This window comes from Aeromonas salmonicida, assembly GCF_028355655.1.
Classification (GTDB): Bacteria; Pseudomonadota; Gammaproteobacteria; order Enterobacterales; family Aeromonadaceae; genus Aeromonas; species Aeromonas salmonicida.
In genome coordinates, this window is the sequence record NZ_CP110645.1 from 3,638,284 (window position 1) to 3,695,797 (window position 57,514).

The window sequence follows — 57,514 nt, forward strand, 5'->3', positions numbered from 1 at the left end:
TTTGCCGACATGGCGGAGCGGCTGCAGGACGAACGCAATCTGGCGCTGGTGTGCAAGGCCCTGCCGAAGCTACCCCAGGCCCCGCTCTACGCCCTGTGTCAGAGCCTGGAAAATGTCCCGCTGCCGCCGGCCGTGCAAGGTGCCCTGTTCGAGCGGATCGGCAAGGAACAGGAAACTGCCGAGCCCAATGCCGAAACCCTGGCCTACCTGTGTCGGGCGCTGGCTTCCTGCAACGGCAATGCGATGCGCACCAACAAGCTGCTGACCCTGCTGCAAACCCAGCCAAGTCCGGCTTTGTTGCTCGCCATCGCAGGGCGCCTCTGGCCCGACCTCAAAGAGCCAAGCCTGCTCAGTCTGTTCCTGGAACAGTTGGCGCTGCAGCCGACCCAGTTCTTCAATCAGGTGTTTGCCGAACTGGTGACCCTGCCGGCCCTGCGCAATGATATGCTGGCAAGATTGCGTGATCCTGAGCGCAGCAATGCACTCGGTCAGGCTATCGGACGTCTGTTTGCCTCGGCGTAACGGTTAATGGAATAACGGCCAGGTGGGCTGCCGCCTGGCAAAGACAACTCCAGATCACACAAGGAGCCCTTGATGGGTGAAATGCTCGGTATCTTGCTGCTTATCCTAGTCGGGGGCGCCTTCTGGCATCAGCGCCGCCAAGCGGAGCTCGCCTGGCAATACATGCGCCGCTACTGCCAGCATCACGATCTGCAACTGCTGTCTCTGGCACGCAGCCACCGCGCGCTGGCACACAGGCCGCTGCGACTCTTGACCTATTACGAGTTTGAATTTTCCAGCGATGGCGAGAGCCATTATCAGGGACAGTTGCGCATGCAGGGACTGCATATAGTCGGCGTCGACCTGCCGCCCCATCGCATCCCCGCCCAATAAGGCCCCCGGTAGCCAGATACGAGGCCAGAGCGGCCCTATCCCCCCGGACGCATGCCATCCCAGTAAACAAGACGCGGCGGATCACAACCTATAATGTTCAGGGATGTCCCCCGGGAGAGATCAAGATGGAATTGTTGACCCACGACCTGCCTGCCCTGTTCGCCCAGCTGGGCCTGCCCAATGACGAGCTGAGCCTGCACCGCTTCATCCACGAACACAAACTGGACAATCAGACCCTGCTGCCCGAAGCCAGCTTCTGGACCCCATCCCAGGCTGGCTTCCTGCGCGATGCCCTCTGGAATGACTCGGACTGGTCGGAAACCATAGACCAGCTGGATGTGCTGCTGCGCCAGACCGACTGATCCCTTCTTTTACCACCCGCTTTCCAGAGGAGAGCGGTTTGGTTAAGCTCTGTGCCCCGTCAAGCCCGTATCACAGCCCTACTGCGCAGGAGCCCCCATGTCCGCCCAAGAGATCATCCGCATCGCCAACGAACTGGCCGCCAAGGGGATCACTCCCTCCACTGCCATGGTCAAGGCCCGCCTCAGTCAGCCCGTTCCCATGGCCGAATTGCTCAAGGTGCTGAGCCAGTGGAAGCAGCAGCCCCAACCCACAGAACCGGCCCCGGCGAGCACGCCAGCCGCTGCCGATACCGGCACGCAGGCCGATACTGTCAACCTGCAACAGTTGAGCGAGCAGCTCAACCGACTCGAGCAGAAAGTCGATCGCCTGACCACCCTGCTGCTCCAACGCCAACCAGACTGAGCCCCCATGTATATTCTCGAACTCTGCTTTGAGTGCTATCGCGATACCTCCCTCGGTGAGGCCGAACGGGCCATCGTCAACTACCTGGACATGCTGCGCTATCAGGGCCAGATCCTGGGACGGGAGTTTCCCACCAGCATGCATGAAGGGCAGTTCATCAGCCGGGTGGTCTGCCCCGAACAGGACAGCCTGCATCCGGACAACCAGAGTGAACAGGTCAAGCTGGCTGAACAGCAGCTCAATCAGGCGGGTCTGCTCGCACCCAAGCTCCAGCTGCAAGGGATGGATTTGCTCTCCGACAGCACAGACCCTTGCGGCCACACAGACGAGCGGCCGAGCTGGATGCTGCTCTACACCAGTTTCCTGCACACCTGCTCGCCGCTGCGCTGCGGTGACCACTTCGCGCCCATACCGCTCTACCGGTTGCCTGCCGTCGCCAACGGCGATCACAAGCAAATTATCAAGTGGCAGGAGGATTGGGAGGCATGCGATCAACTGCAGATGAACGGCTCCATCGCCGAACACGCGGCACTGCACGAGATAGGCGAAGTGGGCAGCCGCCTCCATCGGCGCGGCAGCGATCTGGTCAAGCGGCTGGAGGCCCTGAGCGGCATTCCCACTTACTACTACCTCTACCGGGTCGGCGGGCTGAGCGCAGCCGAAGAGAGAAACCGCCCCTGTCCGGGCTGCGGCGGTGAGTGGACACTGACAGCGCCGCTGCACGATATCTTCGACTTCAGGTGCGATCCCTGCCGGCTGATCTCCAACCTCTCCTGGGACTTCAAGGATTGAGCCTCCTCCCTTGAGATGGCACTGCCTTGTGTCCAGATAGCAGAAGGGCCTTGCCGGATGGCAAGGCCCTTCTCATCTCACAGGGACAGGATCAATGGGGCAGGGTTTCCAGCCGCTCGAGGAAGGCTGGCAGCGAGGGGGCCAAGGTGAGACGGCGACCGGAATCGAGCCACTCCAGCCATACCTGACCACTCTCGTTGTCCAGCGACACCAGGGTCATCTCGTTGCGGGTGGTGGCAATGAACAGCGATGGCGTGCGCTTTAACTTGCGCAGCATCAGCAGATGACCGATGAGGTTTTCCCTGAGCAGGTCCAGATCCGCCTCGTTCCACGGCAAAATGAGCTCAAGGCGCAGCCCCTTGTAGGAACAGGGGATGGGGCGACTGAACCAGTGACCAAACAGCGCCTGGGCCGCGGGATGCAGCACCAGCTCCAGCGCATTGGCCATGGCCGCAAAATCGGCCGCTTGCTGGCGCTGGTGAGGGCGCCAGGCGACCCGCCCCTCTCTGGGCTCATCCAGCTCGCAAGGGGAGCGCCAGTCAGCTTCCCATTCACACAGGGGCAATCCCCGCCTTGCCTCACCATCACGCTGCCAGCGCAAAAAAAAGTGTTCCAGGGCAGACAAGACTTGATCCGACATCGAAATTCCCCACAATTGCTGCCAAAGTTCGCTATTGCATCATCAAACCCACGAGCAGACAAGGTGAAGCATGAGACGTCGCCATCCGGTAGCGATCCCATGCAATATCCAGGTAGGGGCAAGCGCCCCTGACGCTGCAGCGCAATGGCCCATTCAACATCCGGATCCATAAACACAATGAGCAAACAAGAGAAATACGCCGGTGCCAGCGCCTTGCAAGGGCTGAGCCTGGGTCAGCAATCTGCCTACATCAGTCAGTACAGCCCTGCCCTGCTGCAACCTGTGCCGCGCAGCCTCAATCGCGACGACCTCGGCTTGACCGGCGAGTTGCCTTTCCAGGGTTGCGACATCTGGACTCTATACGAGCTCTCCTGGCTCAATGCCAGGGGTAAACCCATGGTGGCTGTGGGTGAGGTGTCCGTGCCCGCAGTGAGCGCTAACCTCATCGAATCCAAGTCGTTCAAGCTCTATCTCAACTCCTTCAACCAGACCCGTTGCGACTCGCTGGAAGCGGTACAAGCCATGCTGGTCAAGGATCTGAGTGCCTGCGCCGGCAGCGAAGTGAGCGTGACGCTGTTCCCCCTGGCACAGGCTCCGCACCACATTGCCGCCCTGCCGGGTGAGTGCATCGATGAGCAGGATATAGAGGTTGATCGCTATGAATTCGATGCCAATCTGCTGCAAGGGGCCGCGGGCAACGAAGAGGTGGAAGAGACACTGCACAGTCACCTGCTCAAGTCCAACTGCCTGGTCACCAGCCAGCCCGACTGGGGCTCAGTGGTGATCCACTATCGCGGCCCACGGCTGGATCGGGAAAAACTGCTGCGCTACCTCATCTCGTTTCGCCAGCACAACGAATTTCATGAACAGTGCATCGAGCGCATCTTTACCGATCTCAAGCTCCTCTGCCGCCCGAGCCAGCTGACAGTGTATGCCCGCTACACCCGCCGTGGCGGGCTGGATATCAACCCGTTTCGCAGCGACTGGGAGCTTCCCCCCGCCAACCAGCGGCTGATCCGGCAGTAAAGTTGGGGTCCTGGCTGACAGAGAAGGCCCTTGGCTATCGTATCTGTCAGTAAACTCTGGACGTGCAGGGGGGGGCTTGGATAACATGCCCACACCCCTGTGCTGTCCTTAATCCAATGAATCAACTGTTTTTTCTGGCAATGATGATGTCCTCCCTGTCGGCTCCTGATCTGGATCTGGCCAAGGAGCAATTGTCTATCGATCTGCAGCAGGCCCAAACCCTGGTACTGACCGATCCTGCCAGATGTGTCCAGATCACCTCTGCCTTCCTGACACGCACAGCCAATAATCCCAAGCAAATCATCAGCAATCGCCAGGAGTATGGCTATCGCGAACCATTGCTGAGCTATGGCACGGCAGCCCAGGCCACAGGCGCCCACCTGCTCAAGGGGGAATGCCTGCTGCAACTGGGCCAGTTCCAGGCGGCCCAGAAGGCGCTTGATCAAGGCATTGCCATGGCCACCAAGGAGCAGCAGCTGGAGTTGCAGGCCCATGGCCTCTATCTGAAGATCCGCAGCCAGAATCTGCAGGAGCATTCCCATGGCGCCAGTGCCACTCTGCTCGGCCAGCTCGAGACCCTGCTCAGCACCCCCAGCCTCAAAGAGAGTCAGTTGCAGGTATACAGCCGCTTGCTGCGCACCAACGCCAGCATAGAGGCGCACCAGTTTGACGAGGCCAAACGCCAGCTGGCAGAGGCACGGCGCTGGGCAGATCAGGCAAAGAACCCGCTGGCCAGCGCCTGGGTCAGCGCTGTGAGCGGCGATCTCTACCATGCCCTCCAGCAGCCCCAGCTCTCTCTTGGTGACTACATAGATGCCCAGCAACAGGCGAGAGGACTGCAGGATCCTCTCTTCCTCGGTCTGCTGTCGAACCAGATAGTGAACCTCTATCAGGCAGAGCAGGAACCACAGAAGGCACTGCAATATGCCAATGAGGCCGCCAACTACTTCCACGCCCTCGGCAATCCCTCCCTGCTCAGCGATGCGCTGATCGTGCTGGCCCGCCTCAACCGGGATCAGGGCGAGATGAACATGGCGCTGGTCTACTTCTTCAATGCGCTGGATCTGCTGGACGAGGGCAATAACCGCACCCGCATCGCCAATCTCAAGTACGAGATAGGCAAGACCTATCTGCAGACCGGCAATCTGACCCTGGCCCGCAACTACCTCACCGCGGCCCGTCAATCCCACGAACTGGGGGACGACAAAGAGCCACTGATCGACACCCTGCTGTTGCTGGGTGAGCTGCACCTCAAGCAGAAGGAGGCGGGCATCGCCATCCTTCAGCTGGAAAATGCGCTGGCACTGGCCAACCAGATTGGCGACGCCCAGCGCCAGTTCGAGATCTTCCGTCTGCTCTCGGTGGCCTACGAGCAGAAGGGCTACCTCAAGCAGGCGCTGGACAGCTACAAGAATTTCCACCAGCGCAGCGAGCAGGTACGCCAGCAGCAGGTCGATCTGGAGCAGGAGGCGATCCGCGACAACTATGTACAGGTGGAGCGGGAACAGCAGATCAAGGAGCTGGAACAACAACTGGATACCAGCCAGCATCAGCAGGATCGCTATCTCTGGTCGAGCGTGATCACGGGCCTGCTGCTGACCCTGTTCATCTATCTGTTCTTCACCCTCTGGCTCAAGCTCAGAGTCGCACGCCTGCAGGGCAAACAACTGGGTGAGGCCATCTTGATAGAGCCACGCACCGGCTTGGCCAACTGGCAACGGCTGATGAGCCGCTGGCCGCGGGAGATGGCAAGACGCCAGCAAAAATCAGAACGCTGGTATCTGAGCGAACGGCCCACCAGCGAATTCGGCGACAAGTTGCATTACCTGCTGTTTCGGGTGCCCTTCCTGGTGAACAGCCTGGAGCAGCACGGCTATCAGGTGAGCCGAGAGATAGAGCAGGCTTTCGGCGCTTATATCAAGGGGCTGACACCGCAGGATGGCCGCATCTATGATTTGCGCGAAGGCCATCTGCTCTACGTGGTGCCCCAGCGCCACGTGGAGGACCTGCACAAGCTGGCTCAGGATCTGCTCGCGGCCTTTGCCGCTTTCCCCTGCCAGCACTCGCTGGATCGCCACATCAGCCTCGGCATCGTCAGCCACCCCTTCCTGCCCAAGGCGGCGACCGCCCTCGATCACCACGGCCTGTTCGACCTCTGCTATCTGGCACTGGCCGGAGCCATTCAGCTCAGCGAAAAATACCAGCAAAGCGTCTGGCTGGAACTTGCCGCCATCGATTGCCAACAGGCCGCATTTTTTAATGGGGATGTGTGGCAATGCTGCTTGATGGCAATTGACAAGGGACTGGTAAAAGTAAATTCTTCTCATGAAAAGCAATGGGTTAATTGGCTTCGACTTTCACGGACGAAAGCACCGGATAACCAATAACCCTATAGATAATCAACTGGGTCTGGAACTGGGTTCGACCGCCGTTGCTATCCAACACAAAAACGATGATGACAACAGGGCGACCTGAATAATGAATGATATCGCTGCCGTAGCAGGACAATTGGCCAGACTCAGGGAATCCCTTCAGCAAAAGCAGCTGGAGCTAGACGGCATAGTCACTTTTTCCGATGCAGAGCGAGCCCGCAGCATCCAGTTCATCGGTAAATTGATGCAAGCCTGTCGTGGCCATGACAGGGAGCTGGACAACAAGCTCGCCAAGCTCAAGCAAAAACTCGACGGCAATCCGCCGCTCTCCTCGCTGGATGCCGACCTCGCCGTCATCGAAAAGCTGTTGCAGCAACATGGCAATGCGCTGGAAGAGTCCATCAGCCTGACCAAGTCCGCCATCGACCTTGGCACCAAACAGCTCAAATCCATCAAGGGCTTCCCGGAGGATACCCGCAAGTCCCTCAAGGAGTTTCTGGCAAGCCCGGATGGCTATGGCATCGGCGACCATCAAAAGAAAGTGATCCGCCTGCTGGAGTTTTACCAGCAGGCCATCAAGATCCAGCTGCTGCCGACCCAGCCCCTGCTAGCCCCGGCGCCCGCCGCCAGCGTGCAGGCCATGGCCATCACGGAGCTCTCGTCCCCTGAGCCTGTGATCCCGTTTGACGCCAAGGCTCACGCCCATATCGCCGACGAGTTGCAACGGCTCATCACAGAGCTGGATTTTGCCGGCGCCGTTGGCGAGAGTCTGGCGGATATCCGCCGCCAGTTGCTCAATGGCATCACGCCACCGCTGCTGGCGGAGATCTGCCTGCAGGTGATAGAGCTCATCATTGAGGGCACCCGCGAGGAGCGAAAATCCTCCCAGGCTTTCCTGAGCACCCTCAACGAGAGCCTCTCTGCGGTGCATTTCAGCTTCACCGAATCCCTCGACGAAGGGCGCGCCCTGCAAAGCGCCACTCAGGATACCCGTCAGGCCATCGACAAGGAACTACGTGCCCTCGACCATACCCTGGCCAGCCACGACACCTTCGACGAGCTCAAGGGTGCCATCTCGGGCCATATGGGTGCCATCAACATGCTGCTGCAGGACAGGGAGGCCATGGCTGCCCGTGAGCGCCACCTGCTCACCCGCCTCTCCACCATGGAGGCCAAGCTGCGGCTGATGAAGGAGGAGACCGCCGAGTACAAGAAGCGGCTCACCATCCAGAAACACAAATTGTTCCTCGACAGCCTGACCCAGGTGCATAACCGGGCGGCGCTGGACGAGCGGCTCGAACTCGAATACAAGCGCTGGTTGCGCTACAACACTCCGCTCTGTCTGGCCATCATAGACATTGATCACTTCAAGAACATCAATGACAACTATGGCCACATGGCCGGCGACAAGGCGTTGAAGGTGGTGGCCAAGGCATTGCAGGGCGCCCTGCGCGATACCGACTTCATCGCCCGCTTTGGCGGTGAGGAGTTCGTGGTGCTGCTGCCGAACATCAACCCGGACAAATACCAGAAGCCGCTGGAGACACTGCGCCAGACCATCAAGAGCATTCCGTTCCGCTTTCGGGATGCCAGGGTCGAGATCACCATCTCCATCGGTGCCACCCTGTTTCGGGAAGGGGATCACACCACGGATGCGTTCGAGCGAGCCGACAAGGCGCTCTACAGCTCCAAGCACTCGGGTCGGGATCAGGTCAATCTGGCCTGAATCCGGGCTGAGCGGCGGCTAAAAAAGCAGCAAACGCACTTCTCCCCTATTCCCCTGCCCTACCGCTTACATCTACTATCAAATTCAAGGGATGCCACATGGCATCCTGTTTTCTCCCCAGGGAAAAGCACAACGATAACAAGCGAGTGAAAGGGGAACTTATGATTACGCACATCAATCCTGTGGGCAGCATGGACTTGCTGTCACAACTCGAGGTGGATCGCCTCAAACAGACTGCTTCCAGCGATATCTATCAACTGTTTCGCAACTGCTCGCTGGCGGTGCTCAACTCAGGTAGCCATACCGACAGCTCCAAAGAGATACTGGAGCGTTTCAAATCCTTTGATATCCATGTGATCCGGCGCGAGCGCGGGGTCAAGCTCGAACTGTTCAATGCCCCCGAGCATGCCTTTGTGGATGGCGAGATCATCCGTGGCATTCAGGAGCACCTCTTCTCCGTGCTGCGCGACATCCTCTATGTGTCGACCCAGCTGGAGTCGAACCGACTGGTCAACCTGACCAGCTCCACCCATATCACCAACGTGGTGTTCGCCATACTGCGCAACGCCAAGGCGATCCTGCCGGGGGCTGATCCCAATCTGGTGGTCTGCTGGGGCGGCCACTCCATCAACCCCATTGAATACCAGTACACCCGCGAGGTCGGCAGCGAGCTGGGATTGCGCGAGCTCAACATCTGTACCGGTTGCGGTCCGGGTGCCATGGAAGGACCCATGAAGGGGGGCGCCGTCGGCCACGCCAAGCAGCGGGTACGCAATGGCCGCTACATAGGTCTCACCGAACCTTCGATCATTGCCGCCGAGCCGCCCAACCCCATCGTCAACGAGCTGGTGATACTGCCGGATATCGAGAAACGGCTGGAGGCTTTCGTGCGTCTGGGCCACGGCATCATCATATTCCCGGGCGGGGTCGGCACGGCCGAAGAGCTGCTCTATCTGCTCGGCATCATGATGCATCCGGCCAACGAGCGCCAACCCATGCCGATTATCCTGACCGGTCCGAAAGAAAGCGCCGATTACTTCCGCGCCATCGATGACTTCGTCAAGGCTACCCTGGGCGAACCCGCTACCAGCCTCTACCGGATCATCGTTGGCGATGCGCCGGAAGTGGCACGGGTGATGAAGGAAGCGATGCCGAAAATTCGCGAATATCGCAAATCGGTCGGCGATGCCTACTCCTTCAACTGGTCCCTCAAGATCGAGCCCGAGTTCCAGCTGCCGTTCGAGCCGGATCACGCCAGCATGGCCAGCCTGGATCTGCATCGCAACCAGCCGCCCCAATTGCTGGCAGCCAACCTGCGCCGCGCCTTTTCCGGCATCGTCGCCGGTAATGTGAAGGAAGGGGGCATACGCGCCATCGAGAAGAAAGGCCCCTTCAAGCTGCACGGCGACAAGGAGCTGATGCACCTGATGGACAAGCTGCTGGAGAGCTTCGTCAAACAACAGCGCATGAAGCTGCCTGGCACCCAATACGTACCCTGTTACGAGATAGTTCGTTAAAGGCTGTTAGTCGCCGGTGACCAGCGACAACATGGCACAAGGGGCGCAGCAGCGCCCCTTCCTTTTGCCATCTGTATGAGCATCTGACGCTCTGGCACCACCTGAACACTGTTATCAAGGCTGCCAGTTGTTACAATGGCGCGTCCTGACTGCCAAGAGTCCCCCATGCCACACCTGCTTATCATCGATGCCCTCAACCTCATCCGCCGTCTGCACGCGGTGCAAGCCCAGCAGGCGCTGACCCCGGCCCAGGCGCTCATCGCCACCCGTGCCAATCTCATCAATACCTGCCGCAAGCTGCTGACGGGCAGCGAGCCGACCCATGTCATAGCGGTATTCGACGGCGAGATACACAGCTGGCGCAAAGAGGTCTACCCGGCCTACAAGGAGGGGCGAACCCCCATGCCGGTGGAGCTGCGTGAAGGTCTGAACACGCTGCAGGATGCCTTCTGGGAGTGTGGCGTAGACGCTTTGCTCTCCCAGACCGATGAGGCGGACGATCTCATCGCCACCCTGGCCAGCGGCATCGCCCAGCACGGGGCAAGGGCCACCATCATCTCTACCGACAAGGGGTTCTGTCAGCTCATCTGCCCGCAGATCCAGATCAGGGACTATTTCAACAAACGCTGGCTGGATGCCGCCTTTGTCGAGCAACAATATGGCGTGGCCCCGGCCCAGCTGGTGGATTTCTGGGCCCTGACCGGCATCGGCGGATCCAATATCAAGGGGGTGCCCGGCATAGGCCCCAAGACGGCGACCCAATTGCTGCAGCAATATGGCAGCCTGTCGGCGCTGCTCGCAGCCTGCCAACAGGAGGAGGCCAGCAAGCCCTTGCTCAAGCTGCGCCAGCATCAGGACGATGCTCTGCTGGCCCAGCGTCTGGTCCGGCTGCAGCGTGATATTCCCCTGGGTTTCAACTTGCGGGAAATACGCTATCCTCCAGCACCCGAGAGCGAGGCATGACACCGGCTTCCCCCATTGACCAGCAATCCTGCCAATCATGACGGGACTCACCCTTGCTGTTGACAAAAACAGATAGAATGTAAAGAAACATGGAGGGTTAGTTGTATAAATGGTATAAAACGGCCGAATCCTCCCCCTCTGTTCCCTAGAAGTGGATACCTCTCATGTCAAAAAGAAAGATTACCGTCATCCCGGGCGACGGCATTGGCCCCAGCATCATCGAATCCGCCATCCAGATCCTGACCCACGCCGGTTGTGACTTCGAATACGAGTATGCGGATGCCGGTCTGGTCGCGCTGGAGAAGCACGGCGAGCTGCTGCCCCAGGCAACCCTGGATCTGATCGAGAAGAACAAGGTCAGCCTGAAAGGCCCGCTCACCACCCCGGTCGGCGGCGGCTTCACCTCCATCAACGTCTCCCTGCGCAAAAAATTCAACCTCTACGCCAACGTCCGCCCCGTCATCTCCTTCAAGGGCACCAAGAGTCGTTACGAGAACATCGATATCATCACAGTGCGCGAGAACACCGAAGGGATGTACTCGGGCGCCGGCCAGAAGCGCAGTGATGACAACAATAGCGCCGAGGCGATGAGTATCGTTACCCGCGACGGGGCAGAACGCATCGTCAAGTTTGCCTTCGAACTGGCCCGCCAGGAAGGACGCAAGAAAGTGACCATCATCCACAAGGCCAACATTCTCAAGTCCACCTCTGGCCTGTTTCTGGAAGTGGCCCGCGATGTCGCCGCTCGCTACCCGGATATCCAGAGCGAAGAAATGATTGTCGATGCCGCCTGCATGAACCTGGTGATGTACCCGGAGCGGTTCGATGTCATGGTCACCACCAACCTGTTTGGCGACATCCTCTCGGATCTGTGCGCCGGCCTGGTGGGCGGTCTGGGCATGGCACCTGGCGCCAACATCGGCGATGGCGCAGCCATCTTTGAAGCGGTGCATGGCTCGGCGCCGGATATCGCAGGCAAGAACATCGCCAACCCGACCTCGGTGATCCTCGCCTCCATCCAGATGCTGGAATACCTGGGCATGCAGGACAAGGCTGAGCGCATCCGTGAGGCAGTGCGCGCCACCATCGAATCCGGTGATCGCGTGACCCGTGATCTCGGGGGGACCGCCTCTACCAGCGAGTTCACCCAATCCATCATAGACCGTTTGTAATTCATCTTAATTCATTGATTTAAAAGGGGAGCTCAGGCTCCCCTTGTTTTATCTCGCGGCACGCTACCCGCCTAGTCAATTGGCTACTATGTTCAATGCATAAGGGATAAGGAGATCCATTATGCGCGCTATTTTTCCCCTGTTGCTTATCAGCAGCAGCGTCATGGCAGTAGACAGACCGGTCGAAAATGCTTGGAAACAGCTTCCGGCAGCCCAGTCGCAGCCCGCCAGTCAGGTATGGCGTTCCAGTCTGGATACCAATGATCTGCTCAAGGCGCCCAAACCGCTCTCCTTCGGGGTAGACATCATGACGGACAGCGACGGCAACCAGCAGGTTACCGCATACCAGAAACTGAATTTGACGGCGGAGAAGAGCGTAAGCCTCTCCTTCGAGCACCACAAACCCAGGATCAAGTTCAAGGCTGCGGGCATGAATACGGCCATCAAACTCAGAGGGGATGGGGTCAAGTTGCAGTTCAATCCGGTCGACAAGAGCATTCCCCTGCAGATAGAGCTCAAAGTCACGGATGACGAGTCATCCCTGCGTCTCGACTACCGCTTCTGACACTGGCTGCATGGCGCAGATAGCAAAAGACCGATGGCATCACTGCCATCGGTCTTTTTTCTGCTCACTGCAAGGAACCGGATGTCACTCCTTGGCTTCCAGCTTGGAGACCCAGTACTTGTTGTAGACGTGTACCGTGATCTCTTCGCGATCGTGATAGAGCTGCTTGGCCTGAATGACGAAGGCGTTGTCTACCTCCTTGAGCAGGCCGCGCAACACCTCTATGTTGTGTACCGCTTCGGCGTAACGCTTCTTCATCGGCAGCTTGAGGTTGAACATGGCCTCCTGACAGTCGTTCTCGCGGAACCAGTCGGCGATCATGTGAACAACCCGCGCCGGCTTCTCCACCATGTCGCACACCAGCCAGTAGATATTCTTCTTGCTGGGGCGCCACACAAAACCATCATCACGCAGGTGCTTCACCTGACCGGTATCCATCAGGGACTGGGCCATGGTGCCGTTATCCACCGCTGTCACCATCATGCCGCGACGCACCAGCTGATGGGTCCAGCCACCCGGACAGGCGCCCAGATCGACCGCTTTCATGCCGGAGGTGAGGCGCAGGTCCCACTCTTCCCGCGGTACGAACACATAGAAGGCCTCTTCCAGCTTGAGGCTGGATCGGCTCGGTGCATCCGGCGGGCAGCGCAGACGGGGAATACCCATGTGGAATTCGGAGTTGTTGAACGAGTAGGAATACCCCAGCAACAGGTGATCGTTGGCCATGAAGAAGGCATGGAACACCGGACGGTGCGGCGTCTCTTTCTTGGTCAGCAGCTCCTTGCTGCGCAGGGCCTGACGAAGCGGCACTGTGAACTTGCGGCAGAAGGCCGACAGCTCTTTCGCTTCGTTGGTATCGGCGGTTTCAACTCGCAGATCGCCACAGATGGTGTATTCGCGAGTCGCTTCTATGATGGGCGAGATCCGATCTGCGACATCCAGATCCTTCAGCTCATGGGTCACAACCAGCATCTGACGGATGAAGATAAGCTCTCTGAATGGCAGCTTGCGCGCCAGCAGATCGGCCTGCTCCTCGTCATACAACTCGAATATCACATAACCGCTGTCGTCCTTGACCCGGGCGAAACCGTAGCACTGCATGTTACTGGCACGCTCGGTGATCTCTGCCGCCGCCTCTTTCTCAAAACCGGGGCGGCAATAAAGCAGCAGATTATTCATTTTTTCCTCCAAGACGACAGCCAGCCCATATCAGAGCCGCCCATCCCAACATAAAACAGAGGCCACCGGCCGGGGTAATGAGCCCCAGCCCCTTGCTGCCAAGCAGCACCATGGCGTAAATACTGCCGCAGAATCCGAGGATCCCCAGCACAAATGCGAAGCCCGCAAAGGTGATTACCTTGCTGCGCACACCGCACCAACCCAGCACCAGCAGGGCCAATGCGTGAAAAAACTGATAGTGCACGGCAGTGTTGAACGCCGCCAGCTGCGAAGCCGTAATACCGCTCGCCGCCAGACCGTGGGCGCCATAAGCCCCCAGCATGGTCGCCGTTAGGCCAAAAAAACCCGCCAGTACCAGCCAATGTCGATGGATCTGCATTCTTACCCTCCTCGTTCTCTCCCTCGCGACCGTCAGCCCTGTGCCAGCGTCGCCGCGATGAAGCACCTGATATGATCAGCCGCCTGCTGCAGGTTCTCCTGCTCGCTCACGCCGCTGGCTTTTCGCGGTTTGAAGCCATGGTCACCATCGGTCAGCCAGTGGACCGATACGTGGGGTGAGAAGGGAAAATCTGCCAGTTCGGCGCGCGTGCCTAAGGTGTCGCGCTCCCCTTGCAACAGCAGGGTCGGCGTCTTGATCTGCTTGAGCACCTCACCCCGCCAGCGGTCGGGATTGGCCGGGGGGTGGAAAGGATACCCGAGAATGAGCAATCCTGCAGCATTCATCTCGTCCCCACCTTCGCCATACAGCTCTGCCGCCATGCGTCCCCCCATGGACTTGCCCGCCAGGAACAGCCTTGGGTGAGCAAACAGCTGCGCCATCTGGCGCCAATGGTCGAGCAATACCGGCTGCCTGTCCGGCGGCCTGCGCTTGCCATCTTGGGCCCGCTTGGTCATGTAGGGAAAGTTGAAACGCACTACCTCGATATCGGGCCCCGCCAGCAGGCGTGACAGCTCGCAAAGAAAGGCGTGTTCCATGCCGGCCCCGGCGCCATGGGCCAGCAGAATGCGAACGGGGGCATCACTCGCCCCCTCTCTCATCACATCAGGCATCGGCGAGCCGTGCCCTGCGACGAGCCTCTTCCTGCTCCACCAGCTCCAGCATCCAGTCGCGGAAGGCCACTATCTTGCCCTGATCGGACTGCTGCTCCTGGCATACCAGGTAGAACGCATTCTTGCTCACCAGCACCTGCTCGAACGGGCAGATAAGGCGCCCCGCTTCGATTTCTGGCTGGGCCAGCACACTGTGACCAAGTGCCACCCCCTGACCGTGGATCGCCGCCTGGATCACCATGGTGGAGTGACTGAAGATGGGCCCCTGATTGACGTTGGGCGCATCAATGTCGAGCTGGCGAAACCAGGCCTTCCAGTCACGGCGGGAGGTATCGTGCAACAAGGTGTGGCGGATCAGATCATCCGGGGTGCGCAGCGGCTTGGGGCCGGTCAGCAAGAGCGGCGAGCAGACAGGGATCAGGTACTCGGTGTGCAGCTTGTCGGCACGCAGTCCAGGCCAGTTGCCACGGCCGTAGTAGATGGCCACGTCCACATCGTCGGTCAGCGACCCCTCGTCCATGTCCACCGCCTTGATCCGTACGTCTATGTCCGGATGACGTTCGCTGAACTTCACCAGTCTGGGTACCAGCCACTGGATGGCAAAACTTGGCTGCAAGCTGACGGTGAGCGCCCCCTTGGCACTGCGGGCCAGCAGCTTGTCGGTCGCCTCCGAGATGGAGGTGAAGATGTCTTTGATATCGAGGAAGTAACCCTGCCCCTCTTCAGTCAACAGCAAGGAGCGGTTCTTGCGGCGAAACAGCTTGATGCCGAGATACTCTTCCAACGCCTTGATCTGGTGACTGATGGCAGCCTGGGTCACAAACAGCTCTTCCGCTGCCCGGGTGAAGCTTAAGTGACGAGCCGCGGCTTCGAATGCTTTCAGGGCATTGAGCGGGGGTAAACGACGAGACATGAGACCAGCCGACGATGAGTTTTTCTAATGGGCCGCATTATAATTTGTCGGTTGCGGGTCGACCAGTGAATAAACATAATTCGCTTCGCAATCCGTTGTCATATGGCTCACTTTTTCTCTTCCATGTTGGTTTACATGTGATTTTTGTGAGTCAGAGGTCTGCGATTGTGGTGTTGTGTTTCTTCCTCTGCGGGAAGAGGGGCTTAAATCGGACCGATTTAACCCAGTCTGTCATCTGAATGTGTTTGGCGCCTCCGGTTGGATGGCGCCTTTTTTCTTATCCTATACCTTGAACTGCCCCACCAGCTGCTGCTGTTTGTCCGCCAGCGCCGACAACTCGCGCCCATTTTCGGCGGAGGTCGCCGCCTCGGCCCGTATGGTATGGCTCACATCACGAATGTTGCTGACATTGCGATTGATCTCGTCCGCCACCCCGCTCTGCTCATGCGCCGCTCGGGCAATCTGCTCGTTCATCTGATGAATGGTCGCCACCGCATGGATGATCTGCTCCAGTACGCTGACCGACAGATCCACTTTTGTCAGCGTCACATCCGCCTGGCTGTGACCCGTCATGATCGCCTTGACCACGGCCTCGGTACCGGATTGCAACTGCCCAATGAGGGTCTGGATCTCGACGATGGCATTCTGGGTACGCCCCGCAAGATTGCGCACCTCGTCGGCTACCACGGCGAAGCCACGGCCCTGTTCACCGGCCCGCGCCGCCTCGATGGCGGCGTTCAGCGCCAGCAGGTTGGTCTGCTCGGCGATCCCCTGGATCACCACCAGTATGTCGTTGATGTTGTCGCTATTGGCGGCGAGTCGCTCCACCACAGGTTTGGCATCGCTGATCACCGCCATCAACTTGCGCATGGCCTCCTGGGTATCGGCCACCACATACTTGCCCTCCTGCGCCGAGGTATCTGCCTGGTTGGCCGCCGCCACCGCCGAGTTGGCGTTGCCCGCCACCTGCAAGGCAGTGGCACTGAGTTCCTCGAATGCAGTCGCCACCAGATCCACCTCCTGGTACTGGGCCTGCATGCCGGCACTGGTGCGCTCGGCAACCTGAGCCGCCTGCTCCGCACTGGCACGGGTGCCCGCAACGGTATCGATCACTTGACTGATGGTGGATTGCAACTTGTTGAGGAAGCTGTTGAACCACTTGGCCAACTCGCCAATCTCGTCATCGCGATGCAGGTCAATCCGCTGGGTCAGGTCTCCCTCCCCCGTGGCTATGTCCTTGAGGCGAGCCACCACGGCGCGAATGGGGGCGACTATTTGACGAGCCATCAGCCAGATGCAGAGCAAGGCTACCACCGAAATCACGCCGCCAATCACCAGTTGGGTGACCACGCTGCCATTGGCCTGGTTGGAGAGTTCGTCTTGCAGCTGGCGGGCCGAGGCCAGCACAACGGTGCGGGGAAGCTCGATATAGATGCCCCATTTGTGCTCGGTGCCGCGCATGCTGACCGGCACGAAGGTTTGCAGCAGAGTCCCGTCAGGACTCCAGCGTGTCATTGTCTGCCCCTGGCCGATCCAGCCTGTCAGATCGCCAGCCAGTGCCTGATATTGCTGCCCCAACGGGCTGCCCAGAGTTACGTCAAACCCATCCACCCCGGCGGCTCGCCCTTCGTGACTGACCAGCAGTACCTTGCCCTGTCCGTCGTACAGCGCCTGATCCATCTCCTTGACCAGACTTTGCAGGGTCGCCAGCGAGATATCGACCCCGACCATGCCAAGCGGGGTCTCCTGCTCCAGCAGAGGGACTGTCACCGAGGTCATCAGCACCTTCTGCGACCCCACATCATCGAGGTAGGGCTCGAGCAGGCAGAGCGCCTTGCTGCGAATACTGCAACGATACCAGTCGTTCTCCACGCCACCTGCTGCCGTGGGGCTCTCGTCCGCCAGCACGGATTCGTCTTGCACCTCAGCTTCAATCTTGCCGTCGACCCGGGCCCAGTAAGTGGAGAAGCGCCCCTTGTCATTGGCACCCAGCTCGCTGGAACCGTGGTAGTTGCTGTCCTCCCCATCCAGCTGATCGGGCTCGAACACCGCATAGACACCAAGCAGGTTGGCGGAAGCCGCCGCCGCATCGTGCAGTTGCTGATTGACGGCACCACGCAGCGCCTCGGAAGAGCCAAAGTTGTCGGCCGCATTCTTGCGCTGGAACAATATGCTCTGAGCCAGCAGAGTGGTACGAAAATAGGCCTCATCCAGATAGCTGGTGACCTTGGCCGCCTGCTCGGATCCCATCGCCTTCATCCAGTTTTCGGCCGAGCGTTGCGCCTCCTCAGTGGTGGAGGTCAGCACCTGATCCTGCATCCGGGCGGCGCTATAAAGAGAAGAGGCAACCAGGGCACCAGCACTGGCCAATAAACAACAACCGGCGATCAGGGTGATCCGCCCCTGAACAGAAAGAGAACTCATGCCACCATTCCTAGCTCATACAGATGTGATCAGTGTATCGGTTTTGGATACAAAAACTTAACCTAATCAAGCAAAATCCAGGCTCAGCTGGTTAACTTCCCCGTCACGAGGCAAGCCCACAACCAGCCCGAGCAATCGAATGGGTTTGCCCTGCGCCCGCAGCAGCCCCTCATGGAGCAGATCGTGAAACAGCTCGGGCTGATAGCCGCCACGGCGATAGACAGTGGTCTGCTGAAAATCGGCGAACTTGAGCTTGATCCCCTGCCCCATCAACTGCTCCCTGGCATAGCCAGCGGCAAAACGACGCTCCAGCTCGGGAATAAGCTGACTCAGTACCTGCCAGCAGGCGGCTTCATCCAGCACATCGCTGGCCAGCGTTGTCTCCACGCCAATGGTTTTACGGATCCGCTGCGCCTGCACCGGCTGATCATCACGGCCCCAGATCCGGCCCGTCAGCATCTCCCCCAACTTGCCAAACCGGGCGATCAGCTCATCACTGCTGAGCACTCTCGCATCCTCGCACGAATAGAGTCCCTGGGACTCCAGCCGCTCGGCCGTCTTGCGCCCGATCCCCGGCAACTTGGCCAAAGGCAGCTGGCGCACGAACTCATCCACCTCCTCTGGCCGGATCACGAACAGGCCGTCGGGTTTACGCTGCTCCGACGCGAGTTTGGCCAGAAACTTGTTCGGTGCCACCCCGGCCGAAGCGGTCAACCCCAGTTCGGTCACTATGGCCTGGCGGATCTCGGCCGCCATCAGGGTGGCACTGCCACCACAGCAGTTACTCTCGGTGACATCGAGGTAGGCTTCGTCCAGCGAAAGCGGCTCCACCAGCTCGGTGTAACGCAAGAAGATGGCGCGCAGCTGACGAGAGGTATCCTTGTAGACCGCCATTCGTCCCGGTATGAGTACGAGCGGCGGGCAGAGCTTCTTGGCCAGGCCACTTGGCATGGCGGAGCGCACCCCGAAACGGCGCGCCACATAGTTGCAGGTCGAGATGACCCCCCGCCGATCGGAAGAGCCCCCTATCGCCAAGGGTACGTCCCGCAGAGCCGGGTTGTCCCGCATCTCTACCGCCGCATAAAAGCAGTCCATGTCGATGTGAATGATTTTGCGCATACCACTGTACGGATAAACAGTTAACTCACCCATGCTAACCCAGCGCACCCGTTTCTGCCATCGGCATGAAACAACGAGCAGGCATAGACTCTTAAGACACCACTCACAACAAATGACAAGGAGGAAAGGAATGAGAGCACTCTGGCTGGGAGTAGGACTGGGACTCTGTCTGCTGCCGCTGCTTGGCGGAACCAAGGACCATCCGACCGCCGAATGCAGCTGGCTGCATGATCGCATCGAGACACTGGAGAAGGCCATCAAGCAAGGGGATGAACTGGGAACACGGGAGGAACTGGCGCGCTGGAAGGCCGAGTTCAAAAAGAAAGCCTGTCATCAATACGACTACTGAATCCCCCTCCCGCCAAAGAAAAGGCGGGCTGACCCTAAGGTCAGCCCGCCTGCCATTCAGCCTTGGCCCGAGTACAACTCGAAAACCCTGGCCCGCTCAGATGATCCGGTTATCGGTCAGCATCTTGCGACGGGCCTCTTCCTTGGCCATCTTCTTCTTGCGGTTGTCACAGGGTTCCGGGCAATCGCACTCCTTTTCGATACCTATAGTGCCCAGTCCGCCACAGGAGCCGGAAATGGTCTTCTTCTGGAAGATGTAACCTATGGCCATGGCCACTACAACGACCAGAAATACCCCGAAGGTGATCAGAAAAATCTGCATGCTGGTGCCCCTTACTTTCTAACCAGGTACTGTTTGAACGCATCTGAATAGGCTTCGTCAAAACCATCGGCCGTCTTGGTGATCACGAAGATCGCCAGTCCGCGCTCCTTGGCATACGCCAGGCTCTTCTCGGGCCCGAGCACCATGAACACGGTCGCCAACCCGTCTGCGGTCATGCAGGAAGGGTGAATGACGGTCACCGATACCATGCGATGCTGGATAGGTTTGCCCGTCATGGGATCGATAGTGTGGGAGAAACGCTGGCCATCCATTTCGTAGTAATTGCGGTACTCGCCTGAAGTGGCAACCCCGTTGTCCCCCGGCACTATCACTTCCTGCACAGAGCCGGCATTGGCGGTCGGCTTCTCGATGGCCACACGCCAGGGGTGCCCCTTGCCGTTGACGCCATTGATCCGCAGCTCGCCACCGATCTCCACCAGATAGTTGCGAGACCCCATGGACTCCAGATACTCAGCCACCTTGTCCACCCCAAAGCCCTTGGCAATGGCGGAGAGATCCACGTAGAGGTCCGGAATATCTTTTTGCAACGTATCGGCATCGGCGGAGGTAATCACATGCAAATTGCCCAGACCTGTCTTCTGACGGGTCTGGGTGATCAGCTCCTCGGACGGGATCCTGGTCGGACGCGCATCCGGTCCGAAGCCCCACAGATTGACCAAGGGGCCAACGGTAACGTCAAGCGCCCCGCGGCTCTCACGGCCCAGATGCAGGGATTCAGTCACCACCCGGGCGGTATCGCGAGAGACCACCACAGGGGTCGAGCTTCTGTGCTGGTTGAAGCGCGACAGCTCGGAATCGGGACGATAGGTCGACATCTGGTCGTTGACCCGCTCCAGCAGGACGTCGACCTCAGCCTGAAACTTGGCCGGATCTGTGATGACGTTATCTGCCACCTTGATGGAATAGTAGGTACCCATGGTGCTGCCGGTGATGTGGATCTCCGGCTTGGATTGGACCGTTTCCTGACCGCACCCCGTCAAGAAAAAGGCTAGCCCTAAGGCTAGCCAGGTCTTTACAACACTGTGCATTGATTAACCACCAAAGTCATCCAGCAGGATGTTTTCGTCTTCAACACCGAGGTTTTTCAGCATGTTGATGACGGCAGCATTCATGACGGGAGGCCCACACATGTAGAACTCGCAATCTTCCGGCGCCTCGTGGTTCTTGAGATAGTTCTCGAACAAGACGTTGTGGATGAAGCCGGTGTAGCCATCCCAGTTGTCTTCCGGTTGCGGATCAGACAGGGCGACGTGCCACTGGAAGTTGTCATTCTCGGCCGCCAGCATGTCGAAGTCTTCGACATAGAACATCTCGCGCTTGGAACGGGCACCGTACCAGAAGCTCATCTTGCGATGGGTCTTCAGACGACGCAGCTGGTCGAAAATATGGGAGCGCATCGGCGCCATACCCGCACCACCACCGACGAACACCATTTCAGCATTGGTGTCTTTGGCGAAGAACTCACCAAACGGACCCGAGATGGTCACCTTGTCGCCAGCCTTGAGGCTGAAGATATAGGAGGACATCTGGCCGGGAGGCGCAGTCCAGTTGCTGGGTGGCGGGGTCGCGATCCGCACGTTCAGCATTATGATGCCGAACTCTTCCGGATAGTTGGCCATGGAATAAGCACGAATGATCGGCTCGTTGACCTTGGACTCCAGTTCGAAGATCTTGAAGCGATCCCAATCCCCGCGATACTCCTCGGGAATATCGAAGTTCTTGTACTGCACATGGTGAGCAGGGGCTTCGATCTGGATATAACCACCGGCGCGGAACGGGACGCTCTCGCCATCGGGGATCTGCAGCTTGAGCTCCTTGATGAAGGTGGCCTTGTTATCGTTGGAGATAACAGTACAGTCCCACTTCTTCACCCCGAAGATCTCTTCCGGCAGCTCGATATCCATGTCGGAACGCACTGTGACCTGACAGGCCAGACGCTCCCCATGGCGGGCTTCACCCTTGCTGATGTGATCCAGCTCGGTCGGCAGAATATCACCGCCGCCAGCTTTCACCCGCACCTTGCACTGACCACAGGAGCCACCGCCGCCACAGGCGGAGGAGACGAAGATGCCGCTGCCGGCCAGAACGCCGAGCAGCTTGCCACCCGCCGGGCTGGTGACAGCCTTGGCCGGGTCGCCGTTGATGCTGATTGTCACGTCACCTGCGGTCACCAGCTTGGACTTGGCGAACAGAATGACTGCCACCAAAGCCAGCAGGATCACGGTGAACATGACCACACCCAGAATAATTTCCATCTATTATTCCTTTTCCGATTACAGGGAAATACCAGAGAAGGACATAAAGCCCAGCGCCATGAGTCCCGCGGTGATGAAGGTGATGCCCAGTCCACGCAGACCTTGCGGCACGTCGGAGTACTTCATCTTCTCGCGGATCCCCGCCATCGCCACGATGGCAAGCATCCAGCCGGCACCCGAACCCACGCCATAGACCACAGACTCCACGAAGTTGTAGTCACGCTGCACCATGAAGGAGACGCCACCGAAGATGGCGCAGTTCACTGTGATGAGCGGCAGGAAGATACCGAGCGCGTTGTAGAGCGCAGGGAAGTACTTGTCCAGCGCCATTTCCAAGATCTGCACCAGGGCTGCTATCACACCGATAAAGGTGATGAAGCTCAGGAAGCTCAGATCCAGGCCGGAGACCAGCACGCCATCCTTGAGGACGTAGTTGTAGATCAGATTGTTGGCCGGAACGGCAACGGTCTGAACCACGATAACGGCAATCCCCAGACCCATGGCGGTCTTGACCTTCTTGGACACCGCCAGGAAGGTACACATCCCCAGGAAGAAGGAGAGGGCCAGGTTTTCGATGAAAATCGAACGAATCAACAGACTCAGATAGTGTTCCATACCTTAATCCTTCGCCTCCACCTGCTTGGGATCCCTGGTGCGAACGCCCCAGATGATCAGACCAATGATGAAGAACGCACTCGGCGGCAGCAGCAGCAGACCGTTAGGCACATACCAGCCACCATTGTTCACCAGCGGCAGCAGCTCGATACCGAACCAGGTGCCGGAGCCCAGGATTTCACGCACTGTGGCTACGGTCAGCAGCACGGCGCCGTAGCCCAGACCGTTGCCGATACCATCCAGGAAGGAGGGCAGCGGGGCGCTCTTCATGGCATAGGCTTCGGCACGACCCATCACGATGCAGTTGGTGATGATGAGGCCCACGAACACCGACAGTTGCTTGGAGATCTCATAGGCATATGCCTTGAGCACCTGGTCAACCACGATAACCAGCGAGGCAATCACCGCCATCTGGGCGATGATCCGTACGCTGTTCGGGATCTGGTTGCGGATCAGGGAGATGAACAGGTTGGAGAAGGCGGTCACCGCGGTCACGGCCAGCGTCATCACGAATGCCGTCTTCATCTGGCTGGTAACGGCCAGCGCGGAACAGACACCCAGCACCTGCAAGGCGATGGGGTTGTTGCCGAGCACAGGCGTCAACAGCAACTTCTTCATTTCGCTCTTGTCAGCCATTGTTGATTTCTCCTGCACGAATCTTGGCCAGGAAAGGACCAAAGCCCTTGGGTCCCATCCAGAAGTCGAACGTGTGCTGTACACCGTTACCGGTCAGAGTCGCGCCAGACAGGCCATCGATCTCATGCACGGAACCTTCAGGGGCATGGCCCTTGATGACTCGCAAGGCTGGCATGCCGTCCTGATCGAACAGCTTCTTGTCCTTGAACAGGCCTTGCCAGGCCGGGTTCTCGATCTCGCCGCCCAGACCCGGGGTTTCACCGTGGTCATAGTAGGTAATGCCCTTGATGGTTTCCCCATCAGCCGCCACGGCAACGAAGGCATACATGGTAGACCACAGACCCTGGCCGTAGATCGGCAGGATAATATTGTCGACCTTGCCTTCGGCATCCTTGGCGAAGAACACCGGGATCAGTCTAGAGATTTGACGCAAACCAGCCTTGTCGTCGGCAGGAGCCAGACGAATGTTCTTGGCCGGATCTTTTGCTGCCAGCTTGGTGTCGAAGTTGTCGGCATCGCCGTCAACGAATTCACCGGTAGTCAGGTCAACCAGACGCGCTTCAATCTTGTCACCGTACAGTTGGGCCAGATCACGCTTGGCCACCGAGCTGACATCGACACCGGCAACGGACAGAATATTGCTTTGCTTGTCCAGCGCCTTGTTTTCCATCTGAGCCTGACGCAGACCCACAGCAGCCACTGAGACCACGATGGAACATACCAGACACAGACCGGTCACTATGGTGAGGGTGCCGACAGTAGAGTCTTTATTAAACGCCACGAGCGATCCTCCGCTTGATGTTCGCCTGCGCCACGAAATGGTCAAACAAGGGGGCAAACAGATTGGCAAACAGAATGGCCAACATCATGCCTTCCGGGAACGCCGGGTTCACGACACGGATCAGCACAACCATGACGCCGATCAGCGCGCCATACCACCACTTGCCCTTGTTGGTAAAGGCAGCGGAGACCGGATCGGTCGCCATGAAGGCCATACCAAAGGCGAAGCCGCCCAGCACCAGATGCCAGTGCCACGGCATGTTGAACATGGGGTTGGTATCGGAACCGATGACGTTGAACAGCAGGGAAGTGGCGACCATGCCGATCATCACGCCTGCGATGATGCGCCAGGAGGCGATCCGCATGTAGACGATCATGGCTGCACCGATGAGGATCATCAGGGTGGATACTTCACCGATGGAACCCGGCAGGTTACCAAGGAAAGCATCCATCCAGCTGATGGTCTGGCCGGTTGCACCGTTGATCAGCGCCATCTGGCCGCCCTGGGCCCACTGGCTCAGCGCGGTCGCGCCCGAGTAGCCATCAACGGCCACCCAGACAGCATCACCGGAGATCTGACCCGGGTAGGCGAAGAACAGGAACGCACGACCCGCCAGGGCCGGGTTCAGGAAGTTCTTGCCGGTACCACCGAACACTTCCTTGGCCAGTACCACACCGAAGGTGATGCCCAGCGCGGCTTGCCACAGGGGCAGCGCGGGCGGCACGATCAGCGCAAACAGGATGGAGGTCACGAAGAAGCCTTCGTTGATCTCGTGCTTGCGCACCATGGCGAACAGCACTTCCCAGAAACCACCGACCAGGAACACGGTCAGGTAAATTGGCAGGAAGTGGGTTGCACCGATCAGCATCTTGCTGCCGATACCGGCAACCGCTGGATCCAGCGAGGCACCCAGCAATTGCGCCAGCGCATATTGCCAGGTATAAGCACCGGCAACGGTACCCAGATGGGCAATAGCTGCGATAGCCTGATTGCCGACGTTGAACATGCCCCAGAACATGGCCGGGAACACAGCCAGCCACACCATGATCATCATGCGCTTCAGATCGATCGCATCACGGACGTGGGCAGCGTTGCGGGTCACGGACCCGGGGGTATAAAACAGGGTATACGCCGCCTCGAACAGGGCATAGTACTTGGCGTACTTGCCACCCGGCTCGAAGTGATGTTCCATATTTTCAAGAAGTTGCTTGAAACTCATCGCTTAACCTTCCAGTTCTATCTTGGTCAGGCACTCACGCAAGATCGGGCCGTACTCTGTCTTGCCGGGGCAGACGAAGGTACAGAGCGCCAAATCTTCCTCATCCAGCTCCAGACAACCGAGCGCTTGCGCGTTGTCGATGTCACCGGAGACCAGATCCCGCAACAGCAGGGTCGGCAGGATGTCGAGCGGCATCACACGCTCATAGTTGCCGATAGGCACCATGGAGCGATCACTACCGTTGGTGGTGGTAGTGAAGTTGATGAGCTTGCCCTTCACCAAATGCGAGAGGGTGGTACGGGTGATGGAGAACTTGCTGGCGCTGGGGTTGACCCATCCCAGAAACTCTTTCTCACGGCCTTCACTCAGCACGCTCACCTGATTGTGGTAACGACCCAGGTAGTCATGGACCCCTTCGGCCTTGGCACCACTGAGCAGGGAACCGGAGATGACGCGGTTTTCATCCGCCCGCAGCTCGTTGTTGGTCAACTGGCTGATACAGGCGCCCATGCGGGTACGCAGCAGGCGAGGCTTCAATACGTTCGGGCCAGCCAGGGCGATCACCTTGTCGGTGAAGATCTGGCCAGTGGTGAACAGCTTGCCGTACGCGATGACATCCTGATAGTTGATGTACCACTGCACCTTCTTGGCACTGACCGGATCCAGGAAATGGATATGGGTGCCTGGCAGACCGGCAGGATGCGGACCGACGAACACTTCTTCTTTGACTTGCGCCAGAGAAGCGTGCGGCAGGCTGGCCTCGCCTTTACAGACGTAGACGGCGCCATCGGTCAGGCGCGTCAATACAGCCAGACCATCGAGGAAAGCCTGTGACTGTTCCTTGATGATGAGCTCGGCATTGGCAGCCAGCGGGTTGGTGTCCATGGCGGTGACGAAAATGGCACGGGGAGAAGACTCCACGGCCGGCACCTTGCTGAACGGGCGAGTACGCAACGCAGTCCATTGGCCTGATGCGACCAGGATCTCCTGCACCTTGCTGCGCGCGAGCTGTGCCAGCTCGGCAGACGCAAAGTGTTCAAAGGTCACCTGCTCGTCAGACCCATCGATATCGATGACAACGGATTGCAGAATGCGCTTGGCACCCCGGTTGATCTCTGAAACCACACCGGTGGCAGGGGCCGTGAATTTAACGCCAGGGTTCTTCTTATCTTCGAAGAGCTCCTGACCTTTAATGACGCGATCACCTACTTTGACAAGCATAGTAGGACGCATCCCCACGAACTCTTCGCCGAGTGTAGCAACACGGGTGATGGCCGGGCCATCGTAGATTACTTGCTCCGGAGCACCCAGCACGGGGATGTCCAGTCCTCTTTTAATTGTAATCATACTCACTTGCACTACCGTTAAGGGAAGACAGGTTGGTTAGCGCCGAGAAATACATCACGACGAGTTGTTGAATGAGCCCGTTCATGTTGCAGGATAATGTCGAAGCGACAAACAAATCAGCAACATACAGGGTCATTCAAAAGCGCTTGAGTTTAGCACTTATGGCAAGTCAGCTTCTATGCAAAATGGGGAAAATCCCCGCTCTATCACAAAATCATCGAAATTTAATCGCACCGTTTTTTTCGCTAAACCTCAGGCTCTGCGTTGAGTTAGCAATTAATACCCCAAAATAGGTAATAGTTTTTATGTTCAAAAATGGATTAGAAATTTTGATGTATGGGCAGGGGAATAGCGCCCTGCTTCCGGACACAAGACGCAGCCCAAAAACGTTTGTTAATTGTTAACTGGTCGCAGATTAAGTAACTGATTGGTCAATAATGTTAGGCCAGCCCATTTTTGCTGACACAGCTCGGCGTCTTTGGTGCCTGTTCCCTTTGCAACCACTCCTGCTCAGTATAGGTATGCAACGCCAGTGCATGAATGGCGCCAGCCAGCTCGTCGGCCAGCACGGCATTGACCTGACGATGACGGGCCAGCAACCGTTGACCTTCGAAATGCGGGCTCACCACCACCACCTTGAAGTGGCTCTCGGAACCCGGCGCCACCCTGTGCATATAGCTTTCGTTGACGACCTCCAGATGAGTGGGGGACAAGGCAGCGGCCAGCTTGGCCTCTATCTGTTGTTGCATGGTCACGAGCATCACTCCCAAAATAGATGTCCGGCCATTGTAGCCAGAGTTGGCGGTATGACGAAATTGCCCGGCGTGGGAAAATAGCCGCAAATATGCCCCGCACACACAGCTGCCGGACTGGTGAAATTCTCCGCCCCCGCTAGAATAGCGCCACTTTGCGCCCCGTCGGCGCCTGTTTTATGAATCACGTTGGACTCTCGCTTATGCAAACCCTTCTCGACACGGCTCATTGTCGTCTGACCCTGTATCGCTACCCACGCCAGAGCCAGGATCCGTTGCAAGCCTGGGATGCGGCAGACGAGTATCTGATCAATACCCTGGCTGAGACGCCACTCGAGCAAGCCGGCCCAGTCATCATCATGAATGACGGCTTCGGCGCACTGGCGGCGTTTCTGCATCCTCACGCCCCTGTCTGTGTCAGCGACTCCTATATCAGCGAGCGGGCGACCCTTGCCAACCTCGCAGAGAACGAGCTGGATCCTCACGCCATCAGATGGCAGGATGCGCTCGCGCCACTGCCCCTGGCCCCGGCACTGGTAGTAATCAAGGTATCCAAGTATCAGGCGCTGCTGGAGCAGCAACTGCTGGCATTGCGTGCGGTGGTCACACCGGCTACTCGCGTCATTGCCGCCGGCAAGGCCAAGGACATTCACAGCTCGACCCTAGCATTGTTTGAAAAATACCTGGGGCCAACCCGCACCTCGCTGGCCTGGAAGAAGGCGCGCCTGATCCATTGTGAGCCGCAAGCGATACACCCGGAACTGGCCAACCCCTATCCGACGGTCTGGCCGCTGGAGGGCACCGGCATGCTCATCCACAACCATGCCAACGTGTTTTCGCGCACCAGCCTGGATATAGGTGCCCGCTTCATGCTGGACAATTTGCCTGTCCACAGTGCGCGCAAGGTGATCGATCTCGGTTGCGGCAACGGTGTGCTGGGGCTGGCACTGCTGGCGAAGGATGCCGAGGTGGAGGTGACCTTCATCGACGAGTCCTATATGGCAGTGGCCTCGGCGCAACTCAACGTCGAGCACAATCTGCCAGACGGCATGCCACGAGCCCGCTTCATGGTCAATAACTGTCTCGACGGCGTGACGGTCGGTTCGGCGGACAGGATCCTCTGCAATCCGCCCTTCCACCAGTTGCAGGCTATTACCGATCATATCGCCTGGCAGATGTTCACCGATGCCCACCGGGTGTTGCCCCAGGGGGGCGAACTCTGGATAGTAGGCAACCGTCATCTGGATTATCACAACAAACTCAAGCGCCTGTTTGCCAACGCACAAGTCGTTGCGTCGAACAGCAAATTCGTTATTTTGAAAGCCATCAAACGCTAAAGATAAGGTTAAAGGAAACCCATGATGAAAAAGTCAATCTTGCTGCTGGCCGCCCTGATGCTGGGTGGTTGTGCCACTCACTGGCCGGAAACCGCGCTGCTGAACCCGCAGGTCATCCCCTCCAACCAGCAGTACTACTCTGGCAACCGCATCACCCTGGAAGGGGTCGACAAGCGTGAAGCCGCCTACGTCTTCTCCATCAAGAAGAAAGAGAAGGCGGCCGTGCTGGTCAACAGCGAACAGCCGCTCAACAACCTGCTGGCCGAGAAGCTGGCCGAAGGGCTGCGCAGTCAGGGACTGGAAGTGGGCAACAGCGGTACCACCAACCTGACCCTGGCCATCTCCAGCGCCGCCGTCACGGTGGAAGAAAAGACCTTCACCTATGTCACCAAGTCCCGCGTCAGCCTGCAGGTGATTGCCGACTTCCAGGGCAGCAAGCTGACCAAGCAGTTCAACATGTCTTCCAGCAAGGAAGGTCCGGGGGAGCCGAGCATGGCCGAACTGGAATCCATCCTGAACCAGCAATTGGGCAGCCTGCTGCAACAGATCATGGCGGATGACGCTCTGCGTGGTTACCTCAAGGGTCAGCCGAGCTGAGAAAGGAGAGCTAAACAATGAAGAAACTCTGGTTACTGGCCATGCTGATCGCCCCGCTGGCGTTTGCCGGCCCCAAGGTCAGGATGGAGACCAACCACGGCAATATAGTGGTGGAGCTGGCATCCAAACAGGCGCCGCAGACGGTGAAGAACTTCCTGCGCTACGTGGCGGACGGCAGTTATGACGGCAGCCTGTTCCACCGGGTGATCCAGGATTTCGTGGTGCAGGGGGGCGGCTACAACCAGCAGTTCCAGCAACTGCCGACCTTCGATCCCGTGGTCAACGAGTCCAAGGGCGGCCTGCCCAACAAACGCGGCAGCATCGCCATGGCCCGCACCCAAGCCGTGGACAGCGCCACCCGCCAGTTCTACTTCAACCTGACCGACAACAATAACCTCAACGCCAATGCAGGCGCCGGTTATACCGTATTCGGCCAGGTCGTGCAGGGTATGGAGGTGCTGGACAAGCTGGCCCAGGTGCAGACGGGTTACAGCTCCATTCTGCGCGCCAACGACGTACCCACCAGCCCCATCATCCTGAAGAAGGTGGTGTTGCTGGCGGAGAAATAACGCGAGCCGGATCACATTCCGTCGCGTCTTTGCCCGGGTCACCGGCGCCCCTTTCTATACTCTGGCCCTGCCCCGTTTCCAGGGGCATGGCCCACCCGAGGAGAAGGAGGTTCCGGTGATCTACCACCAGTACTTAACCCAACACGCAGTCCCGCTGGCTCGGGCGGTTCGTCACTTTCTGGCACGAGAAATCCCTTATCAGCAGTTGGAAGACTTGAGCTGGCAGCTCCTCTCCCACTGGCAAGATTTGCCCCACGATCCCTATAACACCCAAGCCGCCACCGATCAGGAGGGTGTCTTCTGGTTCCTGCTGCACAGCCTGCATCAGTGGGATGAGCAGCAGATCATCGCCGATGTCTGGCTGCGCATGCAGCTGATGGCGTGTGCCAATTATCTGACCATGGAAGGCCCCTGCCCCCGCCACTGCATGGGTTCCCGCCCCTGAATCCTGGTCCGCCCTGCTCGGCTTGCCTTGGCTATCCCCCCCGAACCTGACAAAATGGCGCAATTTTCCCAGAGGAGTCAGGTATTTGAACACTGTCCGCACACCGAGCTGGCGAGACTCGCTCGCCGTCTATCTTGAGTCTCGGGTCCTCATCCTGTTTGCCATGGGCTTCTCTTCCGGTCTGCCGCTGCTGCTGGTGTTTGGCACCCTGTCGTTCTGGCTGCGCGAGGCCGATGTCAGCCTGACCGACATAGGTTACATGAGCTGGGTAGCACTGGCTTATGGCTTCAAGTGGCTGTGGTCACCGCTGGTCGATCGACTGCCCCTGCCACTGCTCTCCCGCTGGCTGGGGCGGCGTCGCAGCTGGATGCTGCTCTCCCAGATACTGATCGCCGCGTCACTGGTGGGCATGGCCTTCTGCGATCCCAAGACCCAGCTGGCCCAACTGGCCCTGTTCGCCCTGCTGGTGGCGTTCGCCTCCGCCACTCAGGACATCGTCATCGACGCCTATCGCATCGAGTCGGCGCCGGAGCGGCTGCAGGCGGCCATGGCCGCCTCCTATATGACAGGTTATCGACTGGCGATGATCATGGCGGGTGCGGGGGCACTGGCGCTGGCAGCCTGGCTTGGCAGCAACACCGGTTATGACTACAACGGCTGGCGACTCACCTATCTGCTGATGGCGGGACTCATGTCTCTTGGCGTCATCACCACACTGATCTGCCATGAGCCGGATATCGATCTCGCCGGTCAGAACGAACAGCAGGAGGCGCGCAAGGCGCTGCTGCTCTCCCATGGCTGGCCAACCTCGCTGGCTGGAGTCGGCGCCTGGATCTATGAGGCCATCTGGTGTCCGTTTGCCGATTTCTTCCGCCGTTATGGTGGATCGGCCATGCTGATCCTCGGGCTCATCGCCTGCTATCGCATCTCGGACGTGGTGATGGGCGTGATGTCCAACAGCTTCTACGTGGACATGCAGTTCAGCAAGACAGAAGTGGCCACCATCACCAAGGTGTACGGCGTCATCATGACGCTGGTGGGTGCGGCCCTGGGGGGCATATTGGTAATGCGCTTTGGTACCTTGCGGATCCTGTTCCTCGGCGCCCTGCTCACCGCCAGCACCAACCTGTTGTTTGCCCTGCTCAACGAAGTGGGCCACAACCTGCAGCTGCTGACCCTGATCATCTCGGTCGACAACCTGAGCGCCGGCATAGCGACTGCCGCCTTCGTGACCTATCTGTCGAGCCTGACCAACGTGGCCTTCTCCGCCACCCAATACGCCCTGTTCAGCTCCGTCATGCTGCTGATGCCCAAGCTGCTGGCGGGTTTCTCCGGCCACTTCGTCGAACAGTTTGGCTACAGCACCTTCTTTATCGGCACCAGCCTGCTCGGCATTCCCGTCTTGCTCCTGATCGTCATGGTTGCCAGACGAGGAAGGGCCTTGCTCTCGGAAGCGGACAAATAGCAAGCGTTTGCGTGAAATTGGGGGTGATTAGATTCACACTTCCGAATAAAGTTCCCCGGTGCTTGTTTCTCCGATGAATTTATTTGGCTAGAATCCCTCCCGCTCCTTGTGGGCAGGCTACGGAAAACCTCAACTAACGCACAAGAGACCAATAAAATGGCCAAATTTACCAAGACTCTGATCGCTGCCGGTCTGCTGGCTGCTGCCGCTACTCCGGCCTTCGCTGCTGACTACAGCGGTGACATCCACAAGAATGATTACAAGTGGATGCAGTTCAACGTCATGCACACCATCGACCAGCGTCCCTTCACCTCCGGTCAAGATAGCTACAACGATACCTATTTCGAAATGGAATTCGGTGGTCGCTCCGGTCTGTTTGACCTGTACGGTTACGTTGATGTGTTCGACATCTTCGACTCCCGTCACAGCGACAAGCACAATGGTCAGAACCTGTTCATGAAGTTTGCGCCGCGTATGTCTCTGGATGCGCTGACTGGTAAAGATCTCTCCTTCGGCCCGGTGCAAGAGGTGTACATCGCCTCCCTGAACAACATCGGCGACAACCAGATGGAAAACATGATCGGTCTGGGTGCTGATGTCATGGTTCCCTGGTTCGGCAAAGTTGGCATGAACCTGTATGCCCGCCACGCTACCGAAAACCAGTTCTTCACCGAAGAAGAAGGTGACTGGAACGGTTACTGGTTCGCCATGAACTGGTTCAAGCCTTTCTACACCTTCAGCAACGGCAGCTTCGTTTCCTATCAGGGTTACCTGGATTACGCCTTCGACCTGGATACCCACAACCGTGCTGACCGCACCAGCGACAACATGGCGACCTTCCACGGTATCTACTGGCACTCCGACCGCTACGCAGTGGGTTATGGCCTGAAGTACTTCATGGATGCCTACGGCACCAAAGATGGCTCTACCGCGTTTGACGGTACCGCCTGGAAGAGCTCTGGCTTCAGCCACTACTTCTCCGTTACCTACAAGTTCTAATCGAACGGGTAATGTGGACAAAAAAACCGGAGCAGCTGCTCCGGTTTTTTATGGCTTTGTCATCGAGCCTTTTGCTATCGAGCTATGTGCAATCGAACAAGGGGGAGGGCCGAACCCTCCCCGCCCGTCATCAATCGCGGAAATTCTGGAACTGCATCGGCTGACCCAGCTCGGCACCACGTACCAGCGCCATGGCTTCCTGCAGATCGTCACGCTTCTTGCCGGTGACCCGCACTTCATCACCCTGAATGGCGACCTGCACCTTGATCTTGGAATCCTTGATCAACTTCACCAGCTTCTTGGCGATTTCTTTCTCGATCCCCTGCTTGAACTTGACGTTCAGGTGGAAACGCTTGCCTGAGTGAACGCTGTCACCCACGTCCATTGAGCTGTTCTCGATGTTGCGCTTGAGCAGGGCTGCGCGCAGGATCTCGACCATCTGCTTGAGCTGGAAGTCGGCATCGGCCTCCAGCTTTACTTCTTCCTTGTTCAGCTCGAAGCTGGCTTCAACACCACGAAAATCGAAACGGGTCGCCAGTTCACGATTGGCGTTATCGACGGCGTTCAACACCTCGTTCATTTTGACTTCAGAGACAATATCGAATGACGGCATGTCAGGGCTCCTCATGTTGCGCTATAAGGGCGCAAATCTACCAGAAAACCGGCAAATTTGCTGATTTCGATGGGGTTGCTCTGCTAGAATCCCCTGCGCACAGGAATGGCGAGACCCGTTAGTGTCCGCCAAGCGACATTTCACTTATCCCCGGTAAATGGTTGATCGGAATGCAACCCTACCTTGATTGAGTCTCTCCATGCCAAGCGGATTACAGAGTTCCCGACTGCCCTCCTCCCCCCAATGGTCACTGCTGGGCTGCGGCGCCCTGGGTGGCGTCTTCGCCTCCCTGTTGACTCAAAGCGGCCAATCGACCCGCGTCTTGCTGCGCGATCGCCACCGTTCGACCCTGCACCCCGGGATTGATTTCACCTCGCTGGAAGGCCAGACCCAGCTGATCGCCATCGAGCGCGGCTTCGTCGACCAGCCCGGTCAGATCAAGCGCCTGCTGGTGATGACCAAGGCAGGTCAGGTCGTGTCTGCCCTGACCCCCTTGGCAGGCAAGCTGGCGGCGGGCGTGCCCATAGTGCTGCTGCACAATGGCATGGGCATTGCCGAGCAGGTGGTGCAGCTGTTTCCGCATAATCCTGTCATTGCGGGCGTCACCAGCCACGGCGCAATGCAGAGCGGTCACTTCGTGTTCCGCCACACCGGCAAGGGCGAGACCTGGCTCGGCCCGGTCAATGAAGCGGCCAGGGCTCATGCCTCCCTGGCAGAGGATCTCGCCGCCGCCCTCGGCCAGGCCGGCTGGGACGAGCAGATCCTGGCTCGCCAGTGGCAAAAACTTGCCATCAACTGCGCCATCAATCCGCTGACGGCGCTCTATAAGCTCAAAAATGGCGAGCTGGCCGGCCCTCGCTTCGCCGATGCCCTGCAACAGATCTGCGTGGAAGTGGCCGACGTCATGCAGGCCGAAGGCCAGCCCACCAGCAGCGATGAGCTGCTGCGCCGCGCCATGACGGTGGTCGAGTTGACCGCCGACAACTACTCCTCCATGCATCAGGATATGGAGCAGGGGCGCGAGACAGAGATCGAGGCCATCACCGGCTTCCTGCTGGCCTGCGCCGCCAAACACGGCATAGCGGTGCCGGTCAATCAGGGCCTCTATCAGGCCATCAAAGAGAAGAGCTAAGCCCGCCGAGATGGCGGGTAACCAAGGAGTGCAGCATGACAGTACTGGTATTGGTAGCACCGGGGTCTGAAGAGATCGAAACCGTCGCCATCGTCGACACCCTGGTGCGCGCACGCATCGAGGTGCTGCTGGCCTCCTGCTGTCCGGCGGGTCTGCGCCAGATCCGTGCCTCCCGCGGGGTACAGCTGGTCGCTGACTATCATATCGACGAGCTGACCAGCCGTGACTTCGAAGCCATCGTCGTGCCGGGCGGCTTGCCCGGCAGCGAGGCAATCCGCGATACGCCGCTCGCCATCGATCTGCTCAGGGAACAGGCGGCGCTCGGCCGCTGGCGGGCGGCTATGTGCGCCGCCCCCGTGGTGGTACTGCACCATCATGATCTGCTGGGAGATGCCAGCGTGACCTGCCACCCAGGCTTGCAGGCCCAACTGCCCACCAGCCAGCTCAGCACGGCGCGGGTCGTGACGGATGAGACTCATCACCTGATCACCAGCCAGGGGCCTGGCACCGCCATCGAATTTGCCCTCGAAATCGTGCGGGTGCTGCGCGGGGACGACACCGCCCTCGCGGTCGCCGGCCCCATGGTGATGCCCCCTTCTGTCATGCCATGACCCCTGTTGCCATCGCGGATGCCCTCTCGTCATGACAGAGCGCCCCTTGCCAGCCGGCAAGGGGCGCTCTGCTATTGGCCGGGCGCAACTCGGGCTGCCCCCTTGATCGCTAGCTCAGCAACTCGGGCCTGAGCTGCTCCATCAGCAGGTGGTTGTCACTGTAATCCACCGGTATGGCCACCACGGCGGGCCCAACGACCGCCATGGCGGCGCGCAGGGTAGGCCGCAGATCCTCGGCACTGGTGACCGCAAAACCGGCCGCCCCGAAGGACTCGGCATAGGCCTTGAAGTTGATGGGCCCGAAGCTCACCCCCGAGCTGCGGCGGTACTTTTTCTCCTCCTGCATCGCCACCATGTTGTAGCCGTTATCGACCCAGATGATGTGCACTATGTTGGATTTGAGCCGCACCGCCGTCTCCAGCTCCATGCTCGACTGCATGAAGCTGCCATCGCCGGAGACAGAGATGATCTTCTCCCCCGGCCGCACCATGGCAGCACCTATGGCCCAGGGCAGCGCTACCCCCATTGTCTGCTGACCGTTGGAGATAAGCACCTGACGCGCCCGGAAGCTGTAGAGGTAGCGGGCAATCCAGATGTGGAAGCTGCCCATGTCCACGCACAGTGTCATGTCCTGCCCTATGATGTCCTGCAGCTCCTTGACGATGCGCAGCGGATGGATGGGCATGCCCCCCAGATGCTGGGCATGCTGGGTCAGCTGGTGACGCTGGGCCCGTATCTCCCCAAGCAGGGCCGCGATGGCGGGGTCCCGTGCCAGCGGCTTGTGCAGCATCTTGGTCAAGCAATATAGATTGGCACTGATGGAGCCCACCAGCTCAACCGCCGGGCAGTAGCTGCTGTCGATCTCCGCCGGCAGGGCATCAATGTGCAGCAATTGCCGCTCACCCGTGCCATTCCACAGCACAGGGTCATATTCGATGGGGCTGTAACCTATGCAGATCACCAGATCCGCATCCTGCAGCAACCTGTCCCCCGGCTGGTTGTTGAACAGCCCGACCCGACCGGCGAAGTCATCGAAATGGTGGGTATCCACCACACCGGCCGCCTGATAGGTGCCAGTCACCGGCAACCGGCTCTTGTCCAAAAAGGCGCGCACCGCGAGAGAGTTTTCCGGCCGACTGGCCAACAGGCCGAGCAGCACCACCGGCTTGCGGGCCTGCGCCAGCAGGCTCAGCGCCCTGTCTATGCCTGCCTCATCGGCGGCGCCCGGTTCGGGTATGGCTCTGGGCACCAGGATGGCGCCATCGGTCGGCTCGTTGATGATGTCCATGGGCAGGCTGACGAAGGCCGCGCCTGGGCGGCCCAGCTCGGCACAACGAAAGGCGTTTGCCATCACCTCTGACAGGGCGGACCCGGTTCCCACCTGGGCGCTGAACTTGGTGACGGGGCGGCACAGGCTGACGGTGTCCAGGCTCTGGTGAGTAAGCTTGAGGCCATCGGCACGTCGCACCGCGCCCCCCAGCGCTACCATGGCATCCCCTTCCGAGGTGGCGGTCGCGAGGCCTGTGATCAGGTTGGCGCAACCTGGGCCCGAGGTCACCAGCGCCACCCCGGCCTTGCCGGTCAGACGGCCCACGGCGGCGGCCATGAAGGCGGCGTTCGCCTCGTGACGCACCACTATGGTGTCGATGGGGGAATCTTCCAGGGCATCGAATACCCGGTCGATCTTGGCCCCCGGAATACCGAATACCTGCTTGACGCCCTGCGCCTCCAGATGGCGTACGACCAGCTCGGCCCCGCAGCTCCAGTGTTGATTTTCCATGAGAATAACTCCTTGTAAGCGAAGGGCTTAGCCTTCGGCGGCGCGGATGGCGCGGTCCAGATCGGCGGGATTGAGGTCAGCCTGTTGAAAAGCAGGGTTGCGCGGCAGCTCTATGTTGAGATGCTGAACCACAGACAACTGCAGCTGGCCGTGGCCCATGGCGTAATCGAGGATGTGACCACCGCCTTTGCGATCTTCGGTGATGAAATGTTCGTGATAGCCGGCCACATTGATCCCCTGCACGAAGGGCGGGCAGCGAAAGCCCACCAGGGTGCCGCGCCGCTGGCTGAAAGAGAACAAAGGCTGTGCCTCTATGGCTTCCAGCATGGGCTTGTAGGGCGGGGTCTGGCAGGGCACGGTGCGCACCTGGGCCTGCTCAAACAGACCATCGAGGCGAAAAGCGACGAAGACGTTGTCGGTGCCCACCAGCTGATCGATCCACTGATGGATCTCGTCGCGGCTGAGGGGGTGATCGAAGCGGCGCTCCAGACAGGGTCGAAAGTGAGTCATCACCGCAAACGGGGTTTTCTGCCCGGCCTGGGCAGGACGGGCCGAGCCATCGGCCTTGAGTTGATGGATCTGGCGCTCGAACGCAATCAGCTCGCCGTCGAGCCGGTTGAAGGTGCCAAGACCGAAGTCGCCGTGGCGCAGCAGATCGGCCATGGTGGTCTCGCCCTCATAGACGCCGGCCAGCAGGGCGCTCATCAAGGAGCTCTGATAGACCTCGCCACCACCCTGACGGGCTTGCCAGCGAGCAAACTGCTGGCTGATCTCGATGGCACAGTCACACTGTGTATGGGTTTCCATTTGGATTTAACCTCCAATCCTGTTAGGTTGGCAAATCAGGATTCAATAGTGACCAAGATCACACTTTGATACCAATATCCAAACCCATCAGCTTCGAGACGTACCAGATATGGAATTTCGTTACCTGCGCTACCTGGTAGCCGTGGCAGAGAAGCAGAGCTTTACCAAGGCGGCCGAGACGCTGGGCATGGCCCAGCCGCCCCTCAGCCAGCAGATCCGCAAATTTGAACAGGAGGTGGGCACGCCACTGTTTCACCGGCTGACCCGCAGTGTGGAGCTGACCGAGGCGGGGCTGAGCCTCTATCAGGATGCCAAGGGCATACTGTCGCAAACCGAGCAGGCCATGCAGAAAGCCCAGCGCATTGCCCGCGGTCAGCTTGGCTCCCTGCGTCTGGGCTTTGCCGGCTCCACTGTGCTGCACCCGAGCGTGCTGCGCCTGATCCACGACTTTCGCCAGGCCTGGCCAGAGGTGAGCCTGCATCCCATCGAGAACAGCATGCCCAATCTGGTGCGCGACCTGATGAGCGAGGAGCTGGATGCCGCCATACTGCGCCTGCCGTGCAGCAGCAGCTCGGCGCTGACTCACCATCTCATCGATGAGGAGGAGATGCTGATAGCCCTCCCCCCGCACCACCCGCTGGCAAGCACGGGCGCCATCGCCATCGAGGCCCTGGCGCAGGATCCCTTCATCCTGTTCCCCCGCGAACTGGGGCCGGGCCTGCACGATGCCATCACCCAACGCTGCCAGCGGGCCGGTTTCTGTCCCCGTCTCGGCAGCCAGAGCCCTCAGGTGATCTCCACCGTCGGCATGGTGCAGGCCGGTTTCGGGGTTGCCATCATCCCGCGATCTGTGAGCGAGCTGCATCCCCACGGCGTCAGCTATCACCCCATCGCCGATGAACCGCTCACCACCCGCATCAGCCTCGCCACCCGCTGCCATCCCCGTCAGAAGAGCCTGCAGCACCTGATAGGGCTGATCCCTCGCCAGCGCTGAGCCTCCCCGGGCACTGGCCGACATCCCATCAGCAGAACAACAAGGCACATGTGAACGAGACGCTGGCGGGGGTCAGAGCCATGGACGAGGTGGCAGGGCTGGGCACACTCGTGCGGCCAGCATCCAATCCGGTTGGACAGGCGACCTAAATGGATTGATGAGGTTCACGAACATGGGCATTCATGGCGTTATCCAACCGACAGGCCAGCATGCGACCGCCATGAATTGTCACCCTCTCACCGGGCATGCCACGGGTGATATACGCCCTCCTCTCTCTTGCCTTGGATCTAATCATCCGGCAGCACATCAAAACCGGCGATCACATCAAACAGCTCTTCATCAATGGCACTCTGGCGAAGGCGATGAAATTCACTTTCAAGCGTATCCAGCAATTCACCAATGTTTTTTTCCGCCCGTTGCATGGCAGCAAGCCGGCTGGCATTTTCACTCGCGAGCGACTCGGCGCACGCACGAAACAAGGAGATAAAGAGATACTCGCGCACCAACGCCATCTGGGTATTGTCCCTGCGACCGATCAACTCTGGCAGACACTGGGTCGGCCAGCTCCGGGTCATCAAGGCCTGTTGCCAGGTGGCATCGAGGGGGAGGAAGGGTTGACAGACAGGCTCGTAAAGCGAGCCGGACTTTGGGCGGTTGTGAAACAAGAGGATATTGCTGACTTCTCCGCGCTCGCGCAGAGATTCTGTCTCGATAAGGATCTCGCTGACCAGCGGAGTGATCGCCGAGATGGCGCTGGGCAGACGAAAAGCCCGTCCCAAGGTAAGGGCGCTGTCATCGAGGCGGGAGCGGATACGATCCCCTGCGGTCCAGATGATTTTACGACCTGGCAGCTTATCCAGCGTTTCACTGACGAACTCAGCCAGTGATTCGTTAAACTGCCCGACCAGCCCCTGATCCGACCCGAATACGATGACACCCGTGGGTCCCTCATCCTTGAGCGCTGCGGACCGAACCAGGTCGCCCTGCTGTTGGCGAAAAAAGGTCAGCAGGCCGAGTTGAACCGTTCGGTCATAGTCATCCAGGGAACGCACCGCATTTTCATACTGACCAATGCTCGAGGCGGCCATCGCCTTCATCGTCCGCACAACGGATTCGAGGTCACTGGCACTGGCTATCTGGCGACGCAGACTGACGGCTGTTTTACTCATTCGCTTACCTCGTCAACCGGCTGGAACTGAACGAGTGCTTGCCGCGCCAGGTCAACTATCTGAGCACTGTCTTCATCCTCGAGTGTTTCGGTGCTTTCCAAGCGGGCGCAGAGCGCTGGCGAGACCTGGTCGGCGGCATCGCAAACGGCATCCTCGGCTTCTTTCATCCTGTCGAGCGGGATCTGATCAAACAAACCCGCACTCAGCGCCAGCAACACTGCAATTTGCTGCACCATGGGGAAGGGTGAAAATTCTTGTTGTTTCAAACAGGCACGGATGCGACGGCCGTGCGCGAGCTGCAACTGAGTGGCGGCATCGAGTCGGGCGCCGAAGCGCGAGAAGGTTTCCAGCTCTTCGAACTGGGCATAGGCCAGCTTGAGATCACCGGCAACAGCCCGATAGGCAGCACGCTGCGCCTTGCCGCCAACCCGCGACACGGACTGGCCGACATCGACCGCAGGCAACACCCCCAATTCGAAGAGAACGGGTGACAGGTAAATTTGACCATCGGTGATCGATATCAGGTTGGTCGGGATGTACGCCGACATATCCTGAGCTTCTGTCTCTATGATGGGCAAGGCCGTCAGAGAGCCGCCACCAAGTTCCTTGCACAGATGGGTGGCTCTCTCGAGCAGACGCGAATGGATGTAGAAAATGTCACCGGGAAAGGCTTCGCGACCCGGCGGTCGACGCAGCAGCAAGGAGAGTTCGCGATAGGCACGGGCGTGATGTGTCAGGTCATCGTAAACCACCAGCACATCGCGCCCTTGCTCCATGAAATACTCAGCAATGCTGGTCGCGGCATAGGGCGTGATATAGGCCAGACCAGGGGGATCGTTTCCTTCAGCAACGACGACAACCGTGTACTCCAGCGCCCCCTTTTCTCGCAGCGTCGCAATCACCTTGGCAACGCCGGCGGCACGCTGGCCAATGGCACAGTAGACACAGAGCACATTCTTGTCACGCTGATTGAGAATGGTGTCCAGTGCAATGGCCGTCTTGCCAGTCTGCCTGTCACCCAGAATCAATTCGCGCTGACCGCGTCCAATGGGAATGAGCGCATCAACGACCTTGATGCCGGTTTGCAAGGGCACTGTGACCGGGGCCCGACCCATGATATCAGCGGCAGGACGCTCGATTGGCAGGCGCTCCCCGGGCGACAAGGGCCCTTGATCGTCGAGGGGTTCGCCCAGGGGATTGATGACCCGGCCGATCAAGCGCTCCCCGACCGGCACATCGACAACATGACCACTGCGCTCAACCTGGTCGCCAGCGTGCAACAACCAATAATTTCCAAGCAGCACAACGCCAATCTCATCTTCATCGACATTGAAGGCAATACCCTGAATGCCGCCGGGGAAAACAAGTACCTCTTCAAAGCCGATACCCGGCAGGCCGGAGACGCTGGCAATACCGGCGGTAACGCGGGTGATATAGCCGACTTCCCGGGTCACTATGCCATGAACAAAGGTGTCGCGGCCCCTCTCAATAGCGGAGAAAGTCGATGCCAATACCTGCTGCAGAGTATCAGGAGGCATTGGCTGTACCTTCTGAAGTACTGGCGGGTTTGAGCAGCTCACCAATGCTTTTTTCCAGGCTGACCAAGTATTCGGCAATGCTCCAGTCAACCTTGTAACCTTCGGCGCGCAGCTCTATGCCACACACAAGTTCCGGTACAGTTTCATAGCGCAACGCGGGGGCCTTATCTTGTAATGGCTGGATAGTCGTCTCCAGCAAGTTGCGCTGCTCGTCCGACAACGCGAAGGTACTGCTGACCACCAGTGGCTGCCCGGAGGTCTTCAGCGCCTTGCTCAGCGCAGCCTTGTCGGTGTCGTTCAGGTCACGCAGATGGGCGACGAACACATCAACCATACGGGCCTCGAGCGTGATACCGGCAAGATCGGTCAATGCCTTGCCCGCAATGGCAAAGACCTCCTGGCTGGTCCGCTGGCGAATATCATGGTGCAGTGCGTGCGCCTCGCTTTGCAGGGAGGCTTTGCCTTTGGCAATCAGGGCGCTCGCAGCTTGCCTTGCCTCGTCAAGCAGCCGCTGGCGCTCGACATGAGCAGCCTCTGTTGCCTCTTTGAGGAGTGTTGCCTTGTTGCGATCGAGCTCGGAATTTCGTTGCTCAAAATTTTCTCTCTCCTCTGTAGCCGATGCTTGCTGTTGAGCTGCATTGGCCAGCTCGGTAGCAATGCGCTTCTCACGGGCGTCAATTGCATCGAGTATCGGGTGATAGAGAAAGCGTTTCAGCAGCCAGGCCAGGATCAAAAAGTTGACCACTTGCGCGCCGACGGTGAACCAGTCGATAAGCATGATCTATTTTCCTGCCACGGCGGCGATGGCTTGATTCCAGAACGGATTGGCGAAGATCAGGATCATCGACACCACAAAACAGTAGATAGCCACCGACTCGACCATGGCCAAGCCAACGAACAGGGTACGAGTGATGGTGGCTGATGCATCAGGTTGTTGCGCCAGCGCGCTAAGCGCCATCGCCACCGCCCGGCCTTCACCGAGCGCCGGGCCTATGCTGCCAATAGCGATGGTCAAGCCAGATGTGATAATCGAAGCAATGGCAATGAGGGTCAAACTGTCCATGATCAGTCCTTTTGGGAAATGGGTGTGGTTTCGGGAGCTACTTCAGGCTTGGGTTCACGGACCCGGGTGGCAGCGGCGATGTAGACGGCCGCCAGAATGCTGAAGATATAGGCCTGCACCATGCCGGTCAGCAGTCCTAACGCACTCATGATTACAGGAAAAATAAAGGGGGTTATGGTGAGCAAGATGGCAAGGATCATGGTTCCGCTCATCATGTTGCCAAACAGACGGGCGGCCAATGCCAAGGTGCGCGACAATTCGCTGACAATATTGAAAGGCAACATGATCAAGGTCGGCTTGACGTAGGCTTGCAGATACGCGGTCAGGCCGCTGTCGGCAATGCCGAAGATCGGGACGGCAAAAAATACGCAAATAGCCAGTGCCGTGGTCGTCGACAAGGAGCCGGTGGGTGGCTCGTAGCCAGGTATGATGGTGACCAGGTTGGCGCTGGCGACAAAAAGAAACAACGTCCCAATAAAGCCGAGGTAGAGCCGTGGCTTGAGCAGCCCGACTTCCGCAATCTGATCGACGATACCGGTGACTATGATTTCCAACAGGTTCTGCCAGCGGCTACGGTCCAGTCCTTTCGACAAGCGACGGGTCACCAGCCATGAACCGAACGTCAATACGAACATAAGGCCCCAGCTGTAGACGATGGTGGCATTGAGCTTAACAAAGCCGAATTGCCAGAAAACAAGGACGTCCGGGCTAAGGTGCATATTGAGCACCGATCAATACTGGCATCTTGCGAGTGACTCGTGTGACAGCAATCCGAGCGAGGATAAACCCCAGCAACAGAGCCGCCCAGCGCTGCCAGTCAGCACCGCCAACGAGCCAAAAACCCACCATCACGATCGCCGAGCGCAAAAGCAGGCTGCAAAAAAACCAGAGGGCTATCTGGGCAGAGGCGACGCCTCGGCGAACCGTCCACCACAGGCCGCCAAAAAAGAGCAGGCCCAGCACGACGCCGGCAAACAGGCTGCCACTCAAAATGAGCCATTCATTCATCATGTTTTTTTCCCTTATCGTGAATTTCACTGTCTTCTTTTGCCAGCCAGCGCCAGGCATTGAAGCAGCCGAGGGTCAGACCCGCAGCCAGCAGCGCCAACGTCCATGACTGGCCGCCCGGGTATCGCTCATCAAGCCAAAGACCCAGTGCCGCCCCCAGCAATGTGGGGATCGCGATCGACCAGCCAATAAGACCCATCATGCCCAGACCCGACCAGACGGTGCGTGTGACTTGTTGCTGCGCCTTTACTTTGCGCTCAGCCTTGTTGCCAATCAGCTCGCTGAACCCGCGTTTGCCATCGCCCGGCTTGCGTCCTTGCTCAGTCATGTTGCATGGCCACGAAACGGTGTACAAAACCCGCTTCAAGTTTTGACAGCGCAGCTCGCGCGCTTTTTTCCTGCTCATCAAGCGTTAAAAATTCTCGCTCAACGGCGGCACGCAATTGTTCAAGTTCCAGGTTACCGATGGCATTGCGCACGGACACCAACACCTCGTCACCCGTCTTCACCAATACCCCCTGATCGACCGCAACACAGACCTCGTGCTCTGTACTCGTCTCGAACACCAGAATGCCCGGCACCAGTACGGCAGCGCAGTCGAGCCGATTGGGTAGCAGACCAAAGGATCCATATGTCGATTCGGCAACGATGCGCAGCACATCCGCTTTCTCGGCAAACACCTTGAAAGGCAACAAAATCTTAAGTCTCATGGGTACTCGCTTTCTCTTTGTTGGCTTGTTTGTCGAGCGCTTCATCGATGGCTCCGATCATATACAGCGCACTTTCCGGTACATCCTTGAACTCGTCGCGCAAAATACGCTCGCAACCCGCCAGGGCATCATCCAGGCTCACCTGTCGCCCCTGCATGCCGGTGAATTGTTCCGTGGTGAAAAATGGCTGAGTCAGAAAACGTTCCAGTCGCCGGGCACGCGCCACCACGTTGCGGTCCTCGCTCGACAGTTGCTCCATACCAAGCATTGCAATGATGTCTTTGAGATCGGCGTATTGCGCCAGGGTGCGGCGGATCGCCTGTGCCAGCGTGTAGTGTCGCTCGCCAATGATGCCAGGCGTCGCCATTTTGGAATTTGACTGCAAGGGATCAATGGCCGGATATAGCCCTTCGCTCGCCCGTTTGCGCGACAGCACAATCGATGCGGAGAGGTGCGAGAAGGTATGCACGGCGGCCGGATCCGTGAAGTCATCTGCGGGTACATAAACAGCCTGGATCGACGTGATGGCACCGGTATCGGTATTGGCGATGCGCTCCTCCAGTTGGGCCAGCTCAGTGCCCATGGTCGGCTGGTAGCCAAGACGAGCCGGCATCTGCCCCATCAGCCCAGACACTTCCATGCCGGCCTGGATAAAGCGGAATATATTGTCGACGAGCAGCAACACATCGCTATGCTCGTCATCACGAAAGTACTCCGCCATGGTCAGCGCGGCGTGACCCACACGAAATCGGGCGCCCGGAGATTCGTTCATCTGCCCGAACACCATCACCATGTTGTCGAGCACGCCAGCGGCCTTCATATCGCGATAGAGCTCCTCGCCTTCGCGACAGCGTTCACCTATCCCGCAAAAGATGCTCACCCCTTTATGCTGACCCAGCATGTTGTGGATCATTTCCGTGAGCAGGACAGTCTTGCCAACGCCTGCACCGCCAAACAGGCCGGCTTTACCCCCGCGCTCCAAGGGCATGAGTACATCGATCAGCTTGATCCCGGTCAGGAAAATCTCAGGCTGCGTCGAGCGCCTTGCCAATGCCGGCGGCGTGTTGTGTACGCTACGCCAATCCACGGTTGGGGGCGGCAGACGATCGATCGCTTGACCAAAGACATCAAACATTCGTGACAGCGTGCCCTTGCCGACCGGCGCCAACAGGGGGCCACCACTGTCGTTCACCAGGGCGCCCCGCGCCAATCCCTGGGTGGGAGTCAGGGCAATGCCACGCACGCGTTGTGCATCAAGCTGGGCTTGAACCTCGATGACGATGTCCCCCTCATCACCCGTTCTCAGCAGTGAATGAATGGGGGGTAATTGCGTGTCGAAGCGAACATCCACCACGCTGCCACGCACCGAGACCACGATGCCGGTACGGGATGGTGCTGTCTTGTCAGTCATATCAACTCCCTAGTCTGCGTTGTCCTTCAACCATGACCAGGAGACAACCAGACTGTCACTGGCAACCCTGACAAGGAAGTGGCCTGAGGCATGAGCGAACTCAAGTGAATCGTTGAGCAAGGTGCAACAGGACGGTTCGACCTTACCAGTACGGCCTACCTTGATATGTACGTTAACGAACAGACAGCCCGCCGCCCTCCCGCCATAGTGTTTTCGCGGCTACTGCATTTTTATTTTAATTACCACGACTGTCAGATCTGGCGACAGGTCATTTATGCCCGCCTTTGAAGAACCGCCAGGACTCACCTTTCCCGTTCTTCCAGTGAACCGTTCATTCGCTACCCAACACCTGGGCTCTTGCCTGTCTGCCTGTCGCGCGACAGGCGAGGCTGGCCCCTTCATCAGTCATGCATGTCGATGGCTCCGAGCGAGCCGCCGACAACAGAGAGACATTACCCATATCCAACGATGGATTGATGTTCCACGAACGCGGACCCGGGTCCGGTAACAACAAGCAGGGAGATATCCATGAATGGTTGGTGCGCTAGGTTATTTGGCTTCAAGCCAACCAATGACCCTTGGCAGGACAAGGAGCCCGTTCGTGAAGAGTTGTTCGGCATAGAGCGGCTGGAATCCCACGCCATGACGCTGGCAGAAGCCCAGTCAGTCACCGCCAGACCCGCGGCGGTGCAATCATTGCATCTGCGCCTGAAAGAAAACGAGGTCGTCTTGTCATCCGCCCATCAGGCAAATGCAGCTGAACTCGAACTGGGGCATGATCTGACCCATGCGGCCGAGTGGTTCCTCGACAACTATCACCTGGTCGAAGCCCAGCTCTACGAGATCCGCAGCAGCCTGCCTACCAGCTACTACCGCCAGTTGCCAAAGCTGGCCGAAGGCCCCTTTGCCGGTTATCCCAGAGTCTTTGGCATCGCCTGGGCTTTCATTGCCCACAACGACAGCCACTTCGACCCCGAGACCTTGAGCCGTTTCATCCTGGCCTATCAGCGTGTGCAACCGCTGACCATTGGTGAGTTATGGGCTGTGCCCATCACCCTCAGGATCGTGCTCATTGAAAACTTGCGGCGGCTGGTTGAACAGATCTCGCTGGCCCGTCAGGCCAGAGCTGACGCAGATCGCCTTTGCTCGCGCCTGCTCGCCTCAGGGTGCGCCTTGTCGGCACTGAACGAAGACATAGCTTCTCGTGCCACAGGCCCCCTGTCCGAGATTTTTGCCGCTCAACTCGTCAAACAACTGCGTGACCAGGATCCCGATATCACACCGGCACTCGGCTGGCTGGAAGCGCGCCTGACGCTGCAGGGGGGGTCCATCGATGAAGTGGTCCAGCATGCACAGCAGCGGCAGGGGGCCTCCAACGTCACCATTCGCAACATCATCACCAGCATGCGATTCATCTCGAACATCGATTGGAGCGAGCAGTTTGAAAAGATGAGTCTGGTGGATCAGCAGTTACGAGCCAGTACCCACTTCGCCGAGATGGACTTTCCCACCCGCAATCTCTATCGCCGGGCAATCGAGCTGCTGGCCCGCTCTTCCCCCCACGATGAGCTGGATGTCACGGCGCGGGTCCTGTCGGCGACCCGACAAGATGTCGACACCCTGCCAGACGACATGAAACTGAGGGTGCAGGATCCCGGTTATCACCTGATGGCCGAGGGCCGACTCGCCCTGGAAACCGATCTGGGTTTTCGCCCCCCGTTACGCCTTCGACTTCACCGGTTTCATTCCCGACTCGGGATCGGCGGCTATGTCGGCATCATTACCCTACTGACGCTGCTTTTGCTGACATTCACCTACCAGCAGCTCGCACAGCCCGGTGAGCCATGGTCCCTCTGGATGCCGCTCTTCATCCTGTTTGCCTTCTTGCCGGTCAAGGCGGCAGCCATCTCGCTGGTCAACTATCTCATCAGCTTTTATCTGGTGCCCATGCCTCTGCCGGCCATGGATCTCACTCACGGCATTCCCTCATCCCTGCGCACCATGGTGGTCATCCCCACCCTGCTGACCTCTCACTCCGATCTGCTGGCACAAGTCGAGCAGCTGGAGATCCATCACCTGTCAGGGATCAGTGGCGATCTCAGCTTTGCCCTGCTCTCCGACGGGATGGATGCCGCCCAGGAACACATGCCCGAAGATGCGGCCCTGCTGAGCGAAGCCAGTCAGGCCATCGCCCGCTTGAACATCAAATATGGCCCCGGGCCGTCAGGGGATCGCTTCCTGCTGCTCCATCGCCACCGCCAGTTCAACCCGGGCGAAGAGTGCTGGATGGGCTGGGAGCGCAAGCGTGGCAAGCTCTATGAGCTGAACCGTTTGCTGCGAGGAGCAACGGACACCAGTTTTATGGTGATCGATGGTCAGCCCCCTGCCGTCCCCCAAAATGTGCGCTATGTCATCACCCTGGATGCAGATACCCGATTGCCGCGGGATACCGCCAGTCGCCTGATTGCCAAGATGGCGCATCCACTCAACTGCGCGCATTTTGATGCCGAGCAGCAGCGCGTCACCCATGGCTATGGCATTCTCCAGCCCCGTGTCACCCCCTCTCTTCCACTGGGTCAGGATGGCTCCTATTACCAACGGCTCTACTCAGGGCCTGGCGGCATGGATCCCTATGCAGCCACCGTTTCGGACATCTATCAGGATCTGTTCGGGGAGGGCTCTTTCACCGGCAAGGGCATCTACGACGTCGATGCTTTTACCGCCGCGCTGGAAGGGCGGGTGCCGGAAAATAGTCACCTGAGCCACGACCTGTTTGAGGGCATCTTTGCCCGCGCAGGGTTGGCCTCGGACATTGAAGTTGTCGAAGAGTTTCCATCGCGGTATGACGTCAGTGCCAAACGGCAGCATCGCTGGACACGCGGCGACTGGCAACTGCTCGCCTGGATCTGTCAGCGCAAACATGGCCAGCATTCACTGCCCCTGATAGGGCGTTGGAAAATGTTTGATAACCTCTGCCGTTCACTGCTGGCACCGAGTGCCCTGCTGGCTTTTCTCGCATCCTGGCAACTGCCGTTGGGCACGGCGGTGGCGGCGGATCTGATGCTGCTTGCCTGTCTTGCTCTTCCGATATTTTTGCCCCTCATCTTCACCATACTCCCCTGCAAACAGGATATTTTATGGCGCCATTATGTGGGCAGGATTGGCAATAGCCTGCAGCGTGCCGTCATGCAAACCCTGCTCAGCCTCACCTTTCTGGCCGACCAGACCTGGCGCATGACAGATGCCATAGTCCGTACTCTGTTCCGGTTATTCCTGTCACATCGCCACCTGCTGGAGTGGACCACAACGGCTCAAACCTCGGGCGCACCGCGACTGGCCTGCCTGGGCTTTTACCAAATGATGATGAGCGGTGCGGTACTGGGAATGGGAGTGTGCGTCATGACGCTGTTCAGTGCCCCCACCGCCTGGCCGCTGGTCCTGCCTTTTGGCACCCTCTGGCTGCTGGCCCCCCTGATGGCGTACTGGACCAGCCGGCCCCGTTATCTGAGCAAACAGATGACCTGCAGTGCCAGGGAAGCGGTAGAGCTGCGGCTGATTGCCCGCAAGACATGGCGCTATTTCGAGACCTTTGTGACCGATCTCGACAACCAGCTGCCACCGGACAACTTTCAGGAAGTTCCGATAGAGGTCATTGCCCATCGAACCTCGCCCACCAACATGGGGCTCTATTTGCTCTCGACCCTGGCGGCCAATGACTTTGGCTGGGCCGGGCGCGAGGCCGTCATCAAACGGCTGGAAGCCACCCTGGAGGTGATGCAACACTTGCCGCGCTTCAAGGGCCACTTCTTCAACTGGTATGACACCCGGCGCCTGCTCACCCTGGAGCCGGCCTATGTCTCTTCCGTTGACAGTGGCAATCTTGCGGGCCATCTGCTGGTGGTCGCGAGCACCTGCGAAAACTGGCAACAAGCCGCCGACAACAGCTCGATACGCAGCGGCTTGCAAGACACCTATCTGCTGATGCTTCAGGCCCTGCAAGCCTACCCGGTGAAAAACAGCGAGCCGGTGAACGCGCTCACGGCCTGCCTGAAAGCAATCCGCAACCAACTCTATGGCGAGCAGCCCGTAACAAGCCAGCTAGCTGAGCTCGAACGGCTTGCGCAACAAGGCGTCGAGACAGCACACCGTATTGATCTGCCAGCGCATCCCAAAGAGGGGGCCGAGGTCATCTTCTGGTCAGAGGCGCTCAGTCAGACGGTGGCCGAACATCGCCTGGATGACGCCAGCCTCCCCGGTGCGCTTGCGCCACGGCTGCAGGCACTGGCCGAACGCGCACGCACCCTGGCCATGGGAATGGACTTCGCATTCTTGCTGGATCCGGAGCGCCAGCTGCTCTCCATCGGGTATTCCCTCTCCGACAACCGGCTCGACAACAGTTGCTATGATCTGCTCGCCTCGGAGGCAAGGCTTGCCAGCCTGTTCGCCATCGCCAAAGGCGATGTCGTGACCAAGCACTGGTTCAAACTGGGTCGCTCTGCTACCCCGCTGGGCCAAGCCGCGGCCCTGATCTCTTGGTCCGGCTCCATGTTCGAGTATCTGATGCCCTCCCTTGTCATGCGGGCCCCTATCGGCTCTCAGCTGGAGTGCACCAACCGCCTGATCGTCGACTTGCAGATAAGCTATGGTCACTCGCTGGGCATTCCATGGGGCATATCGGAGTCGGCGTTCAACGCCCGAGACATGGAGTTCACCTATCAATACTCCAACTTCGGCATTCCCCAGCTTGCCCTCAAGCGCGGACTGGCCGAAAACCGGGTGATAGCACCCTATGCCACGGGTTTGGCCGCCATGGTCAACCCGGGCGCTGCCTTGAAAAACTATCAACGGCTGGCTGCCATGGGTGGCGGTGGGCGTTACGGCTTTTACGAGGCGCTGGACTTTACCCCGTCCCGTTTGCCCGATAACCAGGATGTGGCCATAGTGCACAACTTCATGGCCCATCATCAGGGGATGACAATCGTCGCCCTCGCCAATGCCCTGCATCAGGGGCTGATGCGCGCCAGATTTCATGAAGAGCCCATCATTCAGGCTTGTGAACTGCTGCTGCAAGAGCGGATCCCGCAGGACATGCCCATTGTCAGACCCCGTGCCGCCGAGATAAAGGCATCGCGGATCAGGACCATACAAGACGTACGATCAGTACGCCGCTTGTCCTCATCGACCCTGGGTGCCCCCATGACCCACCTGCTCTCCAACGGTCGCTACAACGTCATGCTCACCAGTGCGGGGGCCGGCTATAGCCGTTGGGGCAACATTGCCATCACCCGCTGGCATGAGGACGCCACTCGGGACCACTGGGGTTCTTTCCTCTTTTTGCACGATGTCCACAGTGGTGAGACCTGGTCTCCTTGTGCGCACCCGCTGGGCAATTCCGACCACAAGGGGGAAGTTGTTTTTGCCGAGGATCGGGCACAGTTCATTCATCATCACGACCGCCTTACCACCACACTGGAAGTCCTGGTGTCCGGTGAAGCGGATGGCGAAGTACGACGTATCTCGCTGAACAACCGTGGTCGCAGCACCCGCTGTATCGAGCTCACCTCTTACGCCGAGGTCGTGCTGACCACACCGGAAACTGACAGGGCGCATCCCGCCTTCAGCAAGCTCTTTGTGGTCACCGAATTTCTGGCGGAGCTGGGCGCGCTGATTGCGACCCGGCGCCCCAGAACACCGGAAGACAGCGAGATCTGGGCCGCTCACTTCATCATTGTCGAGGAGCAGCTGGCCGGTACGCTTCAATATGAATCCGATCGTGCCCGGTTTATTGGTCAGGGTCGAACCCTGGCCTCGGCCCATGCCTTGCAGCGGGATGTTGCCCTGTCCAACACAACGGGCACAGTGCTCGACCCCATTTTCTCGCTGCGCCAGCAGGTACAGGTCTTGCCCGGCAGCAGTACCAAGGTTGCATTCTGGACGCTGGTGGCCTCATCGCGGCAGGCCTTGCTCGATCTCATCGATCAGCACCACAACCGCCATGCCTTCCAACGGGCCAAGACGCTGGCATGGACCCAGGCACAGGTGCAGTTGCACCATCTGGATATTCAGGCGGCGGATGCGGCCAACTTCCAGCGGCTCGCCGCTCCCCTGCTCTACGCTGACTCGCGCTTTCGCGCCTCATCGAACACCATATTGCATGGGCTGGCACTGCAATCCGCCCTCTGGCAGCTCGCCATCTCAGGTGACCTGCCCATCATGCTGCTGCGCATTGATGACATAGAGGATCTGGCTCAGGTACGCGAACTGCTGCTGACCCATGAATATCTGCGCATGAAACGTCTGGCCGTCGACCTGGTGATCGTCAATGAGCACGCCGCCACCTATGTGCAGGATCTGCAAAATGGCATAGAGACAGCCGTGCGCAGCAGCCAGTCCCGACCCCGCTTCCATAGCGAGCTGGCCCGCGGCTCCGTCTATACGGTGCGCACCGATCTGATGAATGCCGAGGTTTGCCAACTGCTGTATGCGGCGGCGCGGGTCGTACTGGTCGCTCGCCGTGGCTCCCTGCAGGAGCAACTGGCCCGTCTGCCAGACACATCCCAGTCACCGCAACCCTCACCTGTCTTCAGGGCGCCCCACATCAGCGCCAGCAAACATTTACAGCATCCCGAGCTGGAGTGTTTCAATGGGCTGGGTGGGTTTGCCAAAGACGGACGTGAATATGTCACCTTGCTCAGCGCGGGTCACACCACACCCGCCCCCTGGATCAACGTGATTGCCAATCCGCAGTTTGGCTTTCAAGCCTCCACCGAAGGCAGTGGTTACACCTGGGCAGACAACAGCAAAGAGAACCAGCTGACCGCCTGGTCCAATGATCCTGTGACGGATCCCGTCAGTGAAGTCATCTATATTCGCGATGAAGAGACCCTTGATCTCTGGACGACGACCGCTCAGCCCATTCGTGATGGCGGTACCTATATCGCTCGTCATGGTTACGGTTACAGCAGTTTCGAGCATCAGGTTCACGGCATCCATAGCGAGTTGCTGCAATATGTCCCGGTAGCGGATCCCGTCAAGATCTCCCGCCTGACGCTGCGCAACCAGACGAATGCCCCCCGCCGTCTCTCAGTGACCTGTTACGTGGAATGGGTGTTGGGCGCCTCTCGCAGCGTCACAGCCCCCTTTATCACGACCCAGATAGATGCACAGACGGGGGCCATGCTGGCACACAACCCCTGGAATGCCGCCTTCCCTGGCCGGGTAGCCTTCCTCGATCTGGGGGGACAGCAAACGAGCTGGACCGCCGATCGCAGTGAGTTCCTGGGATACCGTGGTCAACCCGCCTCTCCTGCGGCGCTGGCAAGTCATAAAGCCTTGTCTGGCAGCACAGGGGCCGGGATTGATCCCTGTTCAGCGCTGCAAACCCATGTTGATCTTGCCCCGGGCCAGAGCCTTGAGCTTGTGATCCTGCTCGGTCAGGCAGGCTCAACCGAACAAGCCCGTGCCCTCGTCACCCGCTATCGTCATGATCTCGATGTGGTGCTGGACGAGGTGGAGGCTCAATGGCAGTCACTGCTCGGGGCCGTTCAGGTCAAGACCCCGGACAGGGCCATGGACATAATGCTCAACGGCTGGCTGATGTATCAAACGCTCGCATGCCGGATCTGGGCTCGTTCTGCCTTCTATCAGGCGGGAGGCGCTTACGGTTTTCGCGACCAGTTGCAAGACGGGATGGCACTCAGCTTTGCCAACCCCCGGAGCACACGGCAACATTTGTTGCGCACGGCCGCTCGCCAGTTTATTGAAGGGGATGTGCAGCATTGGTGGCTGCCCCACTCGGGCCAGGGTGTGCGCACCCGGATCTCCGATGACAGGGTCTGGCTGGCCTTCGCCACGGCCACCTACGTTCTAAGCAGTGCCGATGACAACATTCTCGATGAGGAGATCCCGTTTCTGGAAGGCCCGGCACTGTGCACGGAGCAGCAGGATGCCTTCTTCCTGCCACAAGTATCCGAAACGTCAGCCTCCCTGTATGAGCATTGCGCCCGCTGCCTGGATCAAGCCATGGCGCTCACCGGGAGCAATGGTCTGCCACTCATGGGCTCGGGTGACTGGAACGATGGGATGAATCAGGTCGGTAGTGAAGGCAAGGGGGAGAGTGTCTGGCTAGGTTGGTTGCTACTGCGCACCATCAGTCTGTTTGCACCTCTGGCCCACGCCCGTCAAGACAAGCGCGCCGAGCTCTGGCTGGCTCATGCCAACCGGGTCGGGGTCGCGCTGGAACGCAAAGCCTGGGATGGTGCCTGGTATCGCCGGGCGACCTTCGATGACGGCAGCTGGCTGGGTTCAAAAGAGAGCCCCGAATGCCAGATAGACTCCATCGCACAATCCTGGGCCGTCCTGTCCGGTGCGGCCAACCCGACCCGAGCCAGAATAGCCATGCAATCCCTGGAGCAACACCTCATCAAATACGATCAGGGTTTGTCTCTGCTGTTCAGTCCACCGTTTGACAAGCTGACCCAGAATCCGGGGTATATTCGCGGATATCCGCCCGGACTGCGCGAAAATGGCGGCCAGTATACTCATGCCGCCATCTGGGCCATCCTCGCCTTCGCGCGCCTCAAAGAAGGCACCAAGGCTTATGACCTGTTCTGCCTGCTCAACCCCATCAACCATGCACTGGATCCTGAGGCCGTCGAGCGTTACAAGGTTGAACCTTACGTGATGGCTGCGGATATCTACTCAGTCGCGCCGCACAACGGTCGTGGCGGCTGGACCTGGTACACGGGGGCGTCAGGCTGGATGTATCAGGCCGGTATCGAAGGCATATTGGGGATCCGTCGTGAGGGGCAGCTGTTGCTCATCGCCCCCAACTTGCCCGCGCATTGGCCCGGATTTAGCGCAACCATCACCCTTGATGCCGCCCACTACAACATAGCGGTGAATACAGAGGTGTTATCGGGGCTGCAAGCAGACACAATCCGACTCGATGATGTGCTGATGGAGCCTTGCGGCTCACCATTTCGCGTACCACTGATCGACGGGCACCACAGGATTGACATTACCCTGGCGGTGCAATAACAGAGTCTGAGTGAACAAAGTAGAGACAAAGCGGCCTGCTCCCGGGCCGCTTTTTGCTTGATTGCACGCACGCCCAACTTTTTATCCTGATCATGACGTGTATCCCAGCCAGACCAAGCCAAGGACTGGGGTATAGGCCCTCGATCGTTAGCTGGTAATGGTAATCCTTATCCGCAGCTTATTAACTAGCTGTTCAAAGCGAGCCGGCTCGTCTTACTCAGACCAGCCAGCAGGTTGTTTACCCTTGGTAGATTGCTCCAGCCACTAATACAGTTTCACTTTAGTTACTCTTGGATCTCATCCATTTTTCTTGGAGTACCAACATCAATTTTATTATGGGGAGCCTTCATTAAAGATGATAAGGATTTAAACTCTCTATATTCATCACAACTCAACGTCGGTAGCAAAAACAATAAAATTCTATTCAAGTCATTTTCATGGCAATATATATTCACCAACCCAGAGTAACCAAATGGAACAGTTTCAAGTCTAATATAGGATATATTTCCAACCACTTTAACAAGATTAACCTTGTCTTTGTTAAATAGAGTGTAATCTGTGGTAACTTCCTTTTTGAAATTAGTAAAAAAGAATGCAAAAAGTGCCATGCCACCTGCACCTACTAGAGCAATAGGCCCTAAAATAGTAACAGCTATTACGCATACCCCTCCCCCTAACCAAGCCAGCACACGCACTATGTCGTAAGCCATTTCAGGTATCGCATCCTGATAATTTGTGATGAGGCCTTCAGTTGTCATTCGATAATGGTAGTTTTTATCAGCCAGCCATAAATAACGAGAAAACAGAGCAACCAAAATACTAACAATTATAAATCCCCAGCCAGAGTTGCTACCTCCATATAAAACAAACGTACCAACAAGAAACAATATCCCCGTAGGGAACAATATAGCAAAAAGGACTCCTACTGCTTTCACTTTAATATCCCACTCATACACTGTAGGTGCGTGTTTTATTTTATTTTTGTTGACTTCAACAATCTTTTGTTGCTCTTCATGTGAAGTTTTGCAATGGGACTCGCCCTGCTCACTCATGTCATTTTTTTTATTAGCATTGTTCATTATTGATTTCCTTGACTACCGACTACTCGCGCCGGCATAGAACCCAACTCTCCGCTACTGCTATCCAAAATGATGGGCCCGTTACTATTTCCACTACCCTTGAAGATAAATTCCCGCCGTACCATGCCCCCCCAAATACCCGAGCTCCAGTTTGATGGCCGAATTGGTATCGACACCCAACGGCAAGGTATAGACCAACTCATCCCAGCGTCCACGCAGCGTTTCTATCACCTTGGGCTGCATGGCTGTCTTATAACGAACCAGCTTGACTTCCTCGTCAAACAAGCTGACAGGTAATTTCCATGGTAAACTGCCACAATAGTTATTTACCTAATGACAGCTAGGATATAAACATTAGGTCATTGGGTGACCTTTAATATACTTTATCTCGACGCATCTAATCTGCTCTTTAATCAGTTCAACAACCCATTCAAAATCCTCAGGCTTACAATATAAGTTATCGCTATATGATATTTTAAAGGGGTTTGATTCAAATCTAATCGCCTTTTTTCTATTAGAAATAGAAAGCGTGTAGGGCCAGTCTTTTTTAAACATGGTTTCATGCTCTGACACTTCACTTTTAAAGTCAGTAAAAAATACCGCAAAGAGCGCCATACCACCTGCACCAACCAGCGCTAATGGCCCCAATACGACAACAGCTATCACACATACCACCACCCCCAACCAAGCCAAGCCACGGACTATCGTATAAGCCACTTCTGGAATCATATCCTGATAAGTGACGATAACGCCTTCCGTTGTAAGGCGGTAATGATAGTTTTTATCTGCCATCACTAAATAACGAAAGTAGGGGATCATTGCCATAGCGACACCGAATGCTAGATAAGCAAATCCCCAATCACCATCGCCAGCAAGCAATACGCAACCCACAGCGAACAACGTCATAATTGTTGTAACTGTTAGAATCATTAGCCAAGCGAATGGTGTAGGAACCTGAACATTCCATTCATGAAGCGTCGGTGCCTCACGTACTCTTTTTTGATTCGCCTCGATAATACGTTGTTGCTCTTCCTGCGGTAATAGACGAAAAGGGGTCTCCTGCTCGCTAACATCAACTACTTCGTTTGCCTTAACCATTATTTATTCCCTTGCTTACCGACCACTAGAGCGGGCATTGAGTTCAATTCGCCTTGGTTTGCATCCAATGTGATTGGGCCATTGCTATTGCCACTGCCCTTGAAGATAAATTGCCGCTGTACCATGCCACCCAGATAACCCAGCTCCAATTTTATGGCCGAATTGGTATCGACGCCTAGCGGCAGGATATAGACCAACTCATCCCAGCGTCCGCGCTGCGTTTCTATCACTTTGGGCTGCATAGCAGCATGATAACGGTCTAGATCCTCTTTGGTACGAGCCGGTACCACCTGACCGGCTCTGGCAAGCGGTTGGCCGATCACCTTCAGCCCTATGGTCTGCCCCCGCAAGTGCGCAGGGAGCGAGAGTTGCAATTGCCACTGGGGGCGGCCAGTATCCATCCAACCCTGAGGCGCGGAGCGTACTACCGTCAAGCTGGCCCCCGGCTTATTGACCAGTTGTTCAAAGCGAGCCAGCTCATCCTCGGCAGACCAGTTGGCAGGCTGCTTGCCCCAAGTCGATTGCAGCAACCACTTTTCCAGATCCGAGCGTTTAAAGATATTCAGCAGCACTGTTAGAGCCAGATAGGCGATACCCAGCACAAAGAGCCCGACAACCATCCAGGGCGCAAAAATAG

The 57,514-nt window shown here is 58.2% G+C and carries 55 protein-coding genes (2 of these 55 running past the window's edge); 23 read left to right on the forward strand and 32 right to left on the reverse strand.

Annotation, left to right across the window (positions count from 1 at the left end; all coding sequences use genetic code 11):
- The 5 genes from ONZ54_RS16820 to ONZ54_RS16840 all read left to right on the forward strand — a co-directional run.
- Positions 1–522: the 3' portion of a DUF3549 family protein gene (locus tag ONZ54_RS16820; protein ID WP_059167939.1), read on the forward strand. The gene continues 507 nt to the left of window position 1, outside the view; the window shows 522 of its 1,029 coding nt (coding positions 508–1,029); the start codon falls outside the window, past its left edge; it ends in the stop codon at positions 520–522.
- Between the two features lie 72 nt (positions 523–594).
- The gene (locus ONZ54_RS16825; RefSeq protein ID WP_005312029.1) at positions 595–894 is read left to right on the forward strand and encodes a DUF3301 domain-containing protein; all 300 of its coding nucleotides are present in this window, start codon (positions 595–597) and stop codon (positions 892–894) included.
- Between the two features lie 125 nt (positions 895–1,019).
- The gene (locus ONZ54_RS16830; protein ID WP_005312027.1) at positions 1,020–1,256 is read left to right on the forward strand and encodes a DUF2789 domain-containing protein; all 237 of its coding nucleotides are present in this window, start codon (positions 1,020–1,022) and stop codon (positions 1,254–1,256) included.
- A 97-nt stretch (positions 1,257–1,353) separates the two neighbouring features.
- Positions 1,354–1,659: a hypothetical protein gene (locus ONZ54_RS16835; protein ID WP_005312025.1), complete on the forward strand. Its 306-nt coding sequence runs from the start codon at positions 1,354–1,356 to the stop codon at positions 1,657–1,659.
- Positions 1,660–1,665: 6 nt separating this feature from the next.
- A complete protein-coding gene (locus ONZ54_RS16840; RefSeq protein WP_271786730.1) occupies positions 1,666–2,451 on the forward strand; it encodes a Zn-ribbon-containing protein in 786 nt (261 codons plus the stop codon).
- Positions 2,452–2,542: 91 nt separating this feature from the next.
- Here ONZ54_RS16840 and syd read toward each other — a convergent pair whose 3' ends face one another.
- On the reverse strand, positions 2,543–3,091 hold the full coding sequence (syd, locus tag ONZ54_RS16845) for a SecY-interacting protein (RefSeq protein ID WP_099991911.1): 549 nt from the start codon (positions 3,089–3,091) through the stop codon (positions 2,543–2,545).
- 177 nt (positions 3,092–3,268) lie between these two features.
- Here syd and queF point away from each other — a divergent pair, with 177 nt between their 5' ends.
- The 7 genes from queF (at position 3,269) to ONZ54_RS16880 (ending at position 12,432) form a co-directional block, all read left to right on the forward strand.
- Positions 3,269–4,117 (forward strand): NADPH-dependent 7-cyano-7-deazaguanine reductase QueF, encoded by an 849-nt coding sequence (queF, locus tag ONZ54_RS16850; protein ID WP_271786731.1) that lies wholly within the window; start codon positions 3,269–3,271, stop codon positions 4,115–4,117.
- Positions 4,118–4,233: 116 nt separating this feature from the next.
- Entirely contained in the window at positions 4,234–6,504 is a 2,271-nt protein-coding gene (locus ONZ54_RS16855) for a hypothetical protein (RefSeq protein WP_271786732.1), read from the forward strand.
- Between the two features lie 91 nt (positions 6,505–6,595).
- Entirely contained in the window at positions 6,596–8,215 is a 1,620-nt protein-coding gene (locus tag ONZ54_RS16860; protein WP_087756282.1) for a GGDEF domain-containing protein, read from the forward strand.
- A gap of 161 nt (positions 8,216–8,376) precedes the next feature.
- Complete coding sequence (gene ppnN / locus ONZ54_RS16865) at positions 8,377–9,732, forward strand: nucleotide 5'-monophosphate nucleosidase PpnN (protein WP_021139357.1); 1,356 nt, start codon at positions 8,377–8,379, stop codon at positions 9,730–9,732.
- Between the two features lie 165 nt (positions 9,733–9,897).
- Entirely contained in the window at positions 9,898–10,695 is a 798-nt protein-coding gene (gene xni / locus ONZ54_RS16870) for a flap endonuclease Xni (RefSeq protein ID WP_212540292.1), read from the forward strand.
- Positions 10,696–10,859: 164 nt separating this feature from the next.
- On the forward strand, positions 10,860–11,867 hold the full coding sequence (locus tag ONZ54_RS16875; RefSeq protein WP_058393501.1) for an isocitrate dehydrogenase: 1,008 nt from the start codon (positions 10,860–10,862) through the stop codon (positions 11,865–11,867).
- Positions 11,868–11,988: 121 nt separating this feature from the next.
- Positions 11,989–12,432, forward strand: coding sequence for a hypothetical protein (locus tag ONZ54_RS16880; protein ID WP_005312007.1), 444 nt, complete (start codon positions 11,989–11,991; stop codon positions 12,430–12,432).
- Between the two features lie 84 nt (positions 12,433–12,516).
- On the opposite strand, the gene rlmM is transcribed toward ONZ54_RS16880, so the two are convergent.
- From rlmM to dinB, 6 genes are all read right to left on the reverse strand, one after another.
- Positions 12,517–13,611, reverse strand: a complete 1,095-nt coding sequence (gene rlmM, locus ONZ54_RS16885) for a 23S rRNA (cytidine(2498)-2'-O)-methyltransferase RlmM (RefSeq protein WP_059112140.1) — start codon at positions 13,609–13,611, stop codon at positions 12,517–12,519.
- Positions 13,604–13,990 (reverse strand): DUF423 domain-containing protein, encoded by a 387-nt coding sequence (locus tag ONZ54_RS16890; RefSeq protein WP_125595797.1) that lies wholly within the window; start codon positions 13,988–13,990, stop codon positions 13,604–13,606. The genes rlmM and ONZ54_RS16890 overlap by 8 nt, the downstream gene beginning before the upstream one ends.
- A gap of 32 nt (positions 13,991–14,022) precedes the next feature.
- Entirely contained in the window at positions 14,023–14,661 is a 639-nt protein-coding gene (locus tag ONZ54_RS16895; protein WP_271786733.1) for an alpha/beta family hydrolase, read from the reverse strand.
- A complete protein-coding gene (locus ONZ54_RS16900) occupies positions 14,654–15,574 on the reverse strand; it encodes a transcriptional regulator GcvA (RefSeq protein ID WP_005312000.1) in 921 nt (306 codons plus the stop codon). The genes ONZ54_RS16895 and ONZ54_RS16900 overlap by 8 nt, the downstream gene beginning before the upstream one ends.
- A gap of 282 nt (positions 15,575–15,856) precedes the next feature.
- Positions 15,857–17,998 (reverse strand): methyl-accepting chemotaxis protein, encoded by a 2,142-nt coding sequence (locus ONZ54_RS16905; RefSeq protein WP_271786734.1) that lies wholly within the window; start codon positions 17,996–17,998, stop codon positions 15,857–15,859.
- 66 nt (positions 17,999–18,064) lie between these two features.
- A complete protein-coding gene (gene dinB / locus ONZ54_RS16910) occupies positions 18,065–19,117 on the reverse strand; it encodes a DNA polymerase IV (protein WP_271786735.1) in 1,053 nt (350 codons plus the stop codon).
- A gap of 130 nt (positions 19,118–19,247) precedes the next feature.
- Between dinB and ONZ54_RS16915 the strand changes: the two genes are divergently transcribed.
- Positions 19,248–19,466 (forward strand): hypothetical protein, encoded by a 219-nt coding sequence (locus ONZ54_RS16915; RefSeq protein WP_021139366.1) that lies wholly within the window; start codon positions 19,248–19,250, stop codon positions 19,464–19,466.
- Positions 19,467–19,562: 96 nt separating this feature from the next.
- Here the strand turns inward: ONZ54_RS16915 and nqrM are convergent, their stop codons facing one another.
- The 9 genes from nqrM to ONZ54_RS16960 all read right to left on the reverse strand — a co-directional run bounded on the left by nqrM (position 19,563) and on the right by ONZ54_RS16960 (position 27,422).
- The gene (gene nqrM / locus ONZ54_RS16920) at positions 19,563–19,787 is read right to left on the reverse strand and encodes a (Na+)-NQR maturation NqrM (RefSeq protein WP_005311992.1); all 225 of its coding nucleotides are present in this window, start codon (positions 19,785–19,787) and stop codon (positions 19,563–19,565) included.
- 11 nt (positions 19,788–19,798) lie between these two features.
- Entirely contained in the window at positions 19,799–20,836 is a 1,038-nt protein-coding gene (locus tag ONZ54_RS16925; protein ID WP_011899001.1) for an FAD:protein FMN transferase ApbE, read from the reverse strand.
- A gap of 3 nt (positions 20,837–20,839) precedes the next feature.
- Positions 20,840–22,063, reverse strand: a complete 1,224-nt coding sequence (nqrF, locus tag ONZ54_RS16930; protein ID WP_005311988.1) for an NADH:ubiquinone reductase (Na(+)-transporting) subunit F — start codon at positions 22,061–22,063, stop codon at positions 20,840–20,842.
- 18 nt (positions 22,064–22,081) lie between these two features.
- A complete protein-coding gene (gene nqrE, locus ONZ54_RS16935) occupies positions 22,082–22,678 on the reverse strand; it encodes an NADH:ubiquinone reductase (Na(+)-transporting) subunit E (protein WP_005311986.1) in 597 nt (198 codons plus the stop codon).
- 3 nt (positions 22,679–22,681) lie between these two features.
- The gene (locus ONZ54_RS16940) at positions 22,682–23,314 is read right to left on the reverse strand and encodes an NADH:ubiquinone reductase (Na(+)-transporting) subunit D (RefSeq protein ID WP_005311984.1); all 633 of its coding nucleotides are present in this window, start codon (positions 23,312–23,314) and stop codon (positions 22,682–22,684) included.
- Positions 23,307–24,095 carry a Na(+)-translocating NADH-quinone reductase subunit C gene (locus tag ONZ54_RS16945; protein ID WP_271786736.1) on the reverse strand — a complete coding sequence of 263 codons (789 nt, stop codon included), beginning with the start codon at positions 24,093–24,095 and terminating at the stop codon, positions 23,307–23,309. The genes ONZ54_RS16940 and ONZ54_RS16945 overlap by 8 nt, the downstream gene beginning before the upstream one ends.
- Positions 24,085–25,314 carry an NADH:ubiquinone reductase (Na(+)-transporting) subunit B gene (locus tag ONZ54_RS16950; protein ID WP_271786737.1) on the reverse strand — a complete coding sequence of 410 codons (1,230 nt, stop codon included), beginning with the start codon at positions 25,312–25,314 and terminating at the stop codon, positions 24,085–24,087. The genes ONZ54_RS16945 and ONZ54_RS16950 overlap by 11 nt, the downstream gene beginning before the upstream one ends.
- 3 nt (positions 25,315–25,317) lie before the next feature.
- Entirely contained in the window at positions 25,318–26,661 is a 1,344-nt protein-coding gene (locus tag ONZ54_RS16955; protein ID WP_058393508.1) for a Na(+)-translocating NADH-quinone reductase subunit A, read from the reverse strand.
- A gap of 440 nt (positions 26,662–27,101) precedes the next feature.
- Complete coding sequence (locus ONZ54_RS16960; RefSeq protein ID WP_170946468.1) at positions 27,102–27,422, reverse strand: BolA family protein; 321 nt, start codon at positions 27,420–27,422, stop codon at positions 27,102–27,104.
- Between the two features lie 194 nt (positions 27,423–27,616).
- Between ONZ54_RS16960 and ONZ54_RS16965 the strand changes: the two genes are divergently transcribed.
- The 6 genes from ONZ54_RS16965 to ONZ54_RS16990 all read left to right on the forward strand — a co-directional run bounded on the left by ONZ54_RS16965 (position 27,617) and on the right by ONZ54_RS16990 (position 32,825).
- On the forward strand, positions 27,617–28,750 hold the full coding sequence (locus ONZ54_RS16965; protein WP_271786738.1) for a methyltransferase: 1,134 nt from the start codon (positions 27,617–27,619) through the stop codon (positions 28,748–28,750).
- A gap of 24 nt (positions 28,751–28,774) precedes the next feature.
- The gene (locus ONZ54_RS16970; RefSeq protein WP_059112153.1) at positions 28,775–29,347 is read left to right on the forward strand and encodes a YajG family lipoprotein; all 573 of its coding nucleotides are present in this window, start codon (positions 28,775–28,777) and stop codon (positions 29,345–29,347) included.
- A gap of 17 nt (positions 29,348–29,364) precedes the next feature.
- On the forward strand, positions 29,365–29,916 hold the full coding sequence (locus ONZ54_RS16975; RefSeq protein ID WP_005311965.1) for a peptidylprolyl isomerase: 552 nt from the start codon (positions 29,365–29,367) through the stop codon (positions 29,914–29,916).
- Positions 29,917–30,031: 115 nt separating this feature from the next.
- Positions 30,032–30,361, forward strand: a complete 330-nt coding sequence (locus tag ONZ54_RS16980) for a hypothetical protein (protein WP_005311963.1) — start codon at positions 30,032–30,034, stop codon at positions 30,359–30,361.
- Positions 30,362–30,446: 85 nt separating this feature from the next.
- The gene (locus tag ONZ54_RS16985) at positions 30,447–31,826 is read left to right on the forward strand and encodes an AmpG family muropeptide MFS transporter (RefSeq protein WP_271786739.1); all 1,380 of its coding nucleotides are present in this window, start codon (positions 30,447–30,449) and stop codon (positions 31,824–31,826) included.
- 156 nt (positions 31,827–31,982) lie between these two features.
- A complete protein-coding gene (locus ONZ54_RS16990; RefSeq protein ID WP_021139380.1) occupies positions 31,983–32,825 on the forward strand; it encodes a nucleoside-specific channel-forming Tsx family protein in 843 nt (280 codons plus the stop codon).
- A gap of 130 nt (positions 32,826–32,955) precedes the next feature.
- Here ONZ54_RS16990 and ONZ54_RS16995 read toward each other — a convergent pair whose 3' ends face one another.
- Positions 32,956–33,438 carry a YajQ family cyclic di-GMP-binding protein gene (locus tag ONZ54_RS16995; RefSeq protein WP_005311958.1) on the reverse strand — a complete coding sequence of 161 codons (483 nt, stop codon included), beginning with the start codon at positions 33,436–33,438 and terminating at the stop codon, positions 32,956–32,958.
- A 199-nt stretch (positions 33,439–33,637) separates the two neighbouring features.
- Between ONZ54_RS16995 and ONZ54_RS17000 the strand changes: the two genes are divergently transcribed.
- Positions 33,638–34,570 carry a ketopantoate reductase family protein gene (locus ONZ54_RS17000; RefSeq protein WP_058393513.1) on the forward strand — a complete coding sequence of 311 codons (933 nt, stop codon included), beginning with the start codon at positions 33,638–33,640 and terminating at the stop codon, positions 34,568–34,570.
- 35 nt (positions 34,571–34,605) lie between these two features.
- Complete coding sequence (locus tag ONZ54_RS17005; protein WP_271786740.1) at positions 34,606–35,181, forward strand: DJ-1 family glyoxalase III; 576 nt, start codon at positions 34,606–34,608, stop codon at positions 35,179–35,181.
- A gap of 109 nt (positions 35,182–35,290) precedes the next feature.
- Here the strand turns inward: ONZ54_RS17005 and alsS are convergent, their stop codons facing one another.
- Together alsS and budA are read right to left on the reverse strand one after the other, a co-directional pair.
- Positions 35,291–36,961: an acetolactate synthase AlsS gene (alsS, locus tag ONZ54_RS17010; RefSeq protein ID WP_271786741.1), complete on the reverse strand. Its 1,671-nt coding sequence runs from the start codon at positions 36,959–36,961 to the stop codon at positions 35,291–35,293.
- Between the two features lie 27 nt (positions 36,962–36,988).
- Entirely contained in the window at positions 36,989–37,768 is a 780-nt protein-coding gene (budA, locus tag ONZ54_RS17015; protein ID WP_005311953.1) for an acetolactate decarboxylase, read from the reverse strand.
- A 109-nt stretch (positions 37,769–37,877) separates the two neighbouring features.
- Here budA and ONZ54_RS17020 point away from each other — a divergent pair, with 109 nt between their 5' ends.
- On the forward strand, positions 37,878–38,762 hold the full coding sequence (locus tag ONZ54_RS17020; RefSeq protein ID WP_271786742.1) for a LysR family transcriptional regulator: 885 nt from the start codon (positions 37,878–37,880) through the stop codon (positions 38,760–38,762).
- A 287-nt stretch (positions 38,763–39,049) separates the two neighbouring features.
- Here the strand turns inward: ONZ54_RS17020 and ONZ54_RS17025 are convergent, their stop codons facing one another.
- Genes ONZ54_RS17025 through atpD form a run of 9 tightly spaced genes read right to left on the reverse strand, consistent with a single transcriptional unit; the run spans position 39,050 to position 45,661 of the window.
- Entirely contained in the window at positions 39,050–39,931 is an 882-nt protein-coding gene (locus tag ONZ54_RS17025) for a F0F1 ATP synthase subunit gamma (protein WP_271786743.1), read from the reverse strand.
- On the reverse strand, positions 39,928–41,469 hold the full coding sequence (locus ONZ54_RS17030) for an alternate F1F0 ATPase, F1 subunit alpha (RefSeq protein WP_271786744.1): 1,542 nt from the start codon (positions 41,467–41,469) through the stop codon (positions 39,928–39,930). The genes ONZ54_RS17025 and ONZ54_RS17030 overlap by 4 nt, the downstream gene beginning before the upstream one ends.
- Complete coding sequence (locus ONZ54_RS17035; protein WP_271786745.1) at positions 41,459–42,247, reverse strand: F0F1 ATP synthase subunit B family protein; 789 nt, start codon at positions 42,245–42,247, stop codon at positions 41,459–41,461. The genes ONZ54_RS17030 and ONZ54_RS17035 overlap by 11 nt, the downstream gene beginning before the upstream one ends.
- A 3-nt stretch (positions 42,248–42,250) precedes the next feature.
- The gene (locus tag ONZ54_RS17040) at positions 42,251–42,532 is read right to left on the reverse strand and encodes a F0F1 ATP synthase subunit C (protein WP_099991851.1); all 282 of its coding nucleotides are present in this window, start codon (positions 42,530–42,532) and stop codon (positions 42,251–42,253) included.
- Between the two features lie 2 nt (positions 42,533–42,534).
- The gene (locus ONZ54_RS17045; protein ID WP_265432998.1) at positions 42,535–43,251 is read right to left on the reverse strand and encodes a F0F1 ATP synthase subunit A; all 717 of its coding nucleotides are present in this window, start codon (positions 43,249–43,251) and stop codon (positions 42,535–42,537) included.
- Positions 43,241–43,543 carry an ATP synthase subunit I gene (locus ONZ54_RS17050; protein WP_271786746.1) on the reverse strand — a complete coding sequence of 101 codons (303 nt, stop codon included), beginning with the start codon at positions 43,541–43,543 and terminating at the stop codon, positions 43,241–43,243. The genes ONZ54_RS17045 and ONZ54_RS17050 overlap by 11 nt, the downstream gene beginning before the upstream one ends.
- Positions 43,533–43,868, reverse strand: coding sequence for an AtpZ/AtpI family protein (locus ONZ54_RS17055; protein WP_219593511.1), 336 nt, complete (start codon positions 43,866–43,868; stop codon positions 43,533–43,535). Before ONZ54_RS17055 ends, ONZ54_RS17050 begins: the two co-directional genes overlap by 11 nt.
- Positions 43,861–44,250: a F0F1 ATP synthase subunit epsilon gene (locus ONZ54_RS17060; RefSeq protein WP_270688414.1), complete on the reverse strand. Its 390-nt coding sequence runs from the start codon at positions 44,248–44,250 to the stop codon at positions 43,861–43,863. Before ONZ54_RS17060 ends, ONZ54_RS17055 begins: the two co-directional genes overlap by 8 nt.
- Positions 44,240–45,661 carry a F0F1 ATP synthase subunit beta gene (gene atpD, locus ONZ54_RS17065; protein ID WP_271786747.1) on the reverse strand — a complete coding sequence of 474 codons (1,422 nt, stop codon included), beginning with the start codon at positions 45,659–45,661 and terminating at the stop codon, positions 44,240–44,242. Before atpD ends, ONZ54_RS17060 begins: the two co-directional genes overlap by 11 nt.
- A 528-nt stretch (positions 45,662–46,189) precedes the next feature.
- On the opposite strand from atpD, the gene ONZ54_RS17070 reads away from it, so the two are divergent.
- Positions 46,190–54,700, forward strand: coding sequence for a GH36-type glycosyl hydrolase domain-containing protein (locus tag ONZ54_RS17070; protein WP_271786748.1), 8,511 nt, complete (start codon positions 46,190–46,192; stop codon positions 54,698–54,700).
- A gap of 284 nt (positions 54,701–54,984) precedes the next feature.
- Here the strand turns inward: ONZ54_RS17070 and ONZ54_RS17075 are convergent, their stop codons facing one another.
- The 4 genes from ONZ54_RS17075 to ONZ54_RS17090 all read right to left on the reverse strand — a co-directional run.
- Complete coding sequence (locus ONZ54_RS17075) at positions 54,985–55,779, reverse strand: hypothetical protein (RefSeq protein WP_271786749.1); 795 nt, start codon at positions 55,777–55,779, stop codon at positions 54,985–54,987.
- Between the two features lie 93 nt (positions 55,780–55,872).
- On the reverse strand, positions 55,873–56,064 hold the full coding sequence (locus tag ONZ54_RS17080; RefSeq protein ID WP_271786750.1) for a hypothetical protein: 192 nt from the start codon (positions 56,062–56,064) through the stop codon (positions 55,873–55,875).
- Between the two features lie 69 nt (positions 56,065–56,133).
- A complete protein-coding gene (locus tag ONZ54_RS17085) occupies positions 56,134–56,877 on the reverse strand; it encodes a hypothetical protein (protein ID WP_271786751.1) in 744 nt (247 codons plus the stop codon).
- Positions 56,877–57,514 carry the 3' portion of a T6SS effector BTH_I2691 family protein gene (locus ONZ54_RS17090; RefSeq protein WP_271786752.1) on the reverse strand. Its footprint extends 2,542 nt past the window's final position, so only the last 638 of its 3,180 coding nucleotides appear in the window; its start codon lies beyond the right edge, outside the window — the gene reads right to left on this strand; it ends in the stop codon at positions 56,877–56,879. The genes ONZ54_RS17085 and ONZ54_RS17090 overlap by 1 nt, the downstream gene beginning before the upstream one ends.

Coding starts and splice junctions, on each gene's coding strand:
- ONZ54_RS16915 (WP_021139366.1), top strand. CDS start 19,248: ATGAGAGCACTCTGGCTGGGAGTAGGACTGGGACTCTGTCTGCTGCCG.
- ONZ54_RS17005 (WP_271786740.1), top strand. CDS start 34,606: ATGACAGTACTGGTATTGGTAGCACCGGGGTCTGAAGAGATCGAAACC.
- ONZ54_RS16830 (WP_005312027.1), top strand. CDS start 1,020: ATGGAATTGTTGACCCACGACCTGCCTGCCCTGTTCGCCCAGCTGGGC.
- nqrE (WP_005311986.1), bottom strand. CDS start 22,678: ATGGAACACTATCTGAGTCTGTTGATTCGTTCGATTTTCATCGAAAAC.
- queF (WP_271786731.1), top strand. CDS start 3,269: ATGAGCAAACAAGAGAAATACGCCGGTGCCAGCGCCTTGCAAGGGCTG.
- ONZ54_RS17075 (WP_271786749.1), bottom strand. CDS start 55,779: ATGAACAATGCTAATAAAAAAAATGACATGAGTGAGCAGGGCGAGTCC.
- alsS (WP_271786741.1), bottom strand. CDS start 36,961: ATGGAAAATCAACACTGGAGCTGCGGGGCCGAGCTGGTCGTACGCCAT.
- ONZ54_RS17045 (WP_265432998.1), bottom strand. CDS start 43,251: ATGCACCTTAGCCCGGACGTCCTTGTTTTCTGGCAATTCGGCTTTGTT.
- ONZ54_RS16995 (WP_005311958.1), bottom strand. CDS start 33,438: ATGCCGTCATTCGATATTGTCTCTGAAGTCAAAATGAACGAGGTGTTG.
- atpD (WP_271786747.1), bottom strand. CDS start 45,661: ATGACTGACAAGACAGCACCATCCCGTACCGGCATCGTGGTCTCGGTG.
- syd (WP_099991911.1), bottom strand. CDS start 3,091: ATGTCGGATCAAGTCTTGTCTGCCCTGGAACACTTTTTTTTGCGCTGG.
- ONZ54_RS16835 (WP_005312025.1), top strand. CDS start 1,354: ATGTCCGCCCAAGAGATCATCCGCATCGCCAACGAACTGGCCGCCAAG.
- ONZ54_RS16880 (WP_005312007.1), top strand. CDS start 11,989: ATGCGCGCTATTTTTCCCCTGTTGCTTATCAGCAGCAGCGTCATGGCA.
- ONZ54_RS16825 (WP_005312029.1), top strand. CDS start 595: ATGGGTGAAATGCTCGGTATCTTGCTGCTTATCCTAGTCGGGGGCGCC.
- ONZ54_RS16940 (WP_005311984.1), bottom strand. CDS start 23,314: ATGGCTGACAAGAGCGAAATGAAGAAGTTGCTGTTGACGCCTGTGCTC.
- ONZ54_RS16855 (WP_271786732.1), top strand. CDS start 4,234: ATGAATCAACTGTTTTTTCTGGCAATGATGATGTCCTCCCTGTCGGCT.
- ONZ54_RS16840 (WP_271786730.1), top strand. CDS start 1,666: ATGTATATTCTCGAACTCTGCTTTGAGTGCTATCGCGATACCTCCCTC.
- xni (WP_212540292.1), top strand. CDS start 9,898: ATGCCACACCTGCTTATCATCGATGCCCTCAACCTCATCCGCCGTCTG.
- dinB (WP_271786735.1), bottom strand. CDS start 19,117: ATGCGCAAAATCATTCACATCGACATGGACTGCTTTTATGCGGCGGTA.
- ONZ54_RS16875 (WP_058393501.1), top strand. CDS start 10,860: ATGTCAAAAAGAAAGATTACCGTCATCCCGGGCGACGGCATTGGCCCC.
- ONZ54_RS16990 (WP_021139380.1), top strand. CDS start 31,983: ATGGCCAAATTTACCAAGACTCTGATCGCTGCCGGTCTGCTGGCTGCT.
- rlmM (WP_059112140.1), bottom strand. CDS start 13,611: ATGAATAATCTGCTGCTTTATTGCCGCCCCGGTTTTGAGAAAGAGGCG.
- ONZ54_RS16890 (WP_125595797.1), bottom strand. CDS start 13,990: ATGCAGATCCATCGACATTGGCTGGTACTGGCGGGTTTTTTTGGCCTA.
- ONZ54_RS16950 (WP_271786737.1), bottom strand. CDS start 25,314: ATGAGTTTCAAGCAACTTCTTGAAAATATGGAACATCACTTCGAGCCG.
- ONZ54_RS17040 (WP_099991851.1), bottom strand. CDS start 42,532: ATGGACAGTTTGACCCTCATTGCCATTGCTTCGATTATCACATCTGGC.
- ONZ54_RS16925 (WP_011899001.1), bottom strand. CDS start 20,836: ATGCACAGTGTTGTAAAGACCTGGCTAGCCTTAGGGCTAGCCTTTTTC.
- ONZ54_RS16955 (WP_058393508.1), bottom strand. CDS start 26,661: ATGATTACAATTAAAAGAGGACTGGACATCCCCGTGCTGGGTGCTCCG.
- ONZ54_RS16970 (WP_059112153.1), top strand. CDS start 28,775: ATGAAAAAGTCAATCTTGCTGCTGGCCGCCCTGATGCTGGGTGGTTGT.
- ONZ54_RS17050 (WP_271786746.1), bottom strand. CDS start 43,543: ATGATGAATGAATGGCTCATTTTGAGTGGCAGCCTGTTTGCCGGCGTC.
- ONZ54_RS16905 (WP_271786734.1), bottom strand. CDS start 17,998: ATGAGTTCTCTTTCTGTTCAGGGGCGGATCACCCTGATCGCCGGTTGT.
- budA (WP_005311953.1), bottom strand. CDS start 37,768: ATGGAAACCCATACACAGTGTGACTGTGCCATCGAGATCAGCCAGCAG.
- ppnN (WP_021139357.1), top strand. CDS start 8,377: ATGATTACGCACATCAATCCTGTGGGCAGCATGGACTTGCTGTCACAA.
- ONZ54_RS17030 (WP_271786744.1), bottom strand. CDS start 41,469: ATGCCTCCTGATACTCTGCAGCAGGTATTGGCATCGACTTTCTCCGCT.
- ONZ54_RS17025 (WP_271786743.1), bottom strand. CDS start 39,931: ATGAGTAAAACAGCCGTCAGTCTGCGTCGCCAGATAGCCAGTGCCAGT.
- ONZ54_RS16860 (WP_087756282.1), top strand. CDS start 6,596: ATGAATGATATCGCTGCCGTAGCAGGACAATTGGCCAGACTCAGGGAA.
- ONZ54_RS17000 (WP_058393513.1), top strand. CDS start 33,638: ATGCCAAGCGGATTACAGAGTTCCCGACTGCCCTCCTCCCCCCAATGG.
- ONZ54_RS17035 (WP_271786745.1), bottom strand. CDS start 42,247: ATGCTTATCGACTGGTTCACCGTCGGCGCGCAAGTGGTCAACTTTTTG.
- ONZ54_RS17055 (WP_219593511.1), bottom strand. CDS start 43,868: ATGACTGAGCAAGGACGCAAGCCGGGCGATGGCAAACGCGGGTTCAGC.
- nqrF (WP_005311988.1), bottom strand. CDS start 22,063: ATGGAAATTATTCTGGGTGTGGTCATGTTCACCGTGATCCTGCTGGCT.
- ONZ54_RS17060 (WP_270688414.1), bottom strand. CDS start 44,250: ATGAGACTTAAGATTTTGTTGCCTTTCAAGGTGTTTGCCGAGAAAGCG.
- ONZ54_RS17070 (WP_271786748.1), top strand. CDS start 46,190: ATGAATGGTTGGTGCGCTAGGTTATTTGGCTTCAAGCCAACCAATGAC.
- ONZ54_RS16960 (WP_170946468.1), bottom strand. CDS start 27,422: ATGCTCGTGACCATGCAACAACAGATAGAGGCCAAGCTGGCCGCTGCC.
- ONZ54_RS17085 (WP_271786751.1), bottom strand. CDS start 56,877: ATGGTTAAGGCAAACGAAGTAGTTGATGTTAGCGAGCAGGAGACCCCT.
- nqrM (WP_005311992.1), bottom strand. CDS start 19,787: ATGCAGATTTTTCTGATCACCTTCGGGGTATTTCTGGTCGTTGTAGTG.
- ONZ54_RS17020 (WP_271786742.1), top strand. CDS start 37,878: ATGGAATTTCGTTACCTGCGCTACCTGGTAGCCGTGGCAGAGAAGCAG.
- ONZ54_RS16900 (WP_005312000.1), bottom strand. CDS start 15,574: ATGTCTCGTCGTTTACCCCCGCTCAATGCCCTGAAAGCATTCGAAGCC.
- ONZ54_RS16895 (WP_271786733.1), bottom strand. CDS start 14,661: ATGCCTGATGTGATGAGAGAGGGGGCGAGTGATGCCCCCGTTCGCATT.
- ONZ54_RS16975 (WP_005311965.1), top strand. CDS start 29,365: ATGAAGAAACTCTGGTTACTGGCCATGCTGATCGCCCCGCTGGCGTTT.
- ONZ54_RS16965 (WP_271786738.1), top strand. CDS start 27,617: ATGCAAACCCTTCTCGACACGGCTCATTGTCGTCTGACCCTGTATCGC.